The sequence below is a fragment of the Flavobacterium sp. B167r genome, assembly GCF_056824315.1.
Window position 1 is genome coordinate 570,172 of record NZ_CP124859.1, and the last position, 57,671, is coordinate 627,842.

Consider the following 57,671-nt stretch of genomic DNA (forward strand, 5'->3'; position numbering starts at 1 on the left):
TCGTTTTTAATATTACGCTATTAGACTTTCAAAACCCATTTCAGGGAGATAGTATGGTAGCTTTTATTGGAATCGCCGCTTCATTTTGCGCTGTTTTGATTCTTTTGATTTTTAGAATTTCAAAAAGAATTGAAGAAAAAATGAATGATAACAGATAATTATGTTTGAAGTTTTAATTATTGGCGGAGGAGTATCAGGAATGTCTTGTGCTCTTGTCTTAGGATCCGCAAAAAACAAAACTTTTGTTACTGATAAAAAAATCGGAATTTTTACTCATCAGAAAAATTCTTCTTTACAAGAGGCAATATTTTATAACGCTTACGGAATTGCTCCAGGAAAATTAGGTTCTGAACTTTTAACGGAAAGCACACAGGATTTGGCCACGACTTATCCGCACATTACTCAAATTCCGAACGAAAAAGTAATGAAAATTGAGGGCAGTTATCCTGAATTTACTGTAGTAACAAATAAAAACTCTTATACAACAAAAAATATCGTAGTTGGAATTGGTTCTGCCAATACTTTCGACATTGAAGGTTTAATGCAATTTGTTGAACCTCACAAAAAAGCGCTTCCAGAAAAACAGCGTATTCAGCTTAAAAACGAAGATCACAAAGTTGATGATGGAATTTATGTGATTGGGACTTTAGCTGGCTGGAGAAGCCAATTGGCAATTGCCGCCGGAAGTGGCGCTGCTGTAGCAACAGATATTCTTACTTTATGGAATAACGGCGTACAAACTCACGCTCACGATAGTATTCGATAGATTACACCATATAAAATTATAAAACCATATAAGTGATATAAGTTCATTTAATCTATGCGCAAAGCATATATGAACTCATATCCCTTATATGGTTTAATTTTTTTCAGGAATTTGTTTCTTATTTAACCGAAACGATTTCTGTTACTTTGATATGGTTTTCGTCTTCGGCTTTCCATTTTTCTCCTTTTACAGACACCACATCTCCAATTTTAAATTGTTTGTAGTTTTGAGGACCGCCAACGTTTACGATACTAATTGTCGCAAAATAAACCTCTTTAGCATCGGTAGTAATTTTTGCTGTATAACCGTCTTTTCCTCCTTCAATAGATTCTACTTTTCCAGAAACTGCATTATTCGAATCGTTTTTCATCGTTGTGCAAGAGATTACAAAAGCCATTAGAAGGACTAGAAAACTTACTCTTTTTAAATTTTTCATATTTTAATATTTTAACCGCAAAGAACGTCATGGTTAACGCGATATTTGCTATGTTTTATTTTAAATTAATATTATTTTTCCAGCTTCAAATTCTATGCCAGCTGAACGCAGCTTCCTGCAATAACTTTTAAATTTTTGCCTGCTTTTTTCCAAACTCTAATATATTTGAAAACCCCATTAATCGGATTATTTTCATAAGTTCCTTCTAAGGCAACTGTAACGGCAACTACAGCTGAATCCTCAATTATATTCACAATTTGATCAGATGCTTCCAATGAATCGATTTTTAATTTTCCTGAACGGTACGATTGCAAATCGAGTTCCTTGGTTATTGTTTGTCCGTCTGGCATATTGAACAATAAATCGTCATGAAGAATGGTATCCAAAGCCAAAACATCCGATTTTTTAATGGCAGTTAGAAGTTCGATTTCTGCATTAACAACGGTTTCTATTTTCATGATATAAAGATTGAAGTTATTTCTTTGGAGGCAGAATTGTTTTTATCATGGCATCTTCTTTTAAGATCACATCATAATAATACAATTCTCCATATAGCTGTCGGGCAAATTCAGCGGTAATATAACGGTTTACAAGCGCTTTTGTCTTATCCAATTTCAAATCCAAACCTGTCATCAAGATATAATTCTTGAATTTTTTGAAATATGCATCTGAGCTTTTCATTTTAGCTAAAAATTTAGCAAAACTATCTCCCGCAAAAGTATTTCTATTTTTATCTAATTCTTCAAAAACAAAATGCCCCACAATTCCAGTTTGCAACAAATAAGCGACATTTTCATTTCCATGCTCTGCTTCCATCGGAACAAAAACATCTGGAACGATTCCGCCGCCACCGTAAACAATTTTACCTTTCGGAGTTTTAAACTTTAAAGAATCAGCTACTTTGATGCTGTCTTTTGCATACAATTCTCCAGTTGCAATTCTAGATTCAGATTCTTTAAAATATTCTTCATTTCCTTTTTTATAAGGTTTCTGAATTGATCTTCCTGTCGGAGTATAATAACGCGCTACGGTCAATCTCACAGCAGATCCGTCATTGAAATCCATTTCTCTTTGAACTAGACCTTTTCCGAAAGAACGGCGACCAACGATAGTTCCACGGTCATTATCTTGAATTGCTCCTGCTAAAATTTCACTTGCAGAAGCACTATTTTCATTAATTAAGACATACACTTTTCCTGTTTCAAAACTTCCAGCTTTTGTTGCGTATGTTTTTTCAGTAGAGCCGTTTTTGCTTTTTGTGAAAACGATTAATTGTTTGTCTTTCAAAAATTCATCTGCAATTGCAATCGCTTCTTCCATATAACCGCCACCATTATCGCGAAGGTCAATTACAAGCGACTGAATTCCTTTTTGCTTTAATCTATTTAAGCCTGTTTTGAATTCGTTGAAAGTAGTTTCTGCAAAACGATTTATTTTGATGTAACCAACGTTATTTCCAATTAACAAAGAAGCATCAACGCTTTTAATCGGAATGATATCTCGTTTTACTTTAAATTTTAATTTCTTTTGTTCTGATTTTCTAAAAACAGTCAATTCAATTTCTGAACCTTGAAGGCCTTTTAATTTAGAAAATAAACTATCTGAAGGCAGTTTTCTACCGTACAATTTGGTTTTTCCTGCGAATAAAATTCGATCGCCAGATTTTATTCCAGCTTTAGCTGAAGGTCCATTTTCAACAGGTTTTATAATCGCAACTGAATCTTTATACATGTAGAAATTGATTCCGATTCCAACGAAATCTCCTTTCATGCTTTCAGCAACTTCTGCTTGTTCGCTTGGCGGAATATAAACAGAATGCGGGTCTAATTTGGAAAGAATATTATCGACTGTAAGATTTACAATCGAATCGGTATTGACGCTATCAACATATTCTGTATTGATAAAATCAATGAGTTTATTAAGTTTTGTTTTTGAGTAATTTTTAGCCAAAAGCTGGTCACTTGCGGGAGCATTCATAAGGCTTCCTGCAATTGTTCCAAGAGCAAAAGTCGCTCCTATTACTATTGGCAAATATTTTGGATTAAATTTCATTACTCTTCTAAAACAGGAATATGTTCTACTTCTATGCCTGCTTTTATTAAAAATTGAATTCCTGAATCATCACGATATCCATCTTTATACACCACTCTTTTTATTCCAGATTGATGTATTAATTTGCTGCATTCTTTACAAGGCGAAAGCGTGATATACAGCGTTGCGCCTTCACAAGATTGAGTTGATCTGGCTACTTTCAGGATGGCATTCGCTTCAGCGTGCAAAACATCCCAACGCGTTAATCCGTCTTCATCTTCACAGCAATTTTCAAATCCAGATGGCGTACCGTTGTAACCATCAGAAATAATCATTCTGTCTTTTACAATAATGGCACCAACTTGTTTGCGTTTACAGTAAGAAAGCAGGCTCCACTCTTTTGCAATTCGCAGATATGCTTTATCGTACTTGTTCAGTTTTTTTACTTCCATTTAAATTTATCTGTTCAAAATTGGGCTTTCAATAATCATCGGAATTACAACTCCAATAATGAAAGCCGACATTACAAGCGCCCAGTCGCGTTTTGAAAAACGGAAAACCGTCTGCACTATATATGAAATTACCAGAACAACGAAAACCACTACAAGCTGAGCAGCTTCAATTCCTAAGGCAAATTCTCCTAAAGGCAACAATTTTGAGGTTGCAGAACCTCCTAAAATTGTTTTGAAATAATTAGAAAAACCTAGTCCATGAATAATTCCAAAGAATAAAGTTATAAAAAATACCAGATTTATACCAGAATCTTTTGAGGTCTTTCCTGCCGTAAATAAATGATAAAGAGCAGTTACGAGAATTGTAATCGGAATCAGGAATTCTACAACATCTACTTTTATCGCAATAATTCCGTAAACAGAAAGAATTAGCGCCAAAGTATGGCCAATTGTAAAAATAGAAACCAAAAGAAAAATCTTTTTCCAGTCTTTAAATAAGTACGGTACAGTTAAGGCGATTAAAAAAAGAACGTGATCGTAAGCATGGATATCTAAAACGTGTTTTAATCCTATTTGAAAATAAATCCAAAATTGTGACATAGGTGTATTACAATTAAATAATTAGGGGTTGTAAACTTACGATTAATTTTCTAACTTAAAGATTTGGGCTACTAAATCCTGCAATAAAAATAAGTTAAATTTTAGGAGAATTTTAAAATCAATAATTTAAAAATAGAATTATATTTGTTTAATAAAACTTTTAAAATTATGTCATTTTCAGAATTATTTGATAGCGAATTCAAACAAAGAAACAAAGGGCACTTTTCTGCTATCGTTCGTGTGGCATTGGCCGACGGGGTTGTATATCCGGAAGAAAAAGACTTCTTAGACAAATTGGCTTCTCGTTTAGAAATTACAGAGTCAGAATATGAGGAAATTCTTAGTGACCCATTAAAATACCCTATTAACCCGCCATATTCTTATGTGCAGCGTTTAGAGCGTTTGTATGACCTAACACGTATGGTACATGTTGACCATCATTTAGAAGACAAACAAGAAATACTTCTAAAAAAGATAAGTGTTGCTCTTGGATTTACGCCAAGCAACGTAGATTACATTATCGCAAAAGCTTTGTCATTAGTTGATAAAAAAGTTGATGCAGATACTTTTATTTACGAAATGCAGAATATGCATAAATAATAGTTTTCAGTTTTCGGTCTCAGTTTACAGTTTATTTGATGCCGAAAAAAATTTAAAACTCGCGTTAAATTATAAACCCGACAGTTTTTCAAAAACTGTCGGGTTTCTTTTTTAAAGTTTGGACTAAGAACTGAGACTGCGACTGTAAACTTTAATTAGCTTCAGCCATAAATTCCTCTGCTTTTTCTACCATATTATAACTTCCGCAAAAGAAAGGCACTCTTTGATGAAGTTCTGTTGGCTGAATTTCCATAATTCTCCCGAAACCATCTGTTGCTTTTCCTCCTGCCTGTTCTGCTAAAAACGCTATAGGATTACATTCGTACAGCAAACGTAATTTCCCTTTTGGTGCTTTCGAACTTGTCGGATAAATGTAGACACCGCCTTTGATCATATTTCGATGAAAATCGGCTACTAAACTTCCGATATATCTCGAAGTGTACGGTCTGTCCCCTTCTTCACGCTGGCAGTATTTAATATAATTTTTTACGCCTTGCGGAAAATGAACATAATTTCCTTCGTTTACTGAATAAATATTTCCGTCTTTCGGAAATCTCATGTTTGGGTGCGAAAGGTAAAAAGTACCAATTGCCGGATTTAATGTAAATCCGTTTACACCATAACCTGTTGTGTAAACCAGCATCGTTGAAGTTCCATAAATTACATAGCCTGCTGCAACTTGATTGATTCCCGGTTGTAAAAAATCCTCGCTAGTTACCGGAGTTCCTATTGGAGTAATTCTTCTGAAAACAGAAAAAATAGTTCCCACAGAAACATTCACATCAATGTTTGAAGATCCGTCAAGCGGATCCATTAAGATTACGTACTTATTATTATGACAGTTGTCGCTCCCCTGAACTGTTATAAAATCGTCGTTTTCTTCAGAAGCAATACCACAGACAATCTCACGGTTTATTAACGTCTGGATAAATACTTCGTTTGCATAGACATCTAATTTTTGCTGGTCTTCGCCTTGAATATTCTGCTCGCCAGCGGCGCCGATAATATCCACTAAACCCGCTTGGTTTACTTTATGATTCACGACCTTGGCCGCCAATCGAATAGAGTTGATAATTCGGGAAAGCTCTCCCGAAGAATACTGAAATGCTTTTTGGTTCTCAATAATAAACTCTCCCAGTGTTTTATTGCGTTCTTCCATTTCTAAATCGTTATAGTTTTGTTTTTAAGTCACAAATATCGTCTATTTTGTGAGAATGATTCAAAAATTATTTTGTTAGTTTGCTACTATTGTATATTTGCTAATAATCTGCAAAAAGCAACAAGTAAAAAAATGCTTTTGGAGATAATAAACAATTAAAAATACGAATACAAAAATTGTTTCTTATAGGCATTCGCAACAGTAAATCTGATAAAGGAAAAAGCGATACCATAAAGGACAGATAGTAAAAATTATTTATCATGAATATTAGAAAAGGAAATCCTGAAGACATGAAATCGGTGTTAGAGCTTATTCAGGAGCTGGCAATATTCGAAAAAGAACCTGATGCGGTTGTCATAACAGAGGAAGATTTGATACGTGACGGTTTTGGTGAAAAACCATTATTTCACGTTTTTGTAGCAGAGATTGAAGATGAGGAAAAACAAAAAGAGATTGTTGGAATTGCATTGTATTATTATCGCTATTCTACCTGGAAAGGAAAAACAATTCATCTTGAAGATTTAATTGTAAAAGAAAAAATGCGCGGTACCGGTTTAGGTTCTGCCCTTTATTCTGAAATCATGAAACAAGGAAAAAGAGATAATGTCAGAAGAGTAGAATGGAATGTTTTGGACTGGAATACACCCGCAGTAAAATTCTACGAAAGTTCGGGCGCAAAAATTCTTGACGAATGGAGAGTAGTTCAAATGGACGAAGCTGGCGTTAATGCATTTTTAGAAAAACTATAAAAAAATTTAGCCCCAGATTATTAGGATCAAAAGGATTTAAAATCAGTGAAAATCATTTTAATCTGTGGCAAAAAAACAAATAAAGATTTCGATTCAAATCTGAAATCTAAAAACTAAAAATCTATAAATTAATAATGAGAGTATTTAAATTTGGAGGAGCATCGGTAAAAGATGCAGATGGAATTAAAAACGTATACGACGTTTTACAAAAAGTAGGTTATGAAGATGTAATTCTTGTAGTTTCAGCTATGGGAAAAACAACAAATGCTCTTGAAGTGGTAATCAAGAATTATTTTGAAAAATCGACAGAATTGAATTCTTCTGTTCAGGAAATCAAAAAATACCACAATCAAATCTTATTAGATTTATTTGAAGACGAAAATCATGCGGTTTTTTCGGCCGTAAATGCACAGTTTGCTGAATTAGAATATTTCTTATCGCATAATAAATCTCCAAATTATAACTTCGTTTACGATCAAGTTGTGAGTTTTGGTGAATTGATTTCGACTAATATTTTAAGTCATTTTATGAATTTCATGGGAATTCAAACGCAATGGCTTGATGTTCGTAACTTCATTAAAACCAATGCAAACTACAGAGATGCAGAAGTTGATTGGGAAACGACTCAACAAAACATCAGCAAAAATGTCCCTAGAAAACAGTTAAATATTACACAAGGTTTCTTAGGTGCAGACGAAAACAATTTTACAACAACTCTTGGCCGTGAAGGTTCTGACTATACTGCAGGAATTTTTGCTTATTGCTTAAATGCAGAAAGTGTAACAATCTGGAAAGACGTTCCTGGAGTTATGAATGCTGACCCGCGTTATTTTGAAAATGCGAGTTTGCTAAACCAAATTTCATATCGTGAAGCAATCGAATTGGCATTTTACGGTGCAACGGTTATTCACCCAAAAACATTACAGCCATTACAGAAAAAAGAAATTCCTTTATACGTAAAATCATTTGTGAATCCTTTATTAAAAGGAACTTGCGTTTCTAAAGGCGTTGACTTAGAACCACAATATCCATGTTTTATCGTAAAAAGAGAACAACTTTTAATTTCGCTTTCTTCTATTGATTTCTCTTTCATTATGGAAGAAAATATTAGTGAAATTTTCGGATTATTCCACGAATTTAAAATCAAAGTAAACTTAATTCAGAACTCTGCAATTAGTTTCTCTGTTTGCGTGGAAGATAAATTTGGAAATTTCCCAGAATTGAACGCGATTCTTTCTAAAAAATTCAAAGTAGAATACAGTGAAAATGTAACCTTATATACAATCCGTCACTTTACAGAAGAAGCTGCAGAAGCTGTTGTCGCTAATAAAGAAGTTTTATTGAAACAAGTTAGCCGCGAAACAATGCAGATTGTAACTAAAGAATTAATCTAATATTGCTCCATAAAAGGTAATTATCTAATTCAAACATTATTGAAAAGGCTTCACAAATTAGTGAAGCCTTTTTTATTTCGAAAGAATTTTCTGTAACCAATTTGTTTTTTGCTTACATTTACTTTTCATTTTTTTGAAAAAAGTATTCTGAGACAAATTAATTATCAAGATATTACATTTTTTCATCTACTAATTATAACTTAAAATGACCAAAAAAACCTTTTTACTCGTTTTTCTTGTTCTTGCTTTATTATACATTGGCATATCTTTAAGTCCATTGCTTAGAAAAGATGCAAAAAATATTTCTTACTCAGATTTTAGACTCGTAATTGGTCCCTTTTTGTCTACAGTTGGAATACTTATAACTTATACGCAACTGAAAAGAAGAAAAAGTTAGCAGGATTATTAAAATGAAAAACAGAATTTAGTTACCGCTACATGCTGGCTTGACTGTAATATCTTCTTCATTTTTTTTTGCAATGTTATTGATTACATCTTTTCCTTCGGCAACCATTCCGTTTGTGCCACATTTCACTAATGAAGGCTCGCATTTCACAACTACTTTTAACTGATTCTGATCTTGCTTCTTGGCTATAGAATCCAGATCGGACCATGAAGATGTTCTTTTTCCTATTAGTTTGTCCTCTTCGACATAGGATTTATCTCGATTATTTTTTACAGATTGTGCCTTTACTTCGATTGATGAAGAAATCAGACAATAAATAGAAATGGCAACTACGATACTAAATTTCATAAACTTTTAAGATTAGCGGTTTGACTTTATTTGAAACAAAAGTCATCTGAAAATCTGTCAATAAGGTTTTAGAAAGTGAAATCAGGAGTACGGATTTATAAATTCATACTCTGCATTAAGACTGCAAAGCCTGAATTTGGTAATTAAGAGGCGTTGTTCCCGTATGCTTTTTAAATGCCGCAAAAAAGGTTGATTTAGAATTAAATCCAACATCGTAGCCAATAGATTCTAAAGTCAATTTATCTGTAGAAGCGATAATTTTACAAGCTTCATTAATTCTGAATTCGTTTACAAAGCTGGTAAAATTCTTTCCTAAATTATTATTCAAAAACTGCGACAATTGATGACTCGAAATATTAATTTCTTGAGATAAATCTTGGAGGGTCAAGTTTGGATTTTTATACAAAGACTTTTCGAACATAGCATTTTCTAGTTTTTCTGACCATATCACTGCTTCTCCTGAATCCATTTTTTTTATCAAAATCTTTCCATTCAATAAAAATAAATCGTCCGTTTTTTTTCGGTACAAAAGAATCGAAATTCCTAAGTATAAAATGAATGAAAAAACTACTGCTCCACTTATATAAGTTGCTGCAGGAGCTCCCATAATCGCTAAGAAATAAAATAGGAATAAAAGAAAATTACCCAAAAACAGCATTCCGAACCACATTTCAGAAGGCGTTGTTTTTTCTTTTCTATTCAATATTTTTTTCAAAACTGCACGAAGTTCATAACCCGCAAATGCAATGTAAACAAACCATTGAAAGTAAATCATTCTTATTAAATAACCTCTCCAAAGTTTTGGATAGATTTCATACGGATATAAAATGCCAATTGCTACAATTAGCGTACCCCAAAGTGCTAAAATAAATTTCCATGATTTTGGCATTACCTGAACTTCATCGACGGCCGATTTTATAAAATAATACAAACAAGGGCCAATAAAAAAGCAAGCTGTAAGTCCGAATTGGAGATACATTTTTGGAAGTTCGGGATGGAAATAAACAAATACAGATTTTGCAATTCGGATGCTTAACGCAAACAAAAGTGCGCCCAGAAAATAATTCGTCAAGTATTTTTTCTTCGTAAAAAAGAAGAAATAAACTCCGAGAATAATTCCGTTGAAAGCTCCCAAAGCACTAAAAAAGAATAAAAGTTCTTTGCTAGTATCCATAATTTAAGTCAGTTAAATCTTAAACAAAGCTAACAAGATTATTATTAAATGAAAATAAATCAGTTAACTTTATACTAAGCTAATATGATTTAAGCATATGAGAAATTTTAATGAACCAAGTGAAGAAACCAAAAACAGATGGCAAAACGATCAAAACAATTGGGTTTGGGGAATATTTTATTACAACCCTGAAGATCCAAGATTGTTTCCTCCCAAAAAAATTAAAGAATTTGGATGGACAACCAACTTTGCAAATCCAGATTCAGTTACGGTAATGATCATATTAATTTTGGTGTTATTAATTTTCGGAATATTTGCTCGTTTATAGTTACCAAACTATCACTATTTAGGAACTAAAAACTAAAATTTCCGACACCGCAATTCCCAATTATAAATACTACTTTTGACTTTTTAGAGTTAAAGTATTTATGTTGAAAAAATTACTGTTTTTAACGGTTTTCTTCTGGTTTTCTGCGCTTCAGGCTCAGGACACCGAATCGCTGTACAAAACAAAAAAAGTAATTGTTTCAAAAGATACTATTCGGCTTGAGAAAATGTCCATCAACTCTGGATTTTTTCAAATTCTGAACACTAAAAACGAGCCAATCGATTCGACTTTTTATAAGGTTGATTTTCAAAAAGGATATTTGCTTTTAAATGAAAAATTCCAATCGGCTTCAGATACTTTAATCGTTAATTATCTTAATTATCCTGATTTCTTAACCAAAGAATACAGCCTTTATAAATCTGACCAGATTGTTAGCGGCGATGTCGGAACAGATAAACTCTACCGAATTGACAATAACTCCAATGCTAAAAAAGTAACGCCGTTTGACGGTTTAGAAACTTCTGGAAGCATTACTCGAGGCGTTACGGTTGGTAATAATCAGAGTACGGTTTTAAATTCCAATTTAGATTTACAAATTACAGGAAAACTTTCAGACAAAGTCAGTTTGAGAGCTTCGCTTCAGGATAATAATATTCCGTTGCAAGACGGCGGTTATTCGCAGAAACTCGATCAGTTTGATAATATTTTTATCGAACTTTTTAGTGATGATTGGAACATTCGCGCTGGCGATGTCTTTTTAGAAAATAGGAAAACCCAATTTTTAGGCTTCAATAAAAAGGTTCAGGGACTTTCTGCAAACTTTGATTTTGATACGGAAACCAGTAAAACCAATGTTTTTGCTTCGGTTGCTTTTGTTAAAGGTCAATATGCCAAAAGCACTTTTACGGGTCAGGAAGGAAATCAAGGTCCGTACAAATTAAAAGGCCAAAATGGCGAATTGTACGTTCTCGTGATTTCGGGTTCTGAACGTGTTTACGTAAATGGCGTTTTGCTGAAACGTGGTGAAAACAACGATTATGTGATTGATTATAATGCGGGAGAAATTGTTTTTACTTCGCTTTTTACGATTACTTCAGAAATGCGTATTAATGTCGAGTACCAATATTCTGAACGAAATTATAACCGATTGGTTACATACGCAGGAGCGACTCATGAGAATAAAAACTGGAGTTTTGGCGGTTATTTGTATTCTGAAAATGATATGAAAAATCAGCCTTTGCAGCAAAATCTTTCTCCAGAACAAGTTCTGATTTTAAGCCAGGCAGGCGATGATGTCAATTTGATGAAAGCGCCTTCAGCCTACGAAGATACTTATGCTGAGAATAAAATTTTGTATAGAAAAATACTTGTCAACTCGGTTGAAGCCTACGAATATTCGAATAATTCGGCTGATGTTTTGTACAATGTAAGATTTAGTCAAGTTGGTGCAAATGGAGGAAATTATATCATTCAAAACAATAATTCTGTTGAGCGCATTTATCAATATGTAGAACCTGTAAATGGTGTTTTGCAAGGAAATTACGAACCTATTGTTCAGTTGGTTGCGCCGATGAAACTTCAAGTGGCAACATTTTTAGGAAAATATAATCCGAATGAGAAAACATTGGTTGACTTTGAATTGGCGGTCAGCAATAATGACCAGAATTTATTTTCTGACATTAATGATTCTAATAATGAAGGAGTTGCTTTTAAAACCAATCTTAAAAAACGTCTTTTTTCTAGAGATTGGAGTTTAGACGCTTTTGCGAATTATCAATATGTGCAACAGGATTTTAAATCGGTTGAGCGTTTGTATAATATTGAATTTAATCGCGATTGGAATTTAACAGGAACACTTTTGGGGAACCAGAGCCTTTTGGTTACGGGTTTAAATTTCGATTTATTTTCGAAAAACAAAACTTCAAATATTGGTTTATTAACTTATCAATTTGAAAAATTAGATTTTAGCGAAAGCTACACCGGCGTGCGACACACCACAAATGCTTTGTTTAAATTGAAAAATTGGACGATTGAAAACAGCGGAAGTTTCCTGAATTCTGATGCTACGGCTTCGACATCAAAATTCATTAGAAACCAAACCAAAACCAAATATCATTTTGGCAAAAACTGGATTGGCGGGAGTATGCAGCTAGAAAACAATCAGGAAAAAGATAAAGTTACCAATCAGTTTTCGGCTTTAAGCCAAAGATTTATAGAATATGGCGTATTTACTGGACGCGGCGACAGCACCAAAGTTTTTGTGGAGGTTGGTTTTCTGCAAAGGCGCAACGATAGTTTGCAAAATGGATTATTACAGCACGTAAACAATTCGCAGACTTATTATTTAAGATCAAAATTAATTCAGACCAAAAAGACAGATTTGGCCGTTTATGCGAGTTATCGAAATTTGGATTTTACGGATAAATTGAGACAAAATGAACCTTCTTTAAATTCGAGAATTCTATATAACGATCGTTTTTTCAATCAATTTATGCAGATTGGAACCGCTTACGAAACCAGTTCTGGAACTATTGCGCAACAAGAATTTACGTATGTCGAAGTTCCAACGGGGCAAGGAGTTTACACTTGGAACGATTATAACGGAAACGGAATTCAGGAATTGGAAGAATTTGAAGTCGCAGTTTACCAAGATCAGGCGCGATATGTTAGAGTCTTTTTGCCGAATCAGGTTTACATTAAAACCAACCAGAATAAGTTTTCGCAATCTTTGACTTTGAATCCGTTGCAATGGCAAAATGAAAAAGGTTTCAAAAAACTGCTTTCATATTTTTACAATCAGACCTCTTTTATAATGGATCGAAAGGTAAAAAGCGAGGGCGAAAAACTAGAATTGAATCCGTTTGATTCGTCTGAAGAAAATATTTTAGGTTTGAATTCGAGTTTTAGAAACAGTTTATTTTACAATCGAGGCAAGCAAAAACATTCTGTCACCTATTCTTATTTGGTCAACAAAGGCAAAAGTTTGCTTTCCATCGGTTCGCAAAACGTGCAGAATTATTCACATCAAATTCAATACACACATTTATACCAAAAAAGCTGGCTGTTTAATTTGTTTACCAAAACTATAAAAACTGATTTGGTTTCTAAAGATTTTGTCGAGAAAAATTATGATATTCAAGGCTGGCAATTGGCGCCGAAAGTCAGTTATTTATTTTCAAAAAACACCAAATTAGATTTCTTTTATGAGCTTCAAAATAAGAAAAACCAAATTGGAAATTTTGAAACTTTAGACCAAAGTAGACTTGGAACTTCTTTTTCTTATGCGGGCGAAAAGAAAGTAACCGTAAATGGAGAATTCTCTTTTTATCAAAATAAATTTAATGGAAATGAATTTTCATCGGTAGGTTTTCAGATGTTGGAAGGACTTCAAGCAGGATCTAATCTTGTTTGGAAACTGCTTCTGCAGAAGAACCTTACGTCTTTTTTGGATGTTAATTTAAATTACCAAGGACGTAAAAGCGAGACAGGATCTACCATTCATACAGGAAACGTTCAGCTTCGTGCATATTTTTAATGGGTTGCGAAAAAGGTGACAATAAATTGTTTAATTTTAATAGAATTTTAAACATATAACCTTATGAAAAAATTAGTATTGTTCTGTTTGATGGTTGTTTTCTCTTCTAATTTTTACGCACAAGAAACAACTGCAAAAACTACGAAAAGTAAAACAGAAGCTTCTGCAAAAAAAGCCAAAACTACTGCAGACAAAGCTTCGGCTGATGCAAAAAAGGAAGCCACAAAATCTAAAAAAGCAGCAGATGACGCAAAAGCAGCTTCGTCTAAAGCAAAGAAAGAATCTGCTGACGCAGCAAAAAAGACAGCCGACAAAGAAGCTGCAAAAGCTAAAGCTGATGCAAAAAAAGCTACTGTAGAATCTGACAAAGCGAAAAGCTCTGCTGATAAAGCTAAAGCCGATGCTAAAAAATCGACTGCAAAAGCTGACGCTACTAAGAAAGATGCCACAACTGCAAAAAAATCGGCTACTAAAACTTTAAAGGAGACTAACGAAAAAGCACCTTCTGTACCAGATAAAGTTACTGGAGAATACAATGGCAAAAAAGTATATACTGGTCCAAGAGGCGGTAAATACTATATTAACAAAAATGGAAATAAAACATATATTCAAGATTAAGGTTCTGAGATTCTAAGCTACTAAGATGCTGAGTTTCTAAGATACTGAAACCAATAAATTAACCGGACTTTCGTTCGGTTTTTTTATTATTCAAATTAAACCTACAAATTATTTTGTCAAAAAATCAAAAATCACTTAACATAGAGGTAATCTTATTTGCTAAAACGGAACTATTTTTGAAACACCTCTCGAATTTCCTAGCAATTCTTTAATTATAGAGTTAATAATTTAGTAATGGCCTTCAAATATCATAAAAAACATATTTTTCTATCTTCGTTTTTAAAACGTATTAAAAATGAGCATTGATTATTCTGCGAATAAAACTATTTTAATTGCTCCATTAAATTGGGGACTAGGACATGCTACTAGATGCATTCCTATTATCAAGGCGCTTCAAGAGAATAATTACATTCCAATTATTGCTTCTGATGGAGTTGCTTTGGCTTTATTGCGAAAAGAATTTCCTTATATACAAACTTTAGAGTTGCCTTCTTATCATATTGAATATGCAAAGAATGGTAAAAACTTTAAATGGAAGCTGATTAAAAATCTTCCTAAAATGATTGCTGCCATTTTGGATGAGAAAAAAATGATCAATCATTGGATTAAAAAACATGGTATTGATGGTATAATCTCAGACAATAGATTAGGAGTTATCAGCAAGAAAGTACCTTCAGTTTTTATTACACACCAATTGAATGTGATGACAGGGAATACAACTTGGTTTACTAGCAAATGCCATCAGTATTTTATTAAAAAATACAATGAATGCTGGGTTCCTGATTTGAACGAAAAAACAAACCTGACGGGAGATTTAGGTCATTTAAAATCGAATGAACTAAACTTAAAGTATATCGGTCCGTTGAGCCGTATGAAGAAAAAAGATACTCCGAAAATATATGATTTGATGATTATATTGTCTGGACCTGAACCGCAACGTACTTTCTTGGATGAAAAATTACAGAAAGAAGCAGCAAAATATTCTGGAAAAGTAGTTTTTGTGCAAGGAATTGTAGAAAAATCTCAAGAAAAATGGCAGGCTGGGAATGTTACTTATTATAATTTCATGAATTCTAAACAGTTGGAACAAACTTTTAACGAAAGTGAATTCGTTTTGTGCCGTTCTGGATATACAACTGTAATGGATTTGGCAAAATTGGGTAAAAAAGCCTTTTTTATTCCGACGCCTGGCCAATATGAACAAGAATATTTGGCAATAAAACTTCAGGAAGAAAATCTTGTTCCTTATGCGATGCAAGACGATTTTAGCATTGAAGATTTATCAAAAGTAAAATCGTTTAAAGGATTGTCCCAATTTGAAAACACTATCGACTGGGATTCTTTATTTAAGGTTTTTGAAGACAAAACTGCATAATTGAACGCGGATCAAACCGATTTTATCCGTTGTTTTTCACATAAAAAAACCTCCAATTAAAGTTGGAGGTTTACATTTTTTTATAAAATAAATCCGCTTAATCTATTTCCCGGTTTTAGAAGTTAAACTGTACTTGCATTCTAAGCACATTTCCTTGCTGTCTGTTTATCGGCAATACGCTATCTTCAAAAGTTCGGTCCGCAATCACGTATTCAGCTGTAAATTCGAATGCTTTAATTGGTTGCCATTCAACACCAAATTGGAAATCTCTTACGACGTAGCTTCTAGCATCTTTTTCGTATTTTTTTCCTCCATCATAATATTGAAATTTGGCGAAAGGATAAATATGCTGTTTTTTGATGTCCCATTTATAATTTAACAAAACATAACCTCCGTTCAAATCGGTTTGGTCAATTGTATTCGTAATTTTATTATATCGAGGTCCAGTTCCGATGTTGTATTCGGTCTGGATTCCGAAAGGTCTTGGATATAAAACGAAAGTCGCACCAACTCTCTGATCTTTTACATATTGAGGATCGTTAACAGTAACTCCTGGAGAAACTTCTCCTGTAAATGCCCACTTACCAGTGTAAGCCTGAATTCCAGGTTCTATAATTTGGCTTCCAATAACAAAAGGATATGTTACTCTGGCCACAACATTTAAATCTCTGTTTGCATCTAACTTATTTGCAATCTGACCGTTGTAAACTCCTAAAGCAAAAACCCCAAAATCTCCAGAACCTTTGTAACCGTCTTTAACTAACATTTCAAAACGCTGTCTGATTTCGGCTGGAGCCCAGTAAAAAAAGATTCCTAAATCACGCTCATTTAAAATTGAAGAGTTGATTCCATCCGCACGGTCTAATGTTAAACGTTGAGAACTTGACTGCATATTTTCAAACCCGTACGGAATCTTACTTTGTCCGACACGCACACGATATTCTTTTTTCTTATCAAAAGAAAGGTCAAAATACAAGTCACGAATTTGCACAAAGTTATTCACTCCGCTTGACGGCGAACTTGCAAAATCAGGCTGAAAATAGAAAAATACATTTGGATGAACTTGTCCAGAAAATACTAAACGAGCACGACGGATAAAAAGCCCATTGTTTGCTTTTGCGTCTGGAGCTGTAGAAGTTGTACCCCAAGATCTATCACATTGTTCGCAAGAAACCTTATCGTTTGTAGAAAGCAAACCATTGTATCTGATTTGAGCATAACCCCTCAAAGAAATTCTGTCGTACCAATGTTCTTCAACACCTCCGCCAGATTTTGTCTCAGGAAGTTTTGCTTTGTTTATAGAATCTAAAATACGCATTACTTCGTTTTTTACATCCTGTTTATTCAATTCCTGCTTAGTTGTTTCCTGTGCATTTGCAGCACAAGCTAGCAGTAATAAAACGGCTAATAGTTTTCTTTTTATCATTAGTTCTGTAATTCCCTTAATTTCAGGATGCAAAGATGGAGCACCTATGTTAAGAAATCATTAACCAGATGTTACTATAATAAAAATTTAATGTTACGACCTAAATCCGAATGTTGATTTATCGTTAAACACCCCTGTTTCAGGGCTTTTAGCTCATTCAAACTTACATTTATTTAACCTCAGCTTTTGCCGATTTATTTGCTTTTTCAAGTGTAAAAGAGAACTCAGAACCAATTCCGAACTCACTTTCTACGTAAACTTTCTCTTTATGAGCTTCAATAATATGCTTCACAATTGCCAGACCTAAACCAGAACCACCTTCAGATCTTGTTCCGCTTTTATCTACTCTATAAAAACGTTCGAAAAGTCTCGGAATATTTTGTTTTTCAACTCCTTCACCATTATCACTAATACGAATTAAGACTTTTTTCTTCGTTAAGTTAACTACACCAACTTCTGTCAAGCCGCCTTCTTTTCCGTATTTAATAGAGTTTACGATCAGGTTTTCCAGCACTTGCTGAATTCTATCCTGATCACCTCTAATGATAACCGACTGAATATTTTTGCTTTCAAAAGCCAGCTTGATTTTCTTTTTGTCTGCTTTCATTTCCAGCAGTTCAAAAACATTTTGAATTAATACCACAATATCAAAATCCGTCATATTCAAATCTAAATCTCCTGATTCTAATTTGGTAATCATATCCAAATCTTCAACGATGTAGATAAGACGCTCTACTCCTTTTTCGGCACGTTTTAAATATTTTTTTCTAATGTTTTTATCATCCATTGCACCGTCTAGCAAAGTAGAAACGTAACCTTGAACAGTAAATAAAGGTGTTTTTAATTCGTGTGAAACGTTTCCTAAAAACTCTCTTCTGTATTGTTCACGAATTTCGAGCATTTCGATTTCGAGTTTTTTATCGGTCGCAAACTTTTTCACTTCACGCGAAAGCGTTTCCATATCCGTATTAATCGGCTGATTGATAAGCGTTGTCGATTCTAACAAAGAAACCTCATCGTAAATTTTCTTTACTCTTCTATAAATAAAACGTTCTACGCGATATTGTAAAACCAAAAAAGAGAATACATATATGACAATAATGAAAATTATTCCGAATGCTATTTGATGCTGTAATTGATTTCTGTAAAATAAAGACATCAGAATCAGCACAAATGCCGTAGCAAACAGACTTATATACAATGCCGATTTAATAGCAAATTTGTATGTTTTTTTAAAATTGATTTTCATTGAAATATTTAAAATAATAAACCATTAAAACTTTTTTTCACCATATAAGTGATATAAGTTCATTTAAAACTAACTCTTTTTTGGAACAAATAATAACTTTGAAAAGCCCATCTTTATCAAAGTTAAAACTTTGACAAAAATGAGCTTTTTTATTTTGAAAGCAAACCATAATTAAATGAACTTATATCACTTATATGGTTCAACTTTATAGAGGCTATTAAACTTCAAATTTATAACCTACTCCTTTTATTGTTTTGAAAAGGTCTTCGCCAATTTTTTCACGAAGTTTTCTGATGTGAACGTCGATTGTTCTTCCTCCAACCACAACTTCATTACCCCAAACCTTATCCAAGATTTCGTCTCTTTTAAAAACTTTCCCTGGTTTTGAAGCTAATAGATAAAATAATTCGAATTCTTTTCTTGGCAAAGCAATTTCTACATTGCCTTTTATGATTTTGTATTCCTCACGGTTAATCTCGATTCCGCCTACATTTAAAGTATCTGAAACAACTTCTTGTTCTTTTAACCTTCTTAACAGCGCCTTTACTTTAGACACCAATAATTTTGGTTTAATTGGTTTTGTAATGTAGTCATCTGCACCAGCGTCAAAACCAGCCACTTGAGAATAATCTTCGCTTCTTGCTGTAAGAAATGTTATGATAACATTATTTAATTCTGGAATTTTTCTAATATGCTCGCAAGCCTCCATTCCGTCCATTTCTGCCATCATCACGTCCATAATGATTAATTCTGGCAGCTCTTTCTGTGCTTTTGCTATAGCATCTTTTCCGTTAGAAGCTGTAACAATCTGGTAGCCTTCCTGAGCAAGGTTATAGCCAACGATTTCTAAGATATCTGGTTCGTCGTCAACTAATAAAATCTTAGTTTGAGTTTTTTTCATAAATAGCAAAAATTGAGATTTTTATATCGAAACTTTTTCATTAAACATTCGATATTTCTTATTTCACAGGGTAAATATACTAACAAAAGAACCTTTAAAAAATGGTGTTAACCGTAATTTAATCTCGTAACAATTTGATAATCTTAACAACACAAAAACATAACAAGTCGGTAACATGGACTTCACAGAGCGGTTCTTTCTTTGCAAAAAAATATTAAGACACAAACACAACACTGAAAAAAAATGAAATTCAATTTAAGATTTCTCTTTATTGCATTATTTATCTGTACGATTTCGATCGCACAAAACAAAGGTACGATTTCTGGGGTTCTAACTGATAAAGACATGAACAACGCATCGTTACCATTTGCTAATGTTTTAGTTAAAGGTACAAATATTAGCGCAAATACAGACGTAGATGGAAAATATTCATTGAGCGTAAATCCTGGAAACTATACTTTAATTTTTAGTTTTTTAGGATATGAATCGGCAGAAGCTCCTGTAACTGTAAAAGCCAACGAAACTGTAACAGTTAATCAAGGGCTTTCATCAGGAAGTTATACTCTTAAAGATGTAGTGGTTCAAGCTTCAACTGGAAGCAAGCAAAAAGAATCTGCTTTACTTTTAGAACAAAAAAATGCTGTAGATATTAAACAATCAATCGGCGCACAAGAACTTTCTCGAAAAGGAGTTAGCGATGTTGCAGCTGCAGTTTCTAAAACTACTGGTATTACAAAACAAGAAGGTACTGGAAACATTTTCGTAAGAGGTTTAGGTGACCGTTACAATTCTACAACAATGAACGGATTGCCAATTCCTTCAAACGATCCAGAAAAGAAAAACATAAATCTTGAAATTTTCTCTACAGATATTTTAGAGTATGTTTCTATCGACAAAGTTTACAGCAGTAAATTATACGGAGATTTTGCCGGAGGTAACGTAGACATCATTTCTAAAGATTACAAAGGAAACGGATATTTTAAAATCGAAATGGGTTCTAATGTTAACACAAATGCATTGGCCGAAAAAGATTTTAAATTGCAAAAAGGGATTAATAGTTTTGGTTTCAGCAATCCATCAATTCCAAACAATCCTCTTACTCAATACAACTACAACACTTTACAAATGGATGGCAAAAATCCGTTTGCTGGTTCAATAGGAATTTCTGGAGGAAAATCTTTTAATGTTGGTGACGGAGGAAAATTAAGCTTCTTCGCTACAGCTAATTTCAGCAACGAATACAATTCAATCCGTAACGCTACAGCAAAAGGTGGTGTAAACGGTGCTGGAGTTGCAAACAAAGATTTCTACTCTTACACTGATATGGGGTACCAAACAAATTCTACAGGTTTACTGAATGTTGGTTACAAAATTAATTCAGACAACAAAGTAAGTTTTAATACCGTATATATCAATACTTCATCTCAATCAAAAGAAGAATATGCAGGATACATTGTCGATCTTGCTAACAACGGAAACGGTTTAATTCGTCGTTTTAACTATGAAAAAAATAGTCTTTGGATCAATCAATTACTTGGAGATCACAAATTAACTGATAGATCTAAATTAAACTGGGGAGTATCTTACAACATTATTGATGGTTCTATGCCAGATAGAGCGCAAAACACTTTTAGAAATGAAGCTGCTGGTTATGTTTTATCTTCTATCTCTAGACCAGATAACCACAGATATTTCCAAAAACTTAAAGAAGACGAATTAGCGGCTAACCTTTCTGTTGATTACAAATTCAACAAAAATGCTGATGACGAATACAAAGGAAAATTCACATTAGGAGCTAGCGGAAGAATTAAAAACAGAAATTTTGAAGCTTCTCAATACAATTTCTTATCTCAAGCAGGTTACACAAATACAATTGTAGATCCAAACAACTTAGATTTGTTTTACAATGAAGCAAACTTAAACAATGGATATTTCAACATTTCAACTTTTAGAGGAAACTCTCAAGTATCAAATGCTTTAGATCCTCAAACTTATGATGGTAAACAAACTATCTTTGGAGGTTACTTAAACACAGAGTATAAATTCAACCCGAAATTGACAGCTGTTTTAGGTTTACGCGCAGAATCTATTGTTCAAAATGTAGATTGGGACACGCAATTAGGTGACGTTGGTAGTGACGAATTAAGCAAAGTAGCATTCTTGCCAAGCTTAACAATGAAATATGAATTGAACGAAAAACAAAATTTACGTTTAGGATTCAGTAAAACATATACACTACCTCAATTTAAAGAAAGAGCATTATTTGTTTACGAAGAAGTATTACAAGTAAAAGTGGGTAACCCGTACTTATACGAATCTGACGATTACAACTTAGACCTTAAATGGGAAATGTTCCCTGCTAGCGACGAGTTAATTTCGTTTACTGCTTTTGGAAAATACATTTTGAACCCAATGAACGAAGTTACAATTGCCTCTTCATCAAATGATATTTCTTACATTAACACTGGAGATTACGGATATGTAGCAGGAGCCGAAGTAGAATACCGTAAAATGCTTTTCAATTTTGACGATGTTAATGCTAAAAAATTATCTGCAGGTATTAACGCATCTTACTTGCACACAAGCCAAGAGCTAAATGCAGACAAAGTTGACAGAGAAACTGATTACCAAGTTGTATTTACCAATACTAAAAGCCAATTTACAGGAGCTTCAGATTTATTATTGAATGCAGACCTTTCTTACTTGTCAGAGTGGGAAAATGATAAAAGTTTAAATACAACGGTTGCTTATACTTATTTCTCAGATCGTATTAATGCTATCGGAACAAACGGAAGAGGTGACTTAGTTGACAAAGCTTTTGGTTCATTAGACTTTATTGCTAAATCTAAATTGAACAAAAACTTAGGATTAGATTTTGTTGTAAAAAACATTCTTGATCCAAAAATCAACAGAGTGCAAGAAAATGCTTCGGGAGATGTAAATATTTTATCATACAAAAAAGGGTTAGGATTAAGCTTCAAACTTAACTACACTTTCTAATCAAATAGTAAATAATAATAGAGAAAAGGCCAGTTATTAAACTGGTCTTTTTTTATTTCTATAATTACAAAACCGCGCGGGTTCTAGGCTAGCAAAAACAATTTATTTTCAGTTTACAAACCTAACATTCTCTTAATATTAAATACAGTTTTTGTTAAACTAACAATCACGGTTTCTTAACATCTAAAAAGGATTTCTAAACCATCTTTGCCTCAAGAAATTAAACACAAAATTATCAACACAATTATGAAAAACTCAATTGTAAAATTAATTGGAATTGTTACTTTATCTGCAGGTTTATTCACAAGCTGTTCATCAAGTGACGACAACAACAAACCAACATCTACATTTGTTGTAAACGCAAATGATTTTAAAGGAACAATTACTGACGGAGAAGTAGTTCTTGATGCAGGAACAACTTACAAGTTAACAGGAAAAATTCAAGTTAACTCTGGCGCTACTCTTACTATTCCTGCTGGAACAGTAATTCAAGGAGTTGGAGGAACATCTTCTTATATTGCAATTGCACAAGGAGCTAAAATTAATGTAAACGGTACTGCTGCAAAACCAGTAATCATGACTTCTGGTTTAGCTACTAAAGGTGCTGGAGACTGGGGTGGATTAGTAATCTGCGGAAAAGCACCAATTAACCGTGTAACTGGTGGTGCAAGTACAGCTCAATCTGAGGTTGCTGATTTAACTTACGGTGGAACTGTTGCTAATGATAATTCTGGAGTAATTAGATTCTTAAGAATCGAGTACGCTGGAGCTGCTTTCAACACTGAAAAAGAATTCAACGCACTTTCTTTCTTCGGAGTTGGTTCTGGTACTGTTGTTGAAAACGTACAAGCTTTCCACGGTTCTGATGACGGATTCGAATTCTTCGGTGGAACTGTAAATACTTCTAACTTAGTTGCTATCGGTAACGAAGATGATCAATTTGACTGGACTGAAGGATGGTCTGGAACAAACACTAACTGGTATGGTAAATTAGCTTTCGGAAAAGGAAACAGAGGAATTGAAGCTGATAACTTCGAATTAGGATACGCTAATACTCCAATCGCTAACCCAACAATCACTAACATGACTCTTGTTGGACCTGGAAGTGCTGCAGATGCAACTGTATACACTGAAAACCAAGGTATCAAATTCAGAAGAGGAACTAAAGGTCAAGTTTCTAACGTAGTTTTAAGCGGATGGAAAACTGGTATCGATGTTGAAAACGATGAAACTATCGCTTTTGTACCAACAGCTTTAAAAGTTTCAAACGTACTTTACGTTGCTGATGTACCTACAAAAACTAAAGGTAAGAAAACAGACGGAACTTCTGCTGACGTAGCTGCTGTATCAGTAGAATCTGCTACTGCAACTGGAGCTGGAGCTGGTGTTGCTCAACCAACATGGGCTGCTGGATGGACAGTAGGTTTCTAATTACCTCGAAAACATAATGTTAAAAACATCCTAAATCTTTAGGATGTTTTTTTTTGGCGTACTTTTTGTATTTTTTTTTGTATATTTACATTAATCAAATATACGCGATGGCAAAAAACTACTTTTATATTACTTTCTTATTGGCATTTTTCTTTACTGTAAGCGTTTCAGCGCAAGACAGCAAGCAATTACCAAAAACTCAGGAATCTACTTCTATTGAGGGTTTAAGCTTGTATCCTAACCCAGTGACAAATGGAAAAGTCTATATCTCATCTAAAAACGATTTGGAGAAAGAAATTATTGTGTTTGACATCTTAGGCAAAAAAGTATTGCAAGCGCATTTAGTCTCAAGAGAGCTGAACGTTTCAGAATTACCGCCAGGTGTTTACATCATCAAAATAAGCGAACAAAATGCATCGGCAACCCGAAAACTCATTATAAGATAAAGCTCCTTTGGAGCTTTTTTTAGTTTTCAGTCGCAGTCACAGTTTTCAGTTACAAATTTTGCTGAAAACTGTAACTGAAAACTGTGACTGAGACTGCGACTGAAAACTAAAAAATAGATATCTTTGCAAAAAAAAGTTTTGATTACAGCCAGCGATATCTTTACCATTTCGAGTCAGAAACAATTTGAAAAAATAGCACTAAAAGTGTTTCGTTTTCAGCACGAGAACAACAAAGTCTATCGCGACTTTTGTGATTTTTTAAAAGTCAATCCGCAGCAGGTAAAATCGTTGCAACAAATTCCTTTTTTACCCATTCAGTTTTTCAAAAGTCATGATGTCGTTTCTAATTCAGATCCTGCGCAAGTAACTTTTACCAGCAGCGGCACAACCGGAATGATTACCAGCCGACATTTGGTTACCGATGTTACGCTTTATGAAGAAAGCTACCGCAAAGGATTTTCTCAGTTTTACGGCAATATCGAAGATTATGTTGTTTTAGCCCTTTTGCCGTCTTATTTAGAACGTGAAGGCTCTTCGTTAATTTATATGGCAGAAGATTTAATAAAACTCTCCAATCAGCCTGAAAGCGGGTTTTATTTGCACAATCACGACGACCTAATCAAAAAACTTCTTGAACTTGACGAAGCAGGCCAAAATGTAATCTTAATTGGTGTCACTTACGCTTTGTTAGATTTAATAGAAAAACATCAATTCAACCTTCAAAATACCATTATTATGGAAACTGGAGGCATGAAAGGAAAACGCAAAGAAATGATTCGTGAAGAATTGCACGATATTTTATGCAAAGGTTTCGGGGTTTCATCTATTCATTCAGAATACGGAATGACCGAACTTTTAGCGCAAGCCTATTCTTTAGGCGAAGGCGTTTTTGAATGCCCTTCTTGGATGAATATTTTAGTTCGCGATCCAGAAGATGCTCTCACTTACGTGAAAGACGGAAAAACGGGCGGAATTAATGTAATTGATTTGGCTAATATCAATTCGTGTTCTTTTATCGCTACGCAAGATTTAGGCAAAAAAAATCCCAACAATTCTTTTGAAGTATTGGGACGTTTTGATAATTCTGATATTCGTGGCTGTAATTTGATGGTTCTTTAAATTGGTTTAACCGTTTATTTGTGTAATCGCTAATCGTTTAATGCAAAATCGATTAAACAAAAAATCAATTCTCCTCGACTACGCCAATACTATCAATACTTTCTTTTTTTAGAAGTGTTTTTTCTTTTTCGCCTTTATTTTCTAGCAACCTGTAGACGCCGTAACAGGTAAGACCTCCACACAGCATAAAAAGAATATTCCAACCTAGATTGGTAAAACTTTCATCATTAACACTTTCTAATCCATTAATAAAAGCCGACAGAAGTCCAAAAACAAATCCCGCAACGAGAGTGCCTCCATAATAAGATACTATTCCGATTATAAAATAGCCCCATTTGTTTTTATCATATTCTTCGGCCAAACCCGTGAATCCTTTCCAGATCCAGTAAATAAATAAAATTCCAATCATATTCAGTTAAGTTAGTTTTAGGGAATAAACTTAATAAAAAAAGACTCTGTTTTCATTATCAACGAATTAAAATAAGAAATCCCAATATTCTTTCGAAAATTGGGATTTATATTTTTAGTTTAACCGTTTTACAATCGATTAAACAATTAATCAAATAAACGGTTAAACAACTCTTATCACAAAATAATTTTTCTTTCCGCTTTGCAATAACACAAATTGATTATTAATTAAATCATTTGCAGTTAAAACGAAATCTTCTTTTATCTTTTCTCTGTTTACAGAAATTGAATTTGCAGTTAAAGCACGTCTCGCTTCTCCATTTGATTTAAAGAAACCAGTTTTTTCGTTCAAAACAGTAATAATCTCCAATCCGTTTTCTAAATCAGCTTTTGCGATTTCAGCTTGAGGAACTCCGTCAAAAACTTCTAAAAAAGTCGTTTCATCCAGATTTTTCAAATCTTCTGCAGTTGAATTTCCAAACAAAATATTCGAAGCCTGAATTGCTTTTTCTAATTCTTCTCTATTGTGAACAAAAACAGTGATTTCTTCTGCTAATTTCTTTTGTAAAACTCTTAAATGCGGAGCTGTTTTGTGCTCTTCAATTAATGCATCAATAGTCTCTTTATCTAAGAAAGTAAAGATTTTAATATATTTCTCAGCATCTACATCTGTTGTATTTACCCAAAATTGGTAGAATTTGTAAACAGAAGTTTTATCAGCATCCAACCAAACATTTCCACCTTCAGATTTTCCGAATTTAGATCCGTCTGCTTTTGTAATTAAAGGAGTTGTTAAGGCGTAAGCTTTTGCATTTTCACCTCCCATTCTACGCACTAATTCTGTACCTGTGGTAATATTACCCCATTGGTCAGAACCTCCCATTTGTAGAATACAATTGTTGTTTTTATATAAATGATAAAAATCGTAACCTTGAATTAATTGGTATGTAAACTCTGTAAAAGACATTCCCTCACCTTCACCGCTAAGTCTCTTTTTTACAGAATCTTTAGCCATCATATAATTTACGGTGATTCTTTTTCCAACTTCACGTGCAAAATCGATAAAAGAAAATTCTTTCATCCAATCGTAGTTATTCACCATTACTGGTGCATTTGCTTCGGTTGAATTAAAATCTAAGAAACGAGACAAAACACTTTTGATTCCAGCTACGTTTTTAGCTAAAGATACTTCATCAAGCAAGTTTCTTTCATCAGATTTACCAGAAGGGTCACCAATCATTCCTGTTGCTCCACCAACTAAAGCGATCGGTCTATGTCCGAAATTCTTTAAGTGAACCAATAAAATAATCTGGACCATACTTCCGATGTGCAGTGAATCTGCCGTTGGATCAAAACCGATATAGGCAGTGGTTGCTTCTTTTAGCAATTGTTCTTCCGTTCCAGGCATACTATCATGGTATAACCCGCGCCATTTTAATTCTTCAACTAGATTCTTCATTTTTTTAAATAATTTGCGCAAATATAAACAATGGCAATGGTAATGACAAAAACTTCTGCCACTAAGGCTCTAAGACCAAAAAAGTTTTGCCACTAAGTCACAAAGGTGCCAAGATTTAAAAAAAACTTTGTGCCTTCGCGCCTTTGCGGCAAAAAACAAAAAACAAAAACTTTGCGCCTTCGCGACTTTGCGGCAAAAAAACAAAAACTTATCTTTACAAAATGGTATTAGTAACTGGAGGAACTGGTTTAGTTGGCGCACATTTATTGCTTCATTTAATTGAAAATGGAGAAAATGTTCGGGCAATTTATAGAACTAAAAACAATATTCAGAAAACAAAATCTGTTTTTGATTTTTACAAAAAAGCGGACTTGTTTGAAAAAATCAATTGGCTTGAAGCCGATATTTTAGACGTCCCTTCATTAGAAACTGCTTTTATCGATATCAAACAAGTATATCACAGCGCAGCTTTTATTTCGTTTGAACCAAAAGACGAAGAAATCCTTAGAAAAACCAACATCGAAGGAACTGCTAACATCGTCAATTTTGCTATTGCCAAAGAAGTAGAAAAGTTTTGCTACATCAGTTCGATTGCGGCTTTAGGAGATATTGCTCCGCACGAAACCCACATTACAGAAGAAACAGATTGGAATCCTGAAAAACCGCATAGCGATTATGCCATTTCTAAATATGGTGCCGAAATGGAAGTTTGGCGCGGACATCAAGAAGGCTTAAATGTTATTATTGTAAATCCGGGAGTTATTTTAGGTCCGCCAAAAATGATGGATATTTTTAACGAAGGAAGCAGCGAAATCTATAGAAAAGTTTCTAAAGGAATTCCTTTCTACACATTAGGAAGCACTGGTTTTATTTCGGTTGATGATGTTGTAAAAACGAGTTTTAATTTGATGAAAAGTGAAATAAAAAACGAACGTTTCACACTTATCTCAGACAATATTGTTTTTAGAGACCTTTTAAACACGGTTTCAGATGCTTTAAAAGTAAAAAGACCGCATATTCATGCAAAGCCTTTCCTGATGAATGTATTATGGATTGCTGACGGAATATTTTCTACTTTATTTTTCAGAAAAAGAAGCATTACAAAAGCGACTGCAAAAGCTTCGTACTCCAAGAATTTGTATAGTAATGAAAAAATAAAAACCGCTCTAGGAACGGTTTTCACTGATATACATCAATATATTAAATACAGCGCTAAACTATAGTTTTTTCGTTCTGTCTCTCATTTGCATGCGAGCTCTTCTTATAGAATCGTCATTAACTTTTGGAGCTGGTTTTTGAATAGAATCTTTTGAGGTTCCTTTAGCTTTCTTTTTACTTTCCTTAGCTGCTTTTTTCTCATCAATTTTAGCTAAAGAATCTGCTGCTCTTTGGTTTACAGAAATCCTTTTATTTACCTCATCAAACATATCTTTATAGCTTTCATAATCTGAAGCATAATACATATTGTTTTGAGCAAATTGAAGACTATCTACTTTATACTTTTTTAAAATAAACTTCGTCGGATCATTTTCTATCGAGTCCAAAGACAATGGTTTCTGATATCTCATTGCTTCCAAAAGAGACAAATCATACATAATATCAATCATCTTTCCTTTCTCAATAAGCTTTGCTGGCTGTTTTACAATCTCTTTTTTACAGCTTATAGAAAGAAACAAAACCAATATTATTACTATAAAATTCTTCATAGTTACTTTTTATCTGTCAAACAATAATCTTTTACCAGCTTTGGTATCTTTTACTTTGAAGTTATTATAAACCAATTCACCGTTTACAAAAGTATGAGTAATTCTAGATTTGAAAGTATATCCTTCAAACGGAGACCATCCGCATTTGTATAAAATATTTTCTGATTTCACGCTCCAAGGCAAACTCGGATTAACGATTACTAAATCGGCATGGTATCCTTCTTTGATAAAACCTCTTTTTTCAATTTTGAAAATCTTAGCTGGATTGTGGCACATTTTCTCCACGATTTTTTCCACCGTAATTTTCCCTTGATGATGCGCTTCAAACATTGCTACAACCGCATGCTGAACAAGCGGCCCTCCAGAAGGCGCATTCAAATAAGACTGCATTTTTTCTTCTTTTGTATGAGGCGCGTGATCTGTTGCAATTACATCAATTCTTCCATCGTTTAAAGCTTTCCAAAGTTCTGCACGATCTTCCGCAGTTTTAACCGCAGGATTCCATTTAATGAAATTTCCTTTTGTTTTATAATCTTCATCTGTAAACCAAAGATGGTGTACGCAAACCTCTGCCGTGATTTTTTTATCTTCTAACGGAATTTTATTCGTAAACAATTCCATTTCTTTCGCAGTAGAAAGATGGAAAATATGCAATCTAGCTCCAGTACGTTTTGCTAAAGCTACTGCTTTTGAAGAAGAAATGTAACACGCTTCGGCACTTCTAATTAAATTGTGCGCCGTTACCGGAACATCGTCACCATATTGCTCTTTAAAAGTGGCAAGATTATTTTTAATTGTAGTTTCATCTTCGCAGTGAACCGCAATTAACATCGGCGTACTTGAAAAAATCTTTTCTAAAACCGCTTCATTATCAACCAGCATATTTCCAGTTGATGAACCTAAGAAAATTTTAATTCCAGCAACATTTTTTGGATTCGTTTTTAAAACTTCTTCCAAGTTATCGTTGGTTGCTCCCATCATAAACGAATAATTCGCAAATGATTTTTGAGAAGCAATTTGATATTTATCTTCTAATATTTCCTGAGTAACCGCATTCGGAACCGTATTTGGCTGTTCGATGAAAGAAGTAATTCCACCCGCAACCGCAGCACGAGATTCCGATTCAATATCGCCTTTATGTGTTAAACCTGGCTCTCTAAAATGCACTTGGTCGTCTATCGCACCCGGCATTAAATAACTTCCTTCAGCATCAATTACAATACAATCTGAAGTTTTTAATGAAATGCTGTCTGCAATTTCAACAATCAAATCGTTTTCAATTAAAACATCACCTTCAAAAATTGTCCCTTCGTTTACAATTTTGGCATTTTTTATTAAAATCCTGTTCATTTCGGTTGGTTTATAATGAATTGACTAATTTTCTTAATCTAAGCGAAATCACTCCAAGTATAGCTTCTTTAATAATGGCATTGCTCATTTTAGAAACTCCTTTTGTTCGGTCTGTAAAAATAATTGGGACTTCGGTAATTTGGAATTTGGCACAATAGGTTCTGTACTTCATCTCGATTTGAAACGCATATCCAACAAATTTTATTTTGTTCAGATTGATTTTTTCTAAAACCTCTCTCTTATAACAAACAAAACCTGCTGTTGCATCGTGAATTTTCATTCCTGTAATAAATTTTACATAAACAGATGCAAAGTAAGACATTAAAACTCGGCTTAGAGGCCAGTTTACAACATTTACTCCAGTTACATAACGAGAACCGATGGCAAGATCTGCTCCACCAAAATGGCAGGCATCATACAATTTTTCTAAATCATTTGGGTTATGCGAAAAATCGGCATCCATTTCAAAAATAAATTGATAGTCACGCTCCAAAGCCCATTTAAAGCCATGAACATAAGCGGTTCCCAATCCAGATTTTTTTGCTCTTTGTTCTAAAAAAAGTCTTCCTTGAAATTCTTCCTGTAAAGCAATGACTTTTTTAGCAGTTTGATCTGGAGAATTATCATCTATAATTAGCAGATGAAAAGGTTTATGCTGCGAAAGTACAGCCCTTACTATACTTTCTATGTTTTCAATTTCGTTATATGTGGGAATTATGACAATGCTATCATTCATTTTTTTCTCGGTAATTTCACCGCAAAAGTAAACTTTTTATAGCATTTGATTCATAATAAATATATAATAAAAGTATTGCGCCAAAAAATTACTAATTTTGTATCGCTATGATTGAACAACTTCATCCTCGAATAATTGAAAACAAAGACTGGGCAACACTTTTATTTGTGCTGACCTTTGCCGTTGTTGCCATGACAAAATCTGCTTACGAAACAAGATTTAGCGAATTTAGTAAACTTATTTTTTCTGATAAATACGCTAAAATTTATCGAGACAATAGCCACATGAAAAACAGCTTTACAGTTGGTTTGTTTTTTGTGCAGGTTGTATCTTTTGCCTTTTTTATTCTGCTTACGATGAATATTTTTGGTCATGCATCAAAAACCGACTGGGTTTTGTTTATTCAGATTGCTACTTTTCTGCTTTATTTCATTTTAGGAAAGTATTTAATCGAAAAAATTGTAGCAGCTTCATTCAATATTGACGACTTTGTAGAGCTATTTAATCTGCAAAAAGTAACATACAGGACGTATATTGGCGTTTTAATCCTTCCAATTAACGCTATTTTGTTTTATTACAACAATATTCCGCAGGTTATTCCGTTGGTAATCATCGGTATTTCCTTGTGTATTAGCGTATACTCCTACTTTATTTCAATTAAAACGTATCAAAACGTAATTATCGGCAAGTTATTTTATTTTATTTTATATCTTTGCGCTCTTGAAATAGCCCCTTATTATTTTCTTTATTATTGGATTACAAAAGGGAGTGCTTAGAAAATATTTATAATATGAAAGTGAAAACAATTTTGGTGTCACAGCCTGAACCTAAAGTGGAGAATTCTCCTTACTTTGAGCTCCAACAAAAACACAAAATAAAAATTGATTTCAGACCATTTATTCATGTAGAAGGGGTTAGCGCAAAAGAGATTCGATTACAAAAAATCGATCTTAATCATTACACTGCGATCATTTTAACAAGTCGAAATGCTGTAGATCATTTTTTTAGAGTTGCTGATGAAATGCGTTACAAAGTTCCAGAAGGGTTGAAATATTTTTGTCAATCTGAGGCGGTTGCGTTTTACCTTCAAAAGTATGTTGTGTACAGAAAACGTAAGATTTACGTTGGAGCAAAAGATTTTGCAGATTTATCTCCGCTAATTAAGAAGTACAAAGATGAGAAGTTTTTACTTCCTGCATCTGACCAATTAAATGCAGATGCTCCTGTTACATTAAACGGTCTAAAAGTAGATTGGGCACAAGCTATTTTTTACAAAACTGTAATGAGTGATTTATCTGATTTAGCTGATGTTTATTATGACGTTTTAGCTTTCTTCAGTCCAACTGGAATTAAATCATTGTTTAAAAACTTTCCAGATTTCAAACAAAATGATACCAGAATTGCTGTTTTCGGAAGTACAACTCAGAAAGAAGCTTTAGACCATGGTTTAAGAATTGATATTCTTGCTCCAACTCCTGAAACGCCTTCTATGACAATGGCTTTAGAAAAATACGTAGCAGAAGCAAACAAAGGAAAATAACCTTATACAAAATATACTCCCGAAACTTCGGGATTAAAAATCCAAATTCCAAACTAATCACTTGGGATTTGGATTTTTTTTATACAAATAATCGAAATGCCAAAATTTGGAATTTAGAATTTCAATATTGGGATTTCATTATCAGTTTCGGAATTTGAAACTTAAAAAATTGGCATTTCCATTTTCAGAGCATTTTAACTACATTTGATTTCTATTGATAACCCAAATCAAAAAAATAGTTTCAAATTGTAAGTTATGAAAATCAACTCCCTTTTAATTGAAATTGACGGAATCGACAAAGAAATTCTTCGTTATTTAATGGATGACGCCCGAAAACCAATCCTGCAAATCGCTAATAAAATCGGAATTTCTGGAGCCGCAATTCACCAGAGATTAAAAAAACTAGAACAATCGGGCGTTATTTCTGGATCTAAGTTTACTGTAAATCCAAAAGTTTTAGGCTATAATACCATGGCTTTTGTTGGAGTTTATTTGGACAAAGCTTCAAGAAACTCAGAAGCGGTAAAAGAACTTAGAAAAATTCCAGAAGTTTTAGAATGCCATTACACCACAGGAAACTGGTCTGTTTTAATTAAAATTATCTGTCGCGACAACGAACATTTAATGCAACTTTTAAACACAAAAATTCAAGCCATTGAAGGAGTTTCAAGAACAGAGACTTTTATTTCGTTAGATCAGCAGATTGATAGACAGATACAGCTTTAGAATTAGAAAATGTGCCAATTTGAAAATTAGATAATTTAAACCTTATGTTCAATCGCCCTGAAATCAAAACATTATTATTTGCTATAGGGTATTTTATAATGTTCATCCTTATAAAAACATTCCAGCCTGTCAGCCATGCGCATGTCCCAAATATCAGTGATCTTTTTTTCTTGCTGTCAATTCCCGTAAGCATCATTTACAGCATATTCCTTCTTTACAAATTTTTCAAATCAGGAAATAAAAATTATGCAAATGCCATATTCATAGTAGCTGTTTCATGGGCTATATTTTACAATTTATTAAAATACCTTATATATTAAAATAAAAACCCGACATGTTTAAAAACTGTCGGGTTTGCTATAAATTATCTAATTGACTAATTATCTCAATTAACCAATTAGTTTCTCCTACTTCCAGAATAAATCGAAATATAGTACAACAACGTTGCAATCGAACCAATTGCCGCTACTACATAAGTTCTTGCAGCCCATTTCAGAGCATCTTTTGCTCCAGCCTGCTCTTCTTGCGTAAGCATGTGTTTGTTTTCTAACCAAGCCAAAGCACGGTTACTAGCATCGTACTCTACCGGAAGCGTAATAATCGTAAACAAAGTTGTTGCTGCAAAAATCACAATTCCGACCAACAATAATCCAGGGAAAACTTTAATCATAAGAATTCCTGCAAGTAATATCCATTGTACAAAATTAGATGCAACGCTTACAATCGGTACTAATTTAGAACGCATTGTTAGCCATTCGTAACCAATTGCGTGCTGAACGGCGTGACCGCATTCATGCGCAGCAACGGCTGCCGCGGCGGCATTACGATGATTATAAACCGCTTCGCTTAAATTTACTGTTTTATCTGATGGATTATAATGATCTGTCAACTGACCTGGCGTTGAGATAACACGAACATCTGTAATTCCGTTATCGGCAAGCATTTTTTCCGCTATTTCGCGTCCGCTCATTCCGTTTCTCAATTGCAATTTCGAATACAATTCAAATTTGCTCTTCAGTTGCGAACTTACCAACCAGCTGAATAACATTATAGCTCCAGCAATAATTAAATATCCTGATCCCATTTTTTTGTGTTTTTTAGATTGATTTTTAAATTTACAAAACAAACTGCAAAATGCGAACCATTTTAACAAAATGCCATTTTGACATTTTTATACCATTTTTGACTTAATTCAGCATGTTGTTTTTGAGCAGAAAAGCAATCAATTCTGCCACATTTTTCATTTTATACTTTTGAAGAATATTTCGTCGATGCGTTTGAACCGTTAAAAAACTTAAAAACAAATCGTCGGCTATTTCTTGAGTCGATTTTCCTTGCGAAAGCAACAAAGCAATATCGCGCTCTCTTCGGCTTAAAGCCGGAATTCTTTCTAAATCTTCAGACAAAGGCTGACTGATGATGGTTTTCACTTCTTCACTAAAAACAATTTCGCCGTCAATTGCTTTGTAAATGCACTCTTTAAATTCTTCAAAAGAAGCATTTTTAAGAATATACCCGTTACCGCCATTCTGAATAAACTGCATGACCAAACTTCTCTCAGATTGGCTGCTCATACCTATAATTACAATTTTAGGATGTTTTTGTTTGATTGTTTTACACAAATCCACTCCATTTATTACAGGAAGAAAAATATCCATTAAAATCAAATCTACGTTATTGTCTTCGATATAATCTAAAAGCGCAATTCCAGATTCGAATTTTTCAACAATCTCTATATTATCTAATTCCGACAATAGTCCTGCAATTCCAGAAATCACAATTGGATGATCGTCTACTATTACCGTTTTATACTTCATAATTATGATTTGGGTTATACTTTAATTCGATATAAGTCGAAGTTCCTTTATCTTGAACAGAATCTATTTCTATTTTTCCATTTAGAAAAGCCACGCGATTTTTAATATTTCGCAAGCCCATTCCGTCTCTCTTTTCAGCATATGCAACATTGAAACCAATTCCGTTATCTTCAACCGTAATAAAAAACACATCTTTATTTTGCGAACACGAAACTAGAATTTGAGAGGCTTTAGCATATTTTAAAGCATTATTTAAAAGCTCTTGAATGATTCTGAAAATCATAATTTTAAAATGCTGTGGCAAACTTGTTTTTTTAATTAAATATTGAAATTCAATCGCAGTTTCGGCAGTTGAATGTGAAGCGCACAAATCTCTAAGCGCATGCTCGAGTCCTAATTTCATCAAACTTTCAGGCATTAAATTCTGAGAAATATTACGAAGTTCTTTTATCGAATCATTTAGCATTCCGTTTATATTCGGCGCATTTTCTTTGTTTTCGCGTTCAGCAAGATTCAAATGAATTTTCAATCCAGAAAGCATACTTCCTAGTCCGTCGTGCAAATCTCTGGCGATTCTTTTTCGTTCGATTTCTTCACCTTCAATCAACGCATTAGAAATAGATAATTTTTGCTCATTTTCTAAGGCTTCGAGCTCTTGTTTATGATTGACTTCTTTTTGAAAACTTATTTTTTTCTGATAATTATTCCAGCTCCACAAAAACAAAACCGTCAAAAATAACACAAATGAAAGCACTGCAAAAAGCATCATATTCAAACGATTGTTATTAACCTGCAGAACTGCTTTTTCATTTTCAGACTGCAGCAAACCAATTTTCTTTTCACTTTCTGCTTTTTTATATTTTGCTTCAAGCTCTACAATTTCATTTTTCAGTTTTGCATCATTCAAACTATCATTAATAACATTGTATTTATTTGAATAATAATAGGCTTTCGGATATTCCTTAGTCGCATTATAAACCTTTGACAATTCTTTATAATAGTTTTTCTTATCGATTATAAAAGGCGTTTTTTCTACCAAATATTCTAAATTGCTTTTGGCTTTATCATAATTTTTAAGTTTAAAAAGCACTTCATATTCTGCAAACTTCAATCGGTTTACTGCAATAGCATTATTATGGCTTTCAGCCGATTTTATTCCTTTATTAAAACTTGCTAATGCTTCAGAATGCTTATTTTGTTTGGCATAATAAATCCCTTCTGAGTAAAAATAAGAATCATTTAAGTTCGATGTTGGATATTTTTCTAAAGTCGAATACGCTTTATCGAGAATTTCTTTAGCATCATAGAAATGTTTAAGCTCTACTAAATTCTCAGCATTTATAATATAAGTTTCCATTCGAGATTCTGCTAAAGTTGCAGATTTTTTCGTGGCACTTTCAATATATTTTTGCGCTTGATCCAGATATTCTGCAGCTTTTTCGCGTTCATCATTATTCATAAAAATAATAGCGACAGCTTTATTTAAAGCACTGATCAATTCGTAATCGCCACTTCTTTTAGCAATCGGAATCGCTTCATTGACAAGCAATTTCATATACTCGTTTTCATTATTCTTGCGCTGCTGCATTATGCCGTAATTCTGAAGTATAACAGCACGAAGTTTATACGCTTCTTTATTACGATATTTTTTGAGTTTGGCGTTTGCATCTAGCAACGCTTTTTCGAAACCTTCCAAATCGCCTTTTTCAACAAAACTATAAGCATTATAAAAAATAGAAGCGTCTCTCAAAAAAGGAAACTTAACTTTTAAATGATTTGCCTGCTCAAGATATTCTTTAGATTTTTTCGCGTCCTGAGACATCAAAAATAGTTTTGACAATCTGAAACTATTCAAACTTCTGATACTATCGGATTTTGTGTTTTTTGTGATTTTAACAATACTGTCAATATAAACCGTATCGTCATCTAATGAAAGGATTACTTGTGAATTGGAAATTGCGGTAAAAAATAAAAAAAATAAAAAGGCGTAGATTCTCTTCATAAATATGGCATTTACTCAAAGTTATTAAAGCTTAACGACTTTCAAAAAGAAATCACTCTCTTTTACCTGATATCAGGTAAAAAAAAATACATTTTATCAGGTATTGACCTATCAGGTTTAAGAAGGTAATTTTGTTATAATCTGAATATTAATCAAAGAATATATTATGAAATCAATTTTGAAAACCTTAGCAATAGTATTGACTCTTGCTTTTACCGCGGTTTCTTGCAGCAGCGATAATGACGATAAAGGATCTAGCTCAAGAGATGTTAAATACGAAATAACTGGAAATTACACTGGAACTTCATCTACTACTTATTTTGAAAAAGGAGGAAATGTATTAAATGAAGATCTCACTAAACTTCCATGGATAAAAGAATTTACTGCTGAAGCAAAATCTTTAGGCGCATCTTTAAGCGCTAGCGGATACGGAGGTGTTGCTGGACAAACGCTTACTGGAAAAATTTATGTTGGCGGAAAAGTTGTAAATGAGGTAACTGCAACAGCAAATGGAGATGGAATAATTGTATTATCACTTACTCCCTATGTTTTTCCTCAATAATTGAAAAAATTAGAATTTAAATTATTTGTTTTTGGTAAAAAAGCTTCGTTTATACGAAGCTTTTTTTATGCAAAGAAGCTAAGATAAACGAAGTCAAAGACCTGCAATCTAAATCGCCAATCTTTGTAGAGTTACTGGCGTTGTCTTCGACTTCGCCCAGACTGACAAAACGAAACAAAAAAATTTCAAACTGATTCTGGTAATTTTCCGCCACGAATTCACGAATTAATTGCAAAAAAAATCGTGAATTCGTGGCGGAAAAAATTGCACAAAAAAAATCCCAAACTCTAATAGATTTGGGATTTTAAATATTTAGATTTTATTTGATTAACCAACCAAATTGATAATCTTTCCAGGAACGATAATCACTTTATTTGGTGTTCTACCGTCTAATTGTTTTTGCGTTCTTTCGTCTTTCATTACGATTTCTTCGATTTGTTCTTTGGTTAAATCTAAAGGCAATTCGATTGTGAAACGCATTTTTCCGTTGAAAGAAACTGGATATTCTTTATTGGTTTCGATCAAATGTTTTTCTTCGAAAATTGGGAAAGCAACATCAGAAATTGAAGTTGTGTGTCCTAATTGCGACCATAATTCTTCAGCAATATGCGGCGCGTAAGGTGAAACCAAAATTGCTAAAGGCTCTAAAATCGCTCTTGAATGACAGTTTTGAGAAGACAATTCGTTCACACAAATCATAAATTGCGAAACCGAAGTATTGAAAGAGAAATTCTCAATATCATCAGCTGCTTTTTTGATTGTTTTATGCAACGTTTTCAAATTGTCTTTTGTTGGTTCGTCGTTGTTTACGATTAATCCATTATCATCAAAATACAATCTCCATAATTTTTTAAGAAAACCAAAAACTCCTGAAATACCGGCAGTATTCCAAGGTTTTGCTTGCTCTAATGGCCCTAAGAACATTTCGTACAAACGTAATGTATCAGCTCCGTATTCATCACAAATATCATCTGGAGTAACTACATTGTATTTCGATTTTGACATTTTTTCAACTTCGCGACCAACAATGTATTTTCCGTTATCATCTAAGATAAATTCCGCACCAGCGTAATCTTCTCTCCAAGCTTTGAATTTTTCAACATCTAATTCATCAGAAGAATTAACCATTGAGACGTCAGCGTGGATTGGCTGCACTTTTTGATCACCAATTTTATTTTTAGAAACAAAACTATTTGTTCCTTCAATTCTATAAACAAAAGCACTAGTCCCCAAAATCATTCCCTGATTGATCAGTTTTTTGAATGGTTCTTCAGTTGGAGCAAAACCTTTATCTTTTAAGAATTTGTTCCAAAAACGAGAATACAATAAGTGACCTGTTGCGTGCTCGCTTCCTCCAATATATAAATCTACACTTTCCCAGTAAGCCAAAGCTTCTTTGCTTGCAAATTCATTTTCATTGTGCGCATCCATGTAACGCATCCAATACCATGAACTTCCCGCCCAACCTGGCATTGTGTTTAATTCTAAAGGAAAAATCGAAACATTGTCAACTAAATCTGTATTCACAACTTTATTTTGGTTGGTATCCCAAGCCCAAACTGCAGCATTTCCTAATGGTGGCAATCCGTCTTCAGTTGGCAAATATTTCTCTACTTCTGGCAAAATAATTGGCAAATGTTGTGTGCCAATCATTTTTGGAAGTCCATTCACATAATAAACTGGGAATGGCTCACCCCAATAACGCTGACGAGAGAAAACAGCATCACGCAAACGGTAATTGGTTTTTCCAGTTCCCTGACCAATTTCTTCCAGTTTTTCGATTGCTTTTTTAGTTCCTTCTTTATAATTTAATCCGTTTAAGAAATCAGAATTTGCGATTTCAACGTTGTCTTTTGATCCGTAAGCAGCTTCAGAAATATCAACATTTGCGAAGATATTTTTGATTTCCTGCATTCCGTTTTGACCTTTAAAGAAATTAGCAAAAGCATAATCTCTTTCGTCACCGCAAGGAACCGCCATAACTGCTCCTGTTCCGTAACCTGCCAAAACATAATCTCCAATCCAAACCGGAATTGGTTCTTTAGTAAATGGATGTTCTGCATATGCTCCAGTAAATACACCAGAAATCGTTTTTACATCGGCCATACGCTCACGCTCAGAACGTTTAGAAGTTTTTTCGATATACGCTTCAACAGCTTCTTTTTGTTCTGAAGTTGTAATTTTAGCAACCAAATCATGTTCTGGTGCCAAAGTCATAAATGTTACTCCGAAGATTGTGTCAGGACGAGTTGTGAAAACATCAATTACCTCATCGTGATTTTTCACATTGAAAGTAACCATTGCTCCAACTGATTTTCCAATCCAGTTTCTTTGTGATTCTTTGATTGATTCACTCCAATCAATATCATTTAATCCGTTAAGCAAACGCTCTGCATATGCAGAAATTCGCATGCTCCATTGTGTCATTTTTTTTCTTATAACAGGAAAACCTCCACGCTCAGAAACTCCGTTTACGATTTCGTCATTTGCCAAAACCGTTCCCAAACCAGGACACCAGTTTACTTCTGTTTCTGCCAAATACGTTAATCGGTATTGAAGTAAGATTTTTTCTTGTTCGTCAGCCGAAAACGAGTTCCATTCGCTTGACGAAAAAGCAATAATATTTTCATCCGAAACTGCTTTTACATTTGCATTTCCTTCTTTTTCAAAAATGGAAACCAAAGTCGAAATATCTTCTGCTTTATCTGAATTTTTATTGTACCATGAATTGAACAATTGGATAAAAATCCATTGTGTATGTTTGTAATAATCCGGATTTGACGTACGAACTTCGCGCGCCCAATCAAATGAAAATCCGATTTTATCTAATTGTTTTCTGTAACCAGCGATTTGCTTTCCTTCTTTATCAACTCCACCGTCAATGTTTACACGAGTTGTATCTTCTGGACGCTGACCTGTCTGAATTGCATATTGCTCTGCTGGCAATCCGAAACTATCGTATCCCATTGGGTGCAAAACGTTGAATCCTTGGTGTCTTTTGAAACGAGAATAAACATCTGAAGCAATATAACCCAGCGGATGCCCAACGTGTAATCCCGCTCCTGACGGATAAGGAAACATGTCTAAAACATAATGTTTCGGTTGTTCAGAATTATTTTTTGCGGCAAAAGTTTGATTTTCTGCCCAATATTTCTGCCATTTGGCGTCTATTTCGTTTGGATTGTATTTCATTTCTAAGTGACTAAGATTCTAAGTGACTAAGGTTCTAAGGCTTTTCACTAAATTAATTAAGGCGCAAATTTACATTTATTGCGCATTGTACCAAAGCTATTTCATTGACAAACAAATAAAATTACTTTTTACGTATTCTGCGTTAAGTAAAAATACTTATTATTGTATTGAAATAATACTTATTTATTCTAAACTTGATGACTGAAAATAAGAAATATAAAGTTGAAGTCCGCGTTTGGATTGAAGAAGCGGAAGGCGCATTTCTCGGAATTGGGAAAATCTGGCTTCTTGAAAATATCAAGAAAACGGGTTCGATAACTAATGCTGCAAAAGAAATGAAAATGGCGTATCGTCAGGCTTGGCAATTGGTTGAAGAAATGAACCAACGTGCTGAAAGTCCGTTAGTGGAAAAACTTTTGGGCGGAAAAGGCGGTGGCGGAGCAAAATTAACCGAAGCCGGCGAACGAGCAATTGCTGTTTTTTATGAAATTGAAAAACGCATTAAAGATTTCGCGCAAAAGGAAACTCGAAATTTAAAATTTTAATACTTCACCGCAAAGTTCGCAAAGTTTTTACCAGTAAAGCTTTGCGAACTTTGGGTTTTACAAATCATTCAAACTCAAAAAATCTTTGTGCACTTTGCGGTTAAATGACATTTTATTCAATACGGAATCGTACATTTATAGTATAAAAGTTCGTTAATAACTTTAAATAAAGAAATTCTTTATTATTTTTACCACATAATTTAAGCACAGTATGAGTTCTAACTTTGATAAATTTCAAAAGCGCAGGTTAATTTCCTCTTATTTTTCGGTAGTATTAAGTGTATTCTTGGTTTTATTCCTTTTGGGAGTACTGGGATTATTCATTATTAATTCTAAACAGCTAGCCGACGATTTTAAAGAAAAAATCGCAATGACAGTTTTCTTTAAAAATGAAGCAAACGACAGTATTATCAAAGCATTTAATACTGAACTTAAAAGAGCGCCTTTTGCGAGATCTTTTGTTTATGTTACAAAAGAAAAAGCAGCAAAAGAACATACTGATATCATCGGAGAAGACTTCTTAACTTTCTTGGGAGAAAATCCGTTATTGAATTCATACGACATTCACTTAAAAGCAGATTATGTAGAAAGAGACAGTATTGTTAAGATTGAAAACAACTTTCGCAAAAATGCTATGATTTCAGATATTGTTTACGACAAACAATTGGTAAATCTGGTAAATGACAATATTAGAAAAGTAAGTATGTGGATTTTAATTATCAGCGGTTTCTTGACTGTAATTGCTGTATTATTAATCAATAGTTCACTTCGTTTATCGATACATTCAAATCGTTTTATCATTAAAACTATGCAGATGGTTGGCGCTACAAAAGCGTTTATCCGTAAACCATTTGTAATGCGAAGTGTAAAACTTGGAATGCTTGGTGCAGGTTTGGCAATTATTGCTTTAATCGCACTTTTACTATATGTAGATACTAATTTTCCTGGTTTAGGAATTCTAGAAGATAAAGCTTTAACTGGTTTAGTTTTGGTTGCCGTTTTCGGATTAGGAGTTTTAATTACTTGGGTTAGTACGCATTTTGCAACACAACGTTTCTTGAATTTAAGAACTGACGATCTTTATTAATTTTAGATTGCTGATTGTAGATTTTAGATTGAAATAAATTGCCCTTCGCTTTGTTCGGGGATAAAAAAATAAAAAATGAAAGACAACAATAAAGAACAACAAGTTCAAAAACAAGAATTTCTTTTTGACGGAATTAATTATAAAATCCTATTAATCGGAATCGCGGTTATAGCACTTGGATTTGTTTTAATGTCTGGCGGAGGAAGTAAAGATCCAAATGTTTTTAATGAAGACATTTTTAGTTTTAGACGTATTCGTTTAGCGCCAACAACTGTTTTAATCGGTTTCGGAATCACGATTTATTCTATATTCAAAAAATCAAAATAGACTTGCTTAGACATTTTAGACTTCTTATATATTTAATCTTTTCTAAAAAATATAAGAAGTCTAAAATGTCTAAGAAGTCTAAAAATCTAATTTAAATGAACACATTACAAGCTATTGTTCTTGCCATTATTGAAGGAATTACAGAGTTTTTACCTGTTTCTTCAACAGGTCACATGATTATTGCTTCTTCATTTTTTGGAATCGCTCACGAAGATTTCACCAAACTTTTTACCATCGTTATTCAGCTTGGCGCTATACTTTCGGTTGTGGTTTTATACTTCAAACGCTTTTTTCAAACACTTGATTTTTACTTTAAACTTTTAGTTGCTTTCATTCCTGCGGTTGTTTTAGGATTATTATTAAGCGATTTTATTGATGGCTTATTAGAAAATCCAATAACGGTTGCAGTTTCTCTTTTAATTGGAGGAATTATTTTATTGAAAGTCGACGAATGGTTTAACAACCCAAATACAGCTGAAACTTCTCAAGAAATCAGTTACTTGCAAGCTTTTAAAATTGGATTATTTCAATGTATTGCGATGATCCCTGGAGTTTCTCGAAGCGGAGCCAGTATTGTTGGCGGAATGTCTCAAAAATTATCAAGAACTACAGCTGCAGAGTTTTCATTTTTCTTAGCCGTACCTACCATGTTAGGCGCAACTGCAAAAAAATGTTATGACTATTATAAAGCTGGTTTCGAATTGTCTCACGACCAAGTAAACATGCTTGTTATCGGAAACATTGTTGCTTTTGTTGTAGCGCTTTTAGCGATTAAAACTTTCATCGGATTTTTGACTAAAAACGGGTTCAAAGTTTTTGGTTATTACCGAATTATTGCCGGAATCATTTTATTATTGATTCACTTTTTCATTCATCCGCTTACTATTATATAATGACACCCGAAGAATATTTAGAAGGTCAGGTTTTATTGATTGACAAACCTTTAAAATGGAGTTCATTTCAAGCTGTCAATAAATTAAAATACCTTTTAATTAATAAAGTTGGACTTCCAAAAAAGTTCAAAATTGGCCACGCAGGAACTTTAGATCCTTTAGCTACTGGGCTTCTATTGATCTGTACAGGAAAATTCACAAAAAGAATTTCCGAATTACAAGGTCAGGCAAAGGAATACACAGGAACATTTTACATTGGAGCTACTACTCCATCGTATGATTTAGAAACGGAAATCGATCAGACTTTTCCAACCGATCATATAAATGAAGATTTGATTCACGAAACTGTAAAACAATTTTTAGGCGAAATCGACCAGAAACCGCCAATTTTTTCTGCGATTAAAAAAGATGGTGTTCGCTTATATGAACACGCTCGTGCAGGCGAAACAATAGAAATTGCAAGCAGGAAAACTACAATTCACGAATTTGAAATTACAAGAATCGCATTACCTGAAATAGACTTTAGAGTAGTTTGTTCTAAAGGAACGTATATTCGTTCTTTAGCTTACGATTTTGGCAAAGCAATGAATTCTGGCTCGCATTTAACCGTTTTACGCCGAACTAAAATTGGCGATTATGACGTAAAAAATGCAATTGACATTACTTTATTTGAAGAAAGTCTAAAATAAAAAAGCACATTACTTTTTATTTAGTAATGTGCCAAGCTCTCTCTTAAATAAGTAATTTTATTCCATACTTATCTAAACTCAATAGTGAGGCACATTCTTTCCTCCAAATAAAAATGTAGAGAAGAAATCATAAAACCTTTCGAATAACTTTTTCATAATAGTGTATTTTTTAATTGTTAAACATTAAATAAACACCAATAAAAAGAGTAAACCTGAAAGTTATAATAGATGTGGGATTAGTTTTACTAAGTTACAAAAATATATTTAAGTCAAAAAGACTTTAAGATAATTTTATTAACATACAACCTGTTTATCAACACATTAATCCGACTAAAGTCTATTATACTTAATATTTTCCATTATTTCGACCAACTCTTCCTGAACCGAAATTCCTTTATCTGCTAAATACCATAACTGCAAATCGGTTTTTATTTTCTCGTCAATAGCACCAACTTCTCTTTTATGTTTTGCCATTAATTCAGTTGCGCCTTTTGGTCTTGGCCCCCAATCAGCACGTACAATTCCAGCTTCTTTACAAATAACAATTATTTTCGGAATTGCTCTTCCGCCATTAGTCAAATAATGGCTCATCAAATCATCATTTTCATCGCGCAATGCAATTCTTAGCTCAATTTTTTTATTGGAAGCCAAAGCCATTTTATTTAAAATTGGAAGAATTTGTGCTGCATCACCACACCAGCCCTCAGAGAGAACTAACCAAATGTAATGATTGTCTAGGTTTTGAAGTTTGTCTGAAACAGTATCTGAAATAGTTATCGTTTTTTCCAGCCTATTCATTCGAGCTTCATTCAATTTAGAATAATTGGTAAGACTTTCAGATTGTTCATTTCCAGTTGATTTTCCTTCAGACAATAAATCGGTTACTATTTTTCTATATTCAACATAAGGATGACTATTGAATAACGCTTTGGCTACGATGCTTTTCATATTTTGTTTTGTTTTTAGGATACAATAAAAATACGAATTTTAGAAAGACGGCGAAATGACATTTATCACATTTAAATCAAGTAACTTTAAAGCCATTTTAAATCTAAAATTGCAACGGCAATTAATTTTTTGCAAACATTATTTTTAAAAATCAGAATATGTCTATATTTGCACAAATTAACGCAACACACACATGAAATATAAAAGAATTCTTCTTAAACTTAGCGGCGAGGCCTTAATGGGTGATTTACAATACGGTATTGACCCGAAAAGACTAGGCGAATATGCAGATGAAATCAAGCAGATTCACGACAAAGGCGTAGAAATTGCTATTGTAATTGGAGGAGGAAATATTTTTAGAGGCGTTGCCGGAGCAAGCGCAGGAATGGACAGAGTGCAAGGAGATTACATGGGAATGCTTGCAACTGTTATCAACGGAATGGCTTTGCAAGGCGCTCTTGAAGATAAAGGAATGAAAACGCGTCTGCAGACAGCTTTGAAAATGGAATCTATTGCAGAACCATACATTAAAAGAAGAGCTGATCGCCACCTTGAAAAAGGCAGAATTGTAATTTTTGGTGCCGGAACTGGAAATCCATATTTTACAACTGATACAGCAGCAGTTTTAAGAGGTATCGAAATCAATGCTGATGTTATCCTTAAAGGAACTCGCGTTGATGGTGTTTACGATTCTGATCCAGAAAAAAATGCTTCTGCAGTAAAATTTGATTTTATTTCTTTTGATGATGTAATCAAAAAAGGATTAAATGTAATGGATACAACTGCATTTACTTTAAGCCAAGAAAATAAACTGCCAATCGTTGTTTTTGATATGAATAAAATCGGAAACCTTTTGAAAATCTGCGCAGGTGAAAATATCGGAACTGTAGTAAGTGTCTAGACTGCTTTGATTGTTAGAATTTTAGACTAAATTCTTAACCGACATTAAAGCAATCTAAAAAACAAAATAATATTAGTTAGTAAATTAGAAGAAACCATTTTTAAAGTCTAAAAATCTAATCTTCTATCCCGAAATTTCGGGACAAAAAATCTAAACAAAATGACTGAAGAAATAGACTTTATTTTAGAAAGTACTGAGGAATCAATGAATGGTACTATTGGACACTTAGAAAAAGAATTTCTTAATATTCGTGCAGGAAAAGCTTCTCCAGCTATGCTTGGAGGTGTTTTTGTAGACTATTATGGATCTGCAACGCCGCTTTCTCAAGTATCTAAAATTAGTGTTCCAGATGCTAGAACAATTACATTACAGCCATTTGAAAAAAATATGCTGCAAGCAATTGAAAAAGCAATTATGATCGCTAACATTGGTTTTAACCCAATGAATAACGGTGATATGGTAATCATCAGCGTACCGCCTTTAACAGAAGAGCGTCGTCGCGATTTAGCTAAACAAGCAAAATCTGAAGCTGAAGATGCTAAAATTGGTATTCGTAATTCTCGCAAGGATGCCAATACCGATATTAAAAAATTAGAAAAAGAAGGAACATCTGAAGACATCTGTAAATCTGCAGAAGAAGAAGTTCAAAACTTAACAAACTCTTTCATCAAAAAAATTGATGAGTTATTGGTTGCAAAAGAAGCTGAAATCATGAAGGTGTAACCCTCAGATTGAGATAAAATAAAAAATCCGTTTGGTTTATTGTACCAGACGGATTTTTTTATTGCTATTTTTGCATACGAAAATTAAATTCTTTTCGTTTCTGAAACTATATCATTCTGTATGAAGCTATTTTGTTTTTTGACTTTGTTTTTTACGCTTACCCTGCAAGCGCAAATTCAAATAAACGGAATCGTAACCGATTCAAACAGCAAACCTCTTCCGTTTGCCACCATTACTACCTCAGAAAACAATAACACTATTACAGATGTTGATGGGAAATTTATTTTCAAAGTTAGTTCTTCTGCAACAACACTTACGATTTCCTATATTGGTTTTCAAACCAAAACAATTGAGCTGCTCAATAGTAAAACTTATTACGCTGTTTCACTTTTGCAGCAAACAGATGACTTAAAAGAAGTTGTTGTTTCTAATGAAAATCCCGCTTTAACAATTATCAGAAAAGTTATTGCCAATAAGTCGACCAACGATCCGCAGAAAAAGCTCAATAATTTTGAGTATAAAACCTATAACAAACTTATTGTAACTGCCAATCCAGATTCTATTGACGGGCGTATTGATACTTCAGCCACATATAAAGATTTAAAAAAGAAAATCATAAATATCGATTCTTCTGATTATAAGTTTAAAGAAATTGTAAGCAAACAGCACTTATTTCAGACCGAAAAAGTTTCTCAATATCAATTTGGAAACAATAAACTGAAAGAAACCGTTTTGGGAACAAAAATCGCTGGTTTCAAACAGCCTATTTACGAAGTTCTAGCTTTCAACCTTCAATCAATTTCTATTTATGATTCTAATTATGAATTGTTTGAAACCAAATATGAAAATCCTATTTCTAAAAATGCGCCTTCAAATTACAATTATAAATTGTTAGATACTGTTAGCGTAAAAGGTCGTGACACGTATATGATTTATTTCAAAAACAAATCAAAACACAGAACTTCTGGCTTAGAAGGGGTTTTATATATCGATAAAGAAAATTTTGCTGTCGCGAAAGCCGTAATGCGTATAAAAGGGGTTTTGGACATCAGCGGGATTCACGAATTTGAATATATTCCGAAAGAAAAAATATGGTTTCAGAGCAATACTACTTTTAAAATTGTAAAAGGTAAAAATGAAGATGATATTCGAATTTTAGGAGGTACGATTCAATTTGATGGAGATGTTGAAGAAAATTTCGAAGCAAGAAAAAAAGTAGCTTCAGATTTTACCTATCTGCTTTCAGAAAGCAATAGTTTTGATGTTCGCGTGAACACCAATAATCCGATAAAAAACCCTTCGCTTTATATCGAAATCAACGACGATGCAGCCAAAAAACCAGAAAGTTTTTGGGAAGCCTATCGAAAGGAAAATCTTGATTTAAAAAGCCAAAAAACATACCAGTTGCTGGACAGTCTTTCTATTCGAAATCGAATTGAAAAACGCTTAGGAATTGGCCGAAAAATCATTAATGGCTTCTATCCGATTGGTCCTGTCGATTTAGATTTGAAAAAAATTATAAGTTACAACAATTACGAAGGTTTCCGAATCGGTATAGGCGGTGTTACAAACGATCGCTTTTCTAAAAATTTTCGTCTTGAAAGCTACACTGCTTACGGAACTAAAGACGGTGTTTTTAAATACAGCGCAGGAGCTGGCGTTCTACTAGACAAACATACCAACACTTGGTTTAATGGTTATTATACCGATGATGTACGAGAAATTGCGAGTACCGTTTTTTCTGTTGACAAACGGGTTTTTAAAATTTACGATCCGCGTCCGATAAACATTAGCACTTTTTACGAATATACAGGATGGCGTGCCAATGTTCAAACAAAATTTATTCCGAAAACCGAAGCCGTTTTAGAACTTTCCAGAAATAATATAGAACCAAAATTTGATTATCTGTATAACTTAAACGGAAAATTGTATTCTAGCTATATCATGACTACGGCAATGCTTTCAATTGTCTGGGCACCTTTTAGCAATTATATGCAGACTCCGACAGGAAGAAATGAAAGCGATAAAAGATTTCCGAGGTTTACGTTTCAGTACACGCAATCTCTGCCGAATGTTTTTGATAATGATTTCACTTTTAGCAAAATAGATTTTAAGGCTGAATACGAAAAACAGTTTTTAAATCGTCAGAAAACAAGTTTGCTTTTACAGGCAGGTTATGCAATGGGCGATGTTCCCATTACGCATTTGTATAACACAGCTCCAAATAATTTAACGAAGGAAACTGTTATTCAGCGTATCACTTTTGCGGGAAGAAATGCTTTTGAAACCATGTATTTTAACGAGTTCTTCTCAAGCCAATATTTGATGTTTCAAATTAAACATGGTTTTGACCGAATTAGAATCATGAAAAAAGTTCGTCCATCATTGGTTTTAGTTACCAGAATGGCTTGGGGAAGTATGGAAAATCCAGAACAGCATGTTGGACCAACTTACAAAGCGCTTGATAAAGGTTTTTTTGAATCGGGAATTGAACTAAACAGAATTTTTAAAGGCATAGGTTTAGGAGGATTCTACAGATACGGGCCAAACCAATTAACGAAATTTGAAGATAATATTGCAGTCAAGATTTCTTATGTGCTTGATTTGGGACTTTAGATTTTAAATTCCAATTTCGTAAACTAGAAAATCTCAAATTCCAAATTCTAATTTTTGAACATAAAAACTTTATCAAAGTTCTTCATAATTCACAATAAAAAATCCCAAACTCCAACAGCAAATTGGAATTTGGGATTTTATTTATTTTGAAAATTTAAACCTTTATGGTTTCAGAATCAAAACTGATGGCGAATTATTCAACCAGATACTTTGCGATTCTATTAATTTTTTCCAGCTGTCTAAACTTATAATCATTAAATCCTGACTTTCTAAAAATTCTTTTTTTAATGTTCTGTCATTCATAATCATAATGTGATTTGGCGCAATCTGCTCGATAGAACGAATTGTTTCCTGAATTTCTCTCGTATTTTTCACTTCTCCGCCAGCATCTAAAACCGTAATCTGAGCGCCATTATTATTGATTAGTTTTTTAGCATATTCAATTAAAAAAGCATCTTCTTTACTAAAAACAGGCATCAAAACTTGATTGACTTCTTCGAAATCTTTATCAATAAAGATTCCGACTGGCATTTTAGATTTTGTAATAATATGACGCGTTCTTTCATCAAAAGGAGAATTTTCAAACAAACCTTCTTTTCCTGTAAACTTGTCAATCAAACGATCTGGATTTACAATTCGAGTTGTGAAACCAAGAATTTTCCCTAGCAAAGTTCCGTCAAAAATAGATTGCCCTAAACCAACCAGCAACAAATCATATTCTCCTTGATTTGCTGTATCAATTATATCCGAATCAATATCATTAGATACCTTAAATAAACTCACCATATTTTGGTTCAGCGATTGTGATTCTTCAATTACTGGAACAAGCATTTTTTTCTCGTGTTCTTTCACATCAAAAGAATGCACTTCTGTACTTAAAGACAAATGCATCGCCGTTACAATCGAATTATCTGGTTGCTTTTTAACCAAACTATTGGCAATTTTAAGTAGTTTTTTGCCTTTTTCTGGCGTTGCAAACGAAAGTAAAATCTTGTATTTGCTTTTGGTTCCAATTTCCTCCGGAACGGCAGTCTCTTTATCTTTAAAAATAAAACCGATGAAATCTAAAGCTGGACCTGTCATAAAAGTAGTTACCAATGCCATAATTACCATCATCGTAAAAATTTCTGTTGATAATACTCCAAGATCGTAACCTATATTTAAAACCACCAATTCCATTAAACCTCTAGTATTCATTAAGGCACCAATAGCTAAACTATCTTTCCAATTTTGCCCCATAAATTTAGCTGCCAAAGCACTTCCGAAGAATTTACCAACTACGGCAACCAAAATGATTAAACCTGTAATTTTCCATAATTCAGGATCATTCAATAATCCGATTTGTGTACGCAAACCAGTGAAAACGAAAAATAATGGCAAAAGAACAATAATCGAAACGTCTTCAACTTTTTCAATAAATATATTTCTGAATTTATTGTTTTCTGGCATAATCGCTCCAGCAAGAAAAGCTCCGAACAAAGCATGAATTCCAATTAACTCAGATGCATAGGCAGAAATTAAAAGCGTGATAAAGAAAATCGCAACGACAGGTTTATTTAAACTTTCGCGCGTCGCATTTAAATCTCCAACTCTTTTTAAGAACGGGCGAACGATTTTCAGCATGATAATTACATACAAAATCGCCATTCCGATAACATAAAGCGAACTTGCAAACGAACCTGCTTTTACAATTGCAATAACAACTGCCAAAATACACCAAGCCGTAATATCATCTGCAGCCGCACAAGTAATCGCAATGGTTCCTAATTTTGTTTTCTGCATTCCGCGTTCTTGAACAATTCTAGCCAACACCGGAAATGCAGTAATACTCATGGCAATTCCCATAAATAATCCGAAAGAAGAAAACTCAACTCCATCTGGAGCAAAAGTTCCATATATAAAATACGCTAATGTTAACCCTAAAGCGAACGGAATTACGATACTGGCGTGACTTATTACAACAGCATCATGTGCTTTGTTTTTCAGCACTTTCAAATCCAATTCCATACCAATAACAAACATGAAAAGTATCAAACCGATCTGGCTTAAAAACTGCAAATTCCCTAAAGATGCTGCAGGGAATAAAGCTGCTGAAAACTCTGGAAAATACATTCCGACCAAAGATGGTCCTAAAACAATTCCGGCAATCATTTCGCCAATTACAGACGGCTGTCCTATTTTTCTAAAAAACCATCCAAAAAAACGAGCAACTAAAATGATGGTCACAATCTGAGCCAATAAAATAGCCAAAGGATGCTGCAGATTTTCGATCATCGAATGAAGAAAGTCTTTCCAATGATTGCTTTCAACACTCTTCTTTACAATATTACGCCCTACTTCTAATGTAGCACCTTTTGAAATTACCCAATATATAAGCGCAGTAAAACCACCAATAACTGTTACATAGAATACAGAGTTCCTAACGTTATTCATAAATTCATTCTTTAAATTAATTACCGCAAATATCAGTACTGTGAATTTACTGAAAAAGTAATTCACTTGTTAATTTCAACAGCATGTAACAAGTCCGAAAAAAATTGTAATAAGTTTTAGAGTTTCACTTTTTTTACAAAATCGGCACGATAGGTTTCACTTAAAATTAACGTTGCATTTTTATTATTTTCTTCTAAATGATGCAGGACAATTTCGGTATGATTAAAGAATTTTATGGCTTTAACGGCTACGATTTCTTTTTTATTAACTCGGCAGAAATCGGCATCTGGCAATTCGTTTAAAAGTGTATCGAATTTTACATTTTTTAAATTCAAAAAACTTCCATCAGTAAGCAAAACCGTTTTGTCTCGGCTATCGCTGGCGGCAGTTTTTATGTATTGAATTTTATTAAAATACAGCAACGTTTTGCCTTTGTCAGTATTCAGCTGAATGAATTTTTTATCTGAATTTGATTTTTCGAAACGTTCAAAAGCTTTAGTGATTGCTTTTTGCAAACGCTCTAATTTTACTGGTTTTGTAATATAATCTACAGCATCAATATTAAATGCTTCGGCTGCATATTCTTTATACGCCGTACAAAAAATCACCAATTTATCCTGCAGTTTTTCAGCCAGATGCAGTCCGTCGATTCCAGGCATTTCGATGTCAGAAATCAGCAAATCAAAATCTAAATCAGGAATATCAGACAACAATTTTTCAGGATTATTAAATGTTTTTACGATTTCCAGATCAGGAATCTGTTCGCAAAGCATTTTTAGGTACGTTAATCCGGGAAGTTCATCGTCCAGAAGCAAGCATTTCAGTTTTGTATTCAAGTAAATCAATTTTTAGATGAGCAATATAAACATCGTTTTCTACAAATCTTTCAAGTTTGAAATTATTCTTATAAATAATGCGAAGACGATGTTCTAGCGTTGCATGGCCAAAACCGCTTCGTTCTTTTTTCAGCACTTTTTTATCGGAGATTTTGTTTGAAACCGTCATAAAAAAAGCGTTGTTTTTAAACTCGAAAACTACCGAAATAAAAGCATCTGCGCTTTGAAGATCGGCATGTTTGAAAGCATTTTCAATTAAATCGATCGAAATTAAAGGCGCCAACAAAGGCTGATCGTATAATTTATCTTCTTCGTTGATATTCGTTTTGACTTTCAGCTCAAAAAGCGGACTGATTTTAATTTTATTGATTTCGATTAAATTCAATGCAAAATCAATTTCTTCTTTAGCCGTTACAAACTTTTTTTTGCTTTCGTATAAAATATAGTCCAAAACATTCGCCAGTTTATCCAAAGCAAAATAAGTCTGATATGCATGCGACTGAATCGAATTTAGAATATTCTTAAACAAATGCGGATTCAATTTTGATTCTAAATTTTCTAATTGCAAGTCGTTTACTTTTGCTTCTAAAGCATAGAAACTTTGTTCTGCATTCTCTTTTGACTTTTTTGATTGCATTAATTGATATATCAAAATGCAGATAATGACAATTAAAAGCAAAAGAATTGCTAAGAAAATAAAAGTTGTAGTATCATTTTGTTGCATCGTTGCTTGTTTGTTTTTTAGTTCAAATCACAATAACAGATTTTTTTTACTATAAATTACTTGCAAATATGAGAAAAGCTGACGACTAAACGGCAAAAAGCAAGTAAATTATAGTGCTTTTAGAGAAGATATATTTTGTGTTAACATAAAGTAAAATAGAACGGAATATTTATGATTTCGAGCACTTTTCACTACATTTGCATCCATTTTTTAAAGATGTTATGAAAAACGCTATTAAAGTTGGATTTTGGGAAAAACTTGCCCGAATCATACTTAAAAACAGAATTACAATTCTGGTTATACTTTCTGCTTTAACTATTTTCTTTGGTTATCAGTGGAAAAATCTTGCCATGACTTATACAGAAGCTAACCTGCTTCCGAAAGATCATATTGCGAATAAAGATTATCAAAAATTCCTTGACAAATTTGGCGAGGAAGGAAATCTGATCGTTATTGGTTTTAAAGACCCAAAATTCTTTACTCCAAAAAACTACGCAGCTTGGAATGAATTGATGACAGGTTTGAAGAAATCTAAAGAAGTTGATTTAGTGGTTTCTCTTAACGATTTGAAAAAACTAGAAAAAGACACTGTTAACGAAAAATTTGTTTTATCGCCGTTTATCGATCAAAGCAAAGTTTTAGATCCTGCGTATTTAAAAACTGTTCAGTATGAATTGTTTCATAATTTACCTTTTTACGAAGGATTATTATTTAACAAAGAAAGCGGAAGTATTCGTTCTGCGATTTACATCAACAAAAATCTGGTAAACACCGCAAACAGAAAAACTTTTATTCTTGAAAATCTGGTTCCGAAAATCGATAAATTCGAAAAAACAACTGGAATTGACTTGAAAGTTTCAGGAATGCCGTACATCAGAACGATCAATGCAGATAACATGAAAGGCGAAATCGGACTTTTCATCGGAGCTTCTTTATTGACAGTTTCATTGATTTTCTTTTTCTTCTTCCGTTCGTTTAGAGCAACTTTCATTTCGATTGTTATTTTAATTGTCGGCGTAACTTGGTCATTTGGAACATTGGGATTATTCGGATATAAAATCACGATTTTAACGGCAATTATTCCGCCGCTGATTATCGTAATCGGAATTACAAACTGTATTTTCCTGATTAATAAATATCAGCAAGAAATCAAAATTCATAACAATCAGGCAAAAGCGTTACAGCGTGTTATTTCAAAAATCGGACATTCGACTTTCATGACCAATTTAACAGCTGCAATTGGTTTTGCAACTTTGATGATTACAGGAAACGAATTGCTTTTTGAATTCGGATTAGTAACTTCTATCAACGTGCTTTCTGTTTATACTTTGACACTTTTTATCGTGCCAATTATTTACAGTTTTATGCCATTGCCAAAAGCGAAACATTTATATCACTTAGATAAAACTTATATTTCGACACTTTTAAATACAGTTACAAGCATTGTAAAAGGTAAAAAGACAATCGTTTATTGCATTTACGCTGTTCTATTTATTGTAAGTTTAAATGGAATTAGGCAAATGAAAGTTTCTGGAAGTTTGATTGGCGAAATGCCAAAAAGCGCTTCTTTCTTTAAAGATATTTTATTTTACGAAAAAGAATTTAACGGAGTAATGCCTCTTGAAATTATGGTCGACACCAAAAAGAAAAAAGGTGTTATGAAGGCTTCGACTATTCGTAAAATGGATGAATTGCAGAATACCATTTCTGAAATTCCAGAATTAGCAAAACCAGTTTCTGTGGTAAATTTGGTAAAATATTCTAAACAGGCTTTCTACAACGGAAACCCAGAATATTACCAATTGCCGACTTCGCAAGAGCAAACTTTTATTTTGAGTTATGCTAAAAATGCGACAAAAAACAGTAAAGAAAATCTAATGAAAGCTTACGTTGATTCGACTGGACAATATGCTAGAATCACAACTTTCATGAAAGATATCGGAACAGATGAAATGGCGAAAGTAGAAGGAAAACTTCGTAAAAAAATCGATGAAATTTTCCCGAAAGACCGTTTTGAAGTTACGATTACAGGAAAAGCTTTAGTTTTTCAGAAAGGAACAACGTATTTGGCGCACAACTTAATCGAATCGTTGCTTTTTGCAATTATGACGATTGCATTTTTGATGCTGTACTTATTCCGTTCTTTCAAAATGGTATTGGCTTCTTTGATTACGAATATTTTACCGCTTTGTATTACTTCTGGATTAATGGGTTATTTCGGAATTCCGTTAAAGCCATCAACGATTTTGGTATTCAGTATCGCTTTCGGAATCTCGGTTGATAATGCGATTCAGTTTATGGCGAAATACAAAGATGAGCTGACTCAAAATAAAGGAAAAGTAAAAAAATCTGTTTTCAGCGCTTTAAGAGAAACTGGAGTAAGTACTTTTTATACTTCTATCGTTTTGATTTTAGGTTTTGCGACTTTCACCTTATCAAGCTTCAGCGGAACGATTGCTTTAGGAGGATTAATTTCTTGTACTTTGGTTTTTGCAATGTTTGCTAACTTGGTGGTTCTGCCTTCTTTGGTTTTGACTTTTGAAAAGAAGAAAACTAAGAAAGAGGAATTAGAGAATAATTTGGGGGAGTAATAGTTTTTTTTGCCAATAGTTTCACGAACTAGCACGAATTGAATTAAAAATAAAGAATGGAATCAAAACTTAATATTACTGAATTCAAAAATCGACTCAAAGAAAATACGGTAATTGGAAATCCAAAACTAAAATTAATTAGTCCATTTAGTTTATTCAGAATATTTGGAGATTCTTCAGAGCATTTTTACGGAAATTTTGATGATTCAACATTTCGCTTAACAACGAATTCAGTTGTTTCTCTAACATATTTCATTATTAAGGGCAGTTATAAAACAGAAAACAGAACATTAATTATTAATTATACGATTGAACCTACACATAAATTTCAGGAAATTTGGCTAAAATATTATCCGCTTGTTGCATTTATATTGTTCAACTCAATATTTATCAGCCAAGAAGAATTTCCTTTACAAGTATATGTAATTTTTAATTTGCTCATTGTCTTTTCAATATTTCTAACAAGGCGGATTCCTAAGAGAAAAAGGAGAAATTTAGAAAAGAAATTTACTGAAACATTTGAGATTATAGTTCAATAACACACCTATATTTCCATAATATTGTCATTTCGACGAAGAAGAAATCTCCGCAAGTAGCTTAGCTCCGCACAGTAATCCCTAAGTTTGTCGAGTTTCTTATAGAGATTTCTCCTTCGTCGAAATGACAAAAATGGGCATAAAACAAAACACGTAGTAAAAAAAATTCATCTTTTGAAACCTAATGCCCTAGCCCTGATAGAAGCGGCATCCTTTTTCTTGCTCCTTTAGCAAGAAAAAGATATAGCTGATAGCAGGAAACAGCTTCAAAAATTAATTAATATCGTTTATATTTGCAATTCGATATAAAAAACAATGATTTTTTTTAATCTAAAATCTCCCGAAGCTTCGGGACTAAAAATCTAAAATTAAAATGAAACACACAAAGGTTAAAGACTTATTAAACAGTACGACGACGCTACAGGAAGTGAATGCAAAAGGATGGGTGAGAACTTTTAGAAATAATCAGTTCATCGCGCTTAATGACGGTTCTACAATTAATAATATTCAATGTGTTGTTGATTTTGAAAATACTCCAGAGGAGACTTTAAAAAGAATCACGACTGGAGCTGCAGTTTCTGTAATTGGAACTTTGGTTGAAAGTAAAGGTGCGGGTCAGAAATATGAAATTCAGGTTTCTAAAATTGAGATTTTAGGAGATTCTGATGCAGAGAAATTTCCAATGCAGCCTAAAAAACACTCTTTAGAATTTTTACGTGAAAACGCTCACTTGCGTGTACGTACAAATGCTTTTGGTGCAATTATGCGTGTTCGCTCGGTA

Annotated in this window: 53 protein-coding genes (2 of these 53 only partly in view); 29 read left to right on the forward strand and 24 right to left on the reverse strand. The window is 33.4% G+C overall.

The genetic code is table 11. The annotated features are described in order from the left end of the window. Together QLQ96_RS02745 and QLQ96_RS02750 are read left to right on the forward strand one after the other, a co-directional pair. Nucleotides 1-158 carry the 3' portion of a hypothetical protein gene (locus QLQ96_RS02745; protein ID WP_482494474.1) on the forward strand. 46 nt of this gene lie to the left of the window's left edge, so 158 of the gene's 204 nt are visible here — the last part of the coding sequence; its start codon lies beyond the left edge, outside the window; its stop codon occupies nt 156-158. 2 nt (nt 159-160) lie between these two features. Next, a complete protein-coding gene (locus QLQ96_RS02750; RefSeq protein WP_482494476.1) occupies nt 161-766 on the forward strand; it encodes an FAD-dependent oxidoreductase in 606 nt (201 codons plus the stop codon). Nucleotides 767-884: 118 nt separating this feature from the next. Here the strand turns inward: QLQ96_RS02750 and QLQ96_RS02755 are convergent, their stop codons facing one another. The 5 genes from QLQ96_RS02755 to QLQ96_RS02775 all read right to left on the reverse strand — a co-directional run bounded on the left by QLQ96_RS02755 (nt 885) and on the right by QLQ96_RS02775 (nt 4,285). Beyond that, nucleotides 885-1,202 carry a hypothetical protein gene (locus QLQ96_RS02755; RefSeq protein WP_482494478.1) on the reverse strand — a complete coding sequence of 106 codons (318 nt, stop codon included), beginning with the start codon at nt 1,200-1,202 and terminating at the stop codon, nt 885-887. Nucleotides 1,203-1,294: 92 nt separating this feature from the next. Further along, entirely contained in the window at nt 1,295-1,660 is a 366-nt protein-coding gene (locus QLQ96_RS02760; protein WP_482494479.1) for a nuclear transport factor 2 family protein, read from the reverse strand. Between the two features lie 16 nt (nt 1,661-1,676). After that, entirely contained in the window at nt 1,677-3,254 is a 1,578-nt protein-coding gene (locus QLQ96_RS02765) for a S41 family peptidase (protein ID WP_482494480.1), read from the reverse strand. Next, on the reverse strand, nt 3,254-3,685 hold the full coding sequence (locus QLQ96_RS02770) for a deoxycytidylate deaminase (RefSeq protein WP_095928260.1): 432 nt from the start codon (nt 3,683-3,685) through the stop codon (nt 3,254-3,256). The genes QLQ96_RS02765 and QLQ96_RS02770 overlap by 1 nt, the downstream gene beginning before the upstream one ends. Nucleotides 3,686-3,691: 6 nt before the next feature. Continuing rightward, entirely contained in the window at nt 3,692-4,285 is a 594-nt protein-coding gene (locus QLQ96_RS02775; protein ID WP_482494482.1) for a HupE/UreJ family protein, read from the reverse strand. Between the two features lie 168 nt (nt 4,286-4,453). Here QLQ96_RS02775 and QLQ96_RS02780 point away from each other — a divergent pair, with 168 nt between their 5' ends. Next, nucleotides 4,454-4,885, forward strand: coding sequence for a TerB family tellurite resistance protein (locus tag QLQ96_RS02780; RefSeq protein WP_482494484.1), 432 nt, complete (start codon nt 4,454-4,456; stop codon nt 4,883-4,885). A gap of 151 nt (nt 4,886-5,036) precedes the next feature. Here QLQ96_RS02780 and fbp read toward each other — a convergent pair whose 3' ends face one another. Then, nucleotides 5,037-6,044: a class 1 fructose-bisphosphatase gene (gene fbp, locus QLQ96_RS02785; protein ID WP_482494486.1), complete on the reverse strand. Its 1,008-nt coding sequence runs from the start codon at nt 6,042-6,044 to the stop codon at nt 5,037-5,039. A 260-nt stretch (nt 6,045-6,304) separates the two neighbouring features. Between fbp and QLQ96_RS02790 the strand changes: the two genes are divergently transcribed. Together QLQ96_RS02790 and QLQ96_RS02795 are read left to right on the forward strand one after the other, a co-directional pair. After that, on the forward strand, nt 6,305-6,793 hold the full coding sequence (locus QLQ96_RS02790; protein WP_482494488.1) for a GNAT family N-acetyltransferase: 489 nt from the start codon (nt 6,305-6,307) through the stop codon (nt 6,791-6,793). A 134-nt stretch (nt 6,794-6,927) separates the two neighbouring features. After that, a complete protein-coding gene (locus QLQ96_RS02795; protein ID WP_482494489.1) occupies nt 6,928-8,187 on the forward strand; it encodes an aspartate kinase in 1,260 nt (419 codons plus the stop codon). 424 nt (nt 8,188-8,611) lie between these two features. Here QLQ96_RS02795 and QLQ96_RS02800 read toward each other — a convergent pair whose 3' ends face one another. Beyond that, a complete protein-coding gene (locus tag QLQ96_RS02800) occupies nt 8,612-8,941 on the reverse strand; it encodes a hypothetical protein (protein ID WP_482494491.1) in 330 nt (109 codons plus the stop codon). 115 nt (nt 8,942-9,056) lie between these two features. Next, nucleotides 9,057-10,115, reverse strand: coding sequence for a helix-turn-helix domain-containing protein (locus QLQ96_RS02805; RefSeq protein ID WP_482494493.1), 1,059 nt, complete (start codon nt 10,113-10,115; stop codon nt 9,057-9,059). Nucleotides 10,116-10,212: 97 nt separating this feature from the next. On the opposite strand from QLQ96_RS02805, the gene QLQ96_RS02810 reads away from it, so the two are divergent. The 4 genes from QLQ96_RS02810 (at nt 10,213) to QLQ96_RS02825 (ending at nt 15,971) form a co-directional block, all read left to right on the forward strand. After that, nucleotides 10,213-10,443, forward strand: a complete 231-nt coding sequence (locus QLQ96_RS02810) for a DUF5808 domain-containing protein (RefSeq protein WP_482494495.1) — start codon at nt 10,213-10,215, stop codon at nt 10,441-10,443. A gap of 100 nt (nt 10,444-10,543) precedes the next feature. Then, nucleotides 10,544-13,978, forward strand: coding sequence for a hypothetical protein (locus QLQ96_RS02815; RefSeq protein ID WP_482494496.1), 3,435 nt, complete (start codon nt 10,544-10,546; stop codon nt 13,976-13,978). Between the two features lie 63 nt (nt 13,979-14,041). Beyond that, nucleotides 14,042-14,596 (forward strand): hypothetical protein, encoded by a 555-nt coding sequence (locus QLQ96_RS02820; protein WP_482494498.1) that lies wholly within the window; start codon nt 14,042-14,044, stop codon nt 14,594-14,596. 295 nt (nt 14,597-14,891) lie between these two features. Further along, entirely contained in the window at nt 14,892-15,971 is a 1,080-nt protein-coding gene (locus QLQ96_RS02825) for a glycosyltransferase (RefSeq protein WP_482494499.1), read from the forward strand. Nucleotides 15,972-16,086: 115 nt separating this feature from the next. Here the strand turns inward: QLQ96_RS02825 and QLQ96_RS02830 are convergent, their stop codons facing one another. The 3 genes from QLQ96_RS02830 to QLQ96_RS02840 all read right to left on the reverse strand — a co-directional run bounded on the left by QLQ96_RS02830 (nt 16,087) and on the right by QLQ96_RS02840 (nt 19,547). Then, nucleotides 16,087-17,397, reverse strand: coding sequence for a porin (locus QLQ96_RS02830; RefSeq protein WP_482494500.1), 1,311 nt, complete (start codon nt 17,395-17,397; stop codon nt 16,087-16,089). Nucleotides 17,398-17,566: 169 nt separating this feature from the next. Then, nucleotides 17,567-18,646 carry a sensor histidine kinase gene (locus QLQ96_RS02835; RefSeq protein ID WP_482494501.1) on the reverse strand — a complete coding sequence of 360 codons (1,080 nt, stop codon included), beginning with the start codon at nt 18,644-18,646 and terminating at the stop codon, nt 17,567-17,569. Nucleotides 18,647-18,863: 217 nt separating this feature from the next. Next, complete coding sequence (locus tag QLQ96_RS02840; RefSeq protein WP_095954934.1) at nt 18,864-19,547, reverse strand: response regulator transcription factor; 684 nt, start codon at nt 19,545-19,547, stop codon at nt 18,864-18,866. Nucleotides 19,548-19,790: 243 nt separating this feature from the next. Here QLQ96_RS02840 and QLQ96_RS02845 point away from each other — a divergent pair, with 243 nt between their 5' ends. From QLQ96_RS02845 to QLQ96_RS02860, 4 genes are all read left to right on the forward strand, one after another. Then, entirely contained in the window at nt 19,791-22,547 is a 2,757-nt protein-coding gene (locus QLQ96_RS02845; protein ID WP_482494503.1) for a TonB-dependent receptor, read from the forward strand. Between the two features lie 246 nt (nt 22,548-22,793). Then, nucleotides 22,794-23,978: a hypothetical protein gene (locus QLQ96_RS02850; RefSeq protein WP_482494504.1), complete on the forward strand. Its 1,185-nt coding sequence runs from the start codon at nt 22,794-22,796 to the stop codon at nt 23,976-23,978. A gap of 107 nt (nt 23,979-24,085) precedes the next feature. Next, nucleotides 24,086-24,424, forward strand: coding sequence for a T9SS type A sorting domain-containing protein (locus tag QLQ96_RS02855; protein ID WP_482494505.1), 339 nt, complete (start codon nt 24,086-24,088; stop codon nt 24,422-24,424). 138 nt (nt 24,425-24,562) lie between these two features. Next, nucleotides 24,563-25,543: a LuxE/PaaK family acyltransferase gene (locus QLQ96_RS02860; protein WP_482496912.1), complete on the forward strand. Its 981-nt coding sequence runs from the start codon at nt 24,563-24,565 to the stop codon at nt 25,541-25,543. A gap of 64 nt (nt 25,544-25,607) precedes the next feature. On the opposite strand, the gene QLQ96_RS02865 is transcribed toward QLQ96_RS02860, so the two are convergent. Together QLQ96_RS02865 and tyrS are read right to left on the reverse strand one after the other, a co-directional pair. Beyond that, nucleotides 25,608-25,952 (reverse strand): hypothetical protein, encoded by a 345-nt coding sequence (locus tag QLQ96_RS02865; RefSeq protein ID WP_482494507.1) that lies wholly within the window; start codon nt 25,950-25,952, stop codon nt 25,608-25,610. A 162-nt stretch (nt 25,953-26,114) separates the two neighbouring features. Further along, on the reverse strand, nt 26,115-27,410 hold the full coding sequence (gene tyrS, locus QLQ96_RS02870; RefSeq protein ID WP_482494508.1) for a tyrosine--tRNA ligase: 1,296 nt from the start codon (nt 27,408-27,410) through the stop codon (nt 26,115-26,117). A gap of 221 nt (nt 27,411-27,631) precedes the next feature. On the opposite strand from tyrS, the gene QLQ96_RS02875 reads away from it, so the two are divergent. Next, nucleotides 27,632-28,633 (forward strand): NAD-dependent epimerase/dehydratase family protein, encoded by a 1,002-nt coding sequence (locus QLQ96_RS02875; RefSeq protein ID WP_482494510.1) that lies wholly within the window; start codon nt 27,632-27,634, stop codon nt 28,631-28,633. Here the strand turns inward: QLQ96_RS02875 and QLQ96_RS02880 are convergent. From QLQ96_RS02880 to QLQ96_RS02890, 3 genes are read right to left on the reverse strand one after another with little or no spacing between them, the layout of a single operon-like run. After that, nucleotides 28,628-29,116 carry a DUF4296 domain-containing protein gene (locus QLQ96_RS02880; RefSeq protein WP_482494512.1) on the reverse strand — a complete coding sequence of 163 codons (489 nt, stop codon included), beginning with the start codon at nt 29,114-29,116 and terminating at the stop codon, nt 28,628-28,630. The two genes, QLQ96_RS02875 and QLQ96_RS02880, sit on opposite strands and share 6 nt — an antisense overlap. Nucleotides 29,117-29,125: 9 nt before the next feature. Then, a complete protein-coding gene (locus tag QLQ96_RS02885) occupies nt 29,126-30,466 on the reverse strand; it encodes a dihydroorotase (RefSeq protein ID WP_482494514.1) in 1,341 nt (446 codons plus the stop codon). A 10-nt stretch (nt 30,467-30,476) separates the two neighbouring features. Then, nucleotides 30,477-31,202, reverse strand: a complete 726-nt coding sequence (locus tag QLQ96_RS02890) for a polyprenol monophosphomannose synthase (RefSeq protein WP_482494516.1) — start codon at nt 31,200-31,202, stop codon at nt 30,477-30,479. Between the two features lie 107 nt (nt 31,203-31,309). Between QLQ96_RS02890 and QLQ96_RS02895 the strand changes: the two genes are divergently transcribed. The 3 genes from QLQ96_RS02895 to QLQ96_RS02905 all read left to right on the forward strand — a co-directional run bounded on the left by QLQ96_RS02895 (nt 31,310) and on the right by QLQ96_RS02905 (nt 33,468). After that, a complete protein-coding gene (locus QLQ96_RS02895; protein ID WP_482494518.1) occupies nt 31,310-31,978 on the forward strand; it encodes a DUF4271 domain-containing protein in 669 nt (222 codons plus the stop codon). 14 nt (nt 31,979-31,992) lie between these two features. Continuing rightward, nucleotides 31,993-32,742 carry a uroporphyrinogen-III synthase gene (locus QLQ96_RS02900; RefSeq protein WP_347050869.1) on the forward strand — a complete coding sequence of 250 codons (750 nt, stop codon included), beginning with the start codon at nt 31,993-31,995 and terminating at the stop codon, nt 32,740-32,742. 255 nt (nt 32,743-32,997) lie between these two features. Then, on the forward strand, nt 32,998-33,468 hold the full coding sequence (locus tag QLQ96_RS02905) for an Lrp/AsnC family transcriptional regulator (protein ID WP_008465121.1): 471 nt from the start codon (nt 32,998-33,000) through the stop codon (nt 33,466-33,468). 397 nt (nt 33,469-33,865) lie between these two features. On the opposite strand, the gene QLQ96_RS02910 is transcribed toward QLQ96_RS02905, so the two are convergent. From QLQ96_RS02910 to QLQ96_RS02920, 3 genes are all read right to left on the reverse strand, one after another. After that, nucleotides 33,866-34,552, reverse strand: a complete 687-nt coding sequence (locus QLQ96_RS02910; protein WP_308852342.1) for a zinc metallopeptidase — start codon at nt 34,550-34,552, stop codon at nt 33,866-33,868. Nucleotides 34,553-34,655: 103 nt separating this feature from the next. Then, complete coding sequence (locus QLQ96_RS02915) at nt 34,656-35,285, reverse strand: response regulator (protein ID WP_482494521.1); 630 nt, start codon at nt 35,283-35,285, stop codon at nt 34,656-34,658. Next, on the reverse strand, nt 35,275-37,287 hold the full coding sequence (locus QLQ96_RS02920) for an ATP-binding protein (RefSeq protein WP_482494523.1): 2,013 nt from the start codon (nt 37,285-37,287) through the stop codon (nt 35,275-35,277). The genes QLQ96_RS02915 and QLQ96_RS02920 overlap by 11 nt, the downstream gene beginning before the upstream one ends. Before the next feature lie 166 nt (nt 37,288-37,453). Here QLQ96_RS02920 and QLQ96_RS02925 point away from each other — a divergent pair, with 166 nt between their 5' ends. Further along, complete coding sequence (locus tag QLQ96_RS02925) at nt 37,454-37,849, forward strand: MmpS family transport accessory protein (RefSeq protein ID WP_482494525.1); 396 nt, start codon at nt 37,454-37,456, stop codon at nt 37,847-37,849. A 327-nt stretch (nt 37,850-38,176) separates the two neighbouring features. On the opposite strand, the gene leuS is transcribed toward QLQ96_RS02925, so the two are convergent. Beyond that, entirely contained in the window at nt 38,177-41,041 is a 2,865-nt protein-coding gene (leuS, locus tag QLQ96_RS02930; protein ID WP_482494526.1) for a leucine--tRNA ligase, read from the reverse strand. A gap of 197 nt (nt 41,042-41,238) precedes the next feature. Here leuS and QLQ96_RS02935 point away from each other — a divergent pair, with 197 nt between their 5' ends. From QLQ96_RS02935 to truB, 5 genes are all read left to right on the forward strand, one after another. Beyond that, nucleotides 41,239-41,586, forward strand: coding sequence for a winged helix-turn-helix domain-containing protein (locus QLQ96_RS02935; RefSeq protein ID WP_482494528.1), 348 nt, complete (start codon nt 41,239-41,241; stop codon nt 41,584-41,586). A 211-nt stretch (nt 41,587-41,797) separates the two neighbouring features. Beyond that, nucleotides 41,798-42,673 carry a cell division protein FtsX gene (locus tag QLQ96_RS02940; RefSeq protein WP_482494530.1) on the forward strand — a complete coding sequence of 292 codons (876 nt, stop codon included), beginning with the start codon at nt 41,798-41,800 and terminating at the stop codon, nt 42,671-42,673. Nucleotides 42,674-42,748: 75 nt separating this feature from the next. Next, a complete protein-coding gene (locus tag QLQ96_RS02945; RefSeq protein WP_482494532.1) occupies nt 42,749-43,000 on the forward strand; it encodes a DUF3098 domain-containing protein in 252 nt (83 codons plus the stop codon). Between the two features lie 95 nt (nt 43,001-43,095). Continuing rightward, nucleotides 43,096-43,893 carry an undecaprenyl-diphosphate phosphatase gene (locus QLQ96_RS02950; protein WP_482494534.1) on the forward strand — a complete coding sequence of 266 codons (798 nt, stop codon included), beginning with the start codon at nt 43,096-43,098 and terminating at the stop codon, nt 43,891-43,893. Next, a complete protein-coding gene (gene truB, locus QLQ96_RS02955) occupies nt 43,893-44,582 on the forward strand; it encodes a tRNA pseudouridine(55) synthase TruB (protein ID WP_482494536.1) in 690 nt (229 codons plus the stop codon). Before QLQ96_RS02950 ends, truB begins: the two co-directional genes overlap by 1 nt. Nucleotides 44,583-44,912: 330 nt before the next feature. On the opposite strand, the gene QLQ96_RS02960 is transcribed toward truB, so the two are convergent. Continuing rightward, the gene (locus tag QLQ96_RS02960) at nt 44,913-45,530 is read right to left on the reverse strand and encodes a thioredoxin family protein (protein WP_482494538.1); all 618 of its coding nucleotides are present in this window, start codon (nt 45,528-45,530) and stop codon (nt 44,913-44,915) included. 193 nt (nt 45,531-45,723) lie between these two features. On the opposite strand from QLQ96_RS02960, the gene pyrH reads away from it, so the two are divergent. From pyrH to QLQ96_RS02975, 3 genes are all read left to right on the forward strand, one after another. After that, complete coding sequence (gene pyrH / locus QLQ96_RS02965; protein ID WP_482494540.1) at nt 45,724-46,431, forward strand: UMP kinase; 708 nt, start codon at nt 45,724-45,726, stop codon at nt 46,429-46,431. A gap of 159 nt (nt 46,432-46,590) precedes the next feature. Then, complete coding sequence (gene frr / locus QLQ96_RS02970; protein ID WP_482494542.1) at nt 46,591-47,154, forward strand: ribosome recycling factor; 564 nt, start codon at nt 46,591-46,593, stop codon at nt 47,152-47,154. A gap of 120 nt (nt 47,155-47,274) precedes the next feature. Continuing rightward, on the forward strand, nt 47,275-49,770 hold the full coding sequence (locus tag QLQ96_RS02975) for a DUF5686 family protein (RefSeq protein ID WP_482494543.1): 2,496 nt from the start codon (nt 47,275-47,277) through the stop codon (nt 49,768-49,770). 162 nt (nt 49,771-49,932) lie between these two features. Here the strand turns inward: QLQ96_RS02975 and QLQ96_RS02980 are convergent, their stop codons facing one another. The 3 genes from QLQ96_RS02980 to QLQ96_RS02990 all read right to left on the reverse strand — a co-directional run bounded on the left by QLQ96_RS02980 (nt 49,933) and on the right by QLQ96_RS02990 (nt 53,763). After that, nucleotides 49,933-52,203, reverse strand: a complete 2,271-nt coding sequence (locus QLQ96_RS02980) for a cation:proton antiporter (RefSeq protein ID WP_482494545.1) — start codon at nt 52,201-52,203, stop codon at nt 49,933-49,935. A gap of 116 nt (nt 52,204-52,319) precedes the next feature. Then, nucleotides 52,320-53,039, reverse strand: coding sequence for a LytR/AlgR family response regulator transcription factor (locus QLQ96_RS02985; RefSeq protein ID WP_482494547.1), 720 nt, complete (start codon nt 53,037-53,039; stop codon nt 52,320-52,322). Beyond that, nucleotides 53,002-53,763, reverse strand: coding sequence for a sensor histidine kinase (locus QLQ96_RS02990; protein WP_482494548.1), 762 nt, complete (start codon nt 53,761-53,763; stop codon nt 53,002-53,004). Before QLQ96_RS02990 ends, QLQ96_RS02985 begins: the two co-directional genes overlap by 38 nt. A 221-nt stretch (nt 53,764-53,984) precedes the next feature. Between QLQ96_RS02990 and QLQ96_RS02995 the strand changes: the two genes are divergently transcribed. The 3 genes from QLQ96_RS02995 to asnS form a co-directional block, all read left to right on the forward strand. After that, nucleotides 53,985-56,354 (forward strand): efflux RND transporter permease subunit, encoded by a 2,370-nt coding sequence (locus tag QLQ96_RS02995; RefSeq protein ID WP_482494549.1) that lies wholly within the window; start codon nt 53,985-53,987, stop codon nt 56,352-56,354. 56 nt (nt 56,355-56,410) lie between these two features. Continuing rightward, entirely contained in the window at nt 56,411-56,893 is a 483-nt protein-coding gene (locus QLQ96_RS03000) for a hypothetical protein (protein WP_482494551.1), read from the forward strand. A 370-nt stretch (nt 56,894-57,263) separates the two neighbouring features. Beyond that, nucleotides 57,264-57,671, forward strand: partial view of an asparagine--tRNA ligase gene (gene asnS / locus QLQ96_RS03005; protein WP_482494552.1) — the 5' portion only. 1,038 nt of this gene lie beyond the right edge of the window; only the first 408 of its 1,446 coding nucleotides appear in the window; its start codon is at nt 57,264-57,266; its stop codon lies off the right edge, out of view.

Excerpts from the sequence above, each read along its gene's own strand:
- QLQ96_RS02750 (WP_482494476.1), top strand. The coding sequence starts at position 161 with ATGTTTGAAGTTTTAATTATTGGCGGAGGAGTATCAGGAATGTCTTGT.
- QLQ96_RS02755 (WP_482494478.1), bottom strand. The coding sequence starts at position 1,202 with ATGAAAAATTTAAAAAGAGTAAGTTTTCTAGTCCTTCTAATGGCTTTT.
- QLQ96_RS02760 (WP_482494479.1), bottom strand. The coding sequence starts at position 1,660 with ATGAAAATAGAAACCGTTGTTAATGCAGAAATCGAACTTCTAACTGCC.
- QLQ96_RS02765 (WP_482494480.1), bottom strand. The coding sequence starts at position 3,254 with ATGAAATTTAATCCAAAATATTTGCCAATAGTAATAGGAGCGACTTTT.
- QLQ96_RS02770 (WP_095928260.1), bottom strand. The coding sequence starts at position 3,685 with ATGGAAGTAAAAAAACTGAACAAGTACGATAAAGCATATCTGCGAATT.
- QLQ96_RS02775 (WP_482494482.1), bottom strand. The coding sequence starts at position 4,285 with ATGTCACAATTTTGGATTTATTTTCAAATAGGATTAAAACACGTTTTA.
- QLQ96_RS02780 (WP_482494484.1), top strand. The coding sequence starts at position 4,454 with ATGTCATTTTCAGAATTATTTGATAGCGAATTCAAACAAAGAAACAAA.
- fbp (WP_482494486.1), bottom strand. The coding sequence starts at position 6,044 with ATGGAAGAACGCAATAAAACACTGGGAGAGTTTATTATTGAGAACCAA.
- QLQ96_RS02790 (WP_482494488.1), top strand. The coding sequence starts at position 6,305 with ATGAATATTAGAAAAGGAAATCCTGAAGACATGAAATCGGTGTTAGAG.
- QLQ96_RS02795 (WP_482494489.1), top strand. The coding sequence starts at position 6,928 with ATGAGAGTATTTAAATTTGGAGGAGCATCGGTAAAAGATGCAGATGGA.
- QLQ96_RS02800 (WP_482494491.1), bottom strand. The coding sequence starts at position 8,941 with ATGAAATTTAGTATCGTAGTTGCCATTTCTATTTATTGTCTGATTTCT.
- QLQ96_RS02805 (WP_482494493.1), bottom strand. The coding sequence starts at position 10,115 with ATGGATACTAGCAAAGAACTTTTATTCTTTTTTAGTGCTTTGGGAGCT.
- QLQ96_RS02810 (WP_482494495.1), top strand. The coding sequence starts at position 10,213 with ATGAGAAATTTTAATGAACCAAGTGAAGAAACCAAAAACAGATGGCAA.
- QLQ96_RS02815 (WP_482494496.1), top strand. The coding sequence starts at position 10,544 with ATGTTGAAAAAATTACTGTTTTTAACGGTTTTCTTCTGGTTTTCTGCG.
- QLQ96_RS02820 (WP_482494498.1), top strand. The coding sequence starts at position 14,042 with ATGAAAAAATTAGTATTGTTCTGTTTGATGGTTGTTTTCTCTTCTAAT.
- QLQ96_RS02825 (WP_482494499.1), top strand. The coding sequence starts at position 14,892 with ATGAGCATTGATTATTCTGCGAATAAAACTATTTTAATTGCTCCATTA.
- QLQ96_RS02830 (WP_482494500.1), bottom strand. The coding sequence starts at position 17,397 with ATGATAAAAAGAAAACTATTAGCCGTTTTATTACTGCTAGCTTGTGCT.
- QLQ96_RS02835 (WP_482494501.1), bottom strand. The coding sequence starts at position 18,646 with ATGAAAATCAATTTTAAAAAAACATACAAATTTGCTATTAAATCGGCA.
- QLQ96_RS02840 (WP_095954934.1), bottom strand. The coding sequence starts at position 19,547 with ATGAAAAAAACTCAAACTAAGATTTTATTAGTTGACGACGAACCAGAT.
- QLQ96_RS02845 (WP_482494503.1), top strand. The coding sequence starts at position 19,791 with ATGAAATTCAATTTAAGATTTCTCTTTATTGCATTATTTATCTGTACG.
- QLQ96_RS02850 (WP_482494504.1), top strand. The coding sequence starts at position 22,794 with ATGAAAAACTCAATTGTAAAATTAATTGGAATTGTTACTTTATCTGCA.
- QLQ96_RS02855 (WP_482494505.1), top strand. The coding sequence starts at position 24,086 with ATGGCAAAAAACTACTTTTATATTACTTTCTTATTGGCATTTTTCTTT.
- QLQ96_RS02865 (WP_482494507.1), bottom strand. The coding sequence starts at position 25,952 with ATGATTGGAATTTTATTTATTTACTGGATCTGGAAAGGATTCACGGGT.
- tyrS (WP_482494508.1), bottom strand. The coding sequence starts at position 27,410 with ATGAAGAATCTAGTTGAAGAATTAAAATGGCGCGGGTTATACCATGAT.
- QLQ96_RS02875 (WP_482494510.1), top strand. The coding sequence starts at position 27,632 with ATGGTATTAGTAACTGGAGGAACTGGTTTAGTTGGCGCACATTTATTG.
- QLQ96_RS02880 (WP_482494512.1), bottom strand. The coding sequence starts at position 29,116 with ATGAAGAATTTTATAGTAATAATATTGGTTTTGTTTCTTTCTATAAGC.
- QLQ96_RS02885 (WP_482494514.1), bottom strand. The coding sequence starts at position 30,466 with ATGAACAGGATTTTAATAAAAAATGCCAAAATTGTAAACGAAGGGACA.
- QLQ96_RS02890 (WP_482494516.1), bottom strand. The coding sequence starts at position 31,202 with ATGAATGATAGCATTGTCATAATTCCCACATATAACGAAATTGAAAAC.
- QLQ96_RS02895 (WP_482494518.1), top strand. The coding sequence starts at position 31,310 with ATGATTGAACAACTTCATCCTCGAATAATTGAAAACAAAGACTGGGCA.
- QLQ96_RS02900 (WP_347050869.1), top strand. The coding sequence starts at position 31,993 with ATGAAAGTGAAAACAATTTTGGTGTCACAGCCTGAACCTAAAGTGGAG.
- QLQ96_RS02905 (WP_008465121.1), top strand. The coding sequence starts at position 32,998 with ATGAAAATCAACTCCCTTTTAATTGAAATTGACGGAATCGACAAAGAA.
- QLQ96_RS02910 (WP_308852342.1), bottom strand. The coding sequence starts at position 34,552 with ATGGGATCAGGATATTTAATTATTGCTGGAGCTATAATGTTATTCAGC.
- QLQ96_RS02915 (WP_482494521.1), bottom strand. The coding sequence starts at position 35,285 with ATGAAGTATAAAACGGTAATAGTAGACGATCATCCAATTGTGATTTCT.
- QLQ96_RS02920 (WP_482494523.1), bottom strand. The coding sequence starts at position 37,287 with ATGAAGAGAATCTACGCCTTTTTATTTTTTTTATTTTTTACCGCAATT.
- QLQ96_RS02925 (WP_482494525.1), top strand. The coding sequence starts at position 37,454 with ATGAAATCAATTTTGAAAACCTTAGCAATAGTATTGACTCTTGCTTTT.
- leuS (WP_482494526.1), bottom strand. The coding sequence starts at position 41,041 with ATGAAATACAATCCAAACGAAATAGACGCCAAATGGCAGAAATATTGG.
- QLQ96_RS02935 (WP_482494528.1), top strand. The coding sequence starts at position 41,239 with ATGACTGAAAATAAGAAATATAAAGTTGAAGTCCGCGTTTGGATTGAA.
- QLQ96_RS02940 (WP_482494530.1), top strand. The coding sequence starts at position 41,798 with ATGAGTTCTAACTTTGATAAATTTCAAAAGCGCAGGTTAATTTCCTCT.
- QLQ96_RS02945 (WP_482494532.1), top strand. The coding sequence starts at position 42,749 with ATGAAAGACAACAATAAAGAACAACAAGTTCAAAAACAAGAATTTCTT.
- QLQ96_RS02950 (WP_482494534.1), top strand. The coding sequence starts at position 43,096 with ATGAACACATTACAAGCTATTGTTCTTGCCATTATTGAAGGAATTACA.
- truB (WP_482494536.1), top strand. The coding sequence starts at position 43,893 with ATGACACCCGAAGAATATTTAGAAGGTCAGGTTTTATTGATTGACAAA.
- QLQ96_RS02960 (WP_482494538.1), bottom strand. The coding sequence starts at position 45,530 with ATGAAAAGCATCGTAGCCAAAGCGTTATTCAATAGTCATCCTTATGTT.
- pyrH (WP_482494540.1), top strand. The coding sequence starts at position 45,724 with ATGAAATATAAAAGAATTCTTCTTAAACTTAGCGGCGAGGCCTTAATG.
- frr (WP_482494542.1), top strand. The coding sequence starts at position 46,591 with ATGACTGAAGAAATAGACTTTATTTTAGAAAGTACTGAGGAATCAATG.
- QLQ96_RS02975 (WP_482494543.1), top strand. The coding sequence starts at position 47,275 with ATGAAGCTATTTTGTTTTTTGACTTTGTTTTTTACGCTTACCCTGCAA.
- QLQ96_RS02980 (WP_482494545.1), bottom strand. The coding sequence starts at position 52,203 with ATGAATAACGTTAGGAACTCTGTATTCTATGTAACAGTTATTGGTGGT.
- QLQ96_RS02990 (WP_482494548.1), bottom strand. The coding sequence starts at position 53,763 with ATGCAACAAAATGATACTACAACTTTTATTTTCTTAGCAATTCTTTTG.
- QLQ96_RS02995 (WP_482494549.1), top strand. The coding sequence starts at position 53,985 with ATGAAAAACGCTATTAAAGTTGGATTTTGGGAAAAACTTGCCCGAATC.
- QLQ96_RS03000 (WP_482494551.1), top strand. The coding sequence starts at position 56,411 with ATGGAATCAAAACTTAATATTACTGAATTCAAAAATCGACTCAAAGAA.